Here is a 54965-nt window from a genome sequence, read left to right on the forward strand (position 1 = left end):
GGGACAACCGGCTCACCTCCTACTTCACGGTCGAGCACTCCTCGATCGGGAACCAGATCATGAGGGAGCTCGGCCAGCAGGAGCCGGTCTACTCCGTCGACTACTTCCGGCCGGGCATGCATGCCACGGTGGCGATGCTGAACCGGGAGCCGACCTACGAGGAGGCCCGGCAGCGCGTGCTGGCCTTCCTGGCCGATCCGAAGCCGCTCAGCGCCTCCACCATCGGCCGGCCGGGATTGGCCTCGGTCCATTGCGAAGTCGCGCGGAGGGCTTCGAGGGGCTGACCGGCGGCGCCGGAGGGCCGGGCGGGCAGCCCCGGCCGATCAGCCGCGCCCGGAGCCGAATTCCGGCCCCTCGCCCACCGCGATGCCCGGCTTATCCGAGACGCGACGGTTCACCATCCCCGTGCCGTTGCAGGACAGGCAGGGCTTGCCCATCAGCTCGCCGGCGCCCTGGCATTCCTCGCACACCATCTCCTCGGTGCCCGGCGCGCCCAGGGGCGCGGCGTCGCCCGGCCGCGGCTCGCCGCCCGGATCGTCCGTTGGTCCCGGCATTCCCGCCTCCGTTCCCTGATGCCATGCGCCGAACGCGAGGGGGCCGCCCCGGTTCCCGTCTGGCGCCGGGCCGGGCACAGGGCCATAACGGACCCATGGACGAGGATTTCCGCAAAGCCGCGCTCGACTATCACCGCTTCCCGCGGCCGGGAAAGCTGGCGATCGAGCCCACCAAGCGCATGGCGACCCAGCGCGACCTGGGCCTGGCCTACTCGCCGGGCGTGGCGGCCGCCTGCATGGAGATCGCGGCGGATCCCGCCACGGCCTACGACTACACCACCCGCGGCAACATGGTGGCCGTGATCACCAACGGCACGGCGGTGCTGGGGCTGGGGGCGATCGGCGCGCTGGCCTCCAAGCCGGTGATGGAGGGCAAGGCGGTCCTCTTCAAGAAGTTCGCCAACATCGACTCCATCGACATCGAGGTGGAGGAGCGCGACCCCGAGAAGTTCGTGGAGGCGGTGGCCGTCCTCGAGCCCTCCTTCGGCGCGATCAACCTCGAGGACATCAAGGCGCCGGAGTGCTTCGAGATCGAGCGCTCCCTCCGGGCGCGGATGCAGATCCCGGTCTTTCACGACGACCAGCACGGCACGGCGATCATCGTGGCGGCGGCCGTGCGGAACGGGCTGCTGCTGCAGAACAAGCCGATCGAGGCGGCGAAGATCGTCACCTCCGGTGCCGGCGCCGCGGCCCTGGCCTGCCTGGACCTGCTGGTGGCCATGGGCGCCAAGCGGGAGAACATCACGGTCTGCGACATCGAGGGCGTGGTTTATGAGGGCCGGGAGGTCCTGATGGACCCCTACAAGGCCCGCTACGCCCGCGCGACGAATGCGCGCACCCTGGCCGATGCCCTGCCGGACGCGGACGTGTTCCTCGGGCTCTCCGCGCCCCGCGTGCTGAAGGCGGAGTGGCTGCCCTCCATGGCGGCGAGCCCGCTGATCCTGGCCCTGGCCAATCCGGAGCCGGAGATCCTGCCGGAGGCGGTGCGGGCGGCGCGGCCGGACGCGATCGTGGCCACGGGGCGCTCGGACTACCCGAACCAGGTCAACAACGTCCTCTGCTTCCCCTTCATCTTCCGCGGCGCGCTCGATGCCGGGGCCACCACGATCAACGAGGCGATGAAGGTCGCCTGCGTGGAGGCCATCGCACGGCTGGCGCGGGCGGAGGCGAGCGAGGTGGTGGTGGCCGCCTATGGCGGCCAGGCGCCGATCTTCGGGCCGGACTACATCATCCCCAAGCCCTTCGACCCCCGGCTGATCCTGGAGATCGCGCCGGCCGTAGCCCGGGCGGCGATGGAATCCGGCGTGGCCACCCGCCCCATCGCGGATTTCGACGCCTATCGCGAAGGGCTGGAGCGCTTCGTGTTCCGCTCCGGCGACCTGATGCGCCCGGTCTTCGCCGCGGCCCGGGGCGCCGGCCGGCGGATCGTCTATGGCGAGGGCGAGGACGAGCGGACGCTGCGCGCCGTGCAGACGGTGCTGGACGAGGGCATCGCGGACCCCGTGCTGATCGGCCGGCGCGAGGTGATCGCGGAAAAGGTCCGGTCCATGGGCCTGCGCATGGACCTGGACGACAGCGTGACCGTGATCGACCCCGGCGCCGACGAGGAGACGCTGGCGCCCCTGCTGCCGGTGTACCAGGGTAAGGTCGGCCGGCGCGGCATCCCGCCCGATGCCGCCGCCCGCGCTCTGCGGACCCGCCCCACCGTCGCGGCCACCATGCTGCTGGAAACCGGGCAGGTGGATGCCGCCATCGTGGGCGGGCTGGGCGACTGGATGGCGCACTGGCACCAGGCCTTCGACATCGTGGGCAAGCGCCCGGATGCCGGCCGCGTCTATGCCATGACCGGTGTGATCCTGCCCGCCGGCACGCTGTTCTTCGTGGACACGCACCTGCTGGTGGAGCCGGACGCGGAGCAGATCGCGGAGATGACCCTGCTCGCCTCCGAGCAGGTGCGGGCCTTCGGCGTCACGCCGCGCGTGGCGCTGCTCTCCCACTCCTCCTTCGGCGCATCGGACGCTCCCTCGGCCCGCAAGATGCGGCGGGCGCTGCGGCTGATCCAGGAACGCGACCCGTCCCTCGAAGTGGATGGCGAGATGCACGCGGACGCGGCGCTGGAGCCGGCCATCCGGTCCCGCGCCGTGGCGGATGGCCGCCTGACGGGTTCGGCCAACCTGCTGGTGTTCCCGAACCTCGATTCGGCCAACATCGCCTACAACCTGCTGAAGGCGGCCGCGGACGGGCTTCAGGTGGGGCCCATCCTGCTGGGGATGAACAAGCCGGTTCACGTGATGGTGCCCAGCACCACCGCGCGTGGCATCGTCAACCTCTCGGCGATCGCGGCGGCCCAGACGGCCTGACGGCCGCCCGGGCGCCGGCCGTCAGGGCCTGGGCGCCGGCGGAGTGGCGGTAATGCTCAGGCCGAGGTCCCGCACCAGCCGGTCCGGCGGCAGGGCGGCCGCGCCCATCAGCTCCAGCATCGGCACGGGCTTGGCCGGGCGCAGGGCGATCTCGATGCTGCCGGGATTGCGCGCGAAGCCTGCCAGGGCCTCCCGCATCCGGCGGATCTCCAGCGGCTCCTTCGGGCCGGTGCCCGGCAAGGGCGCGCGCAGGGCCATGGTGGCGTAGCGCTCCCGCAGCTGCTGCTCCGGCACCCTTTCCTGCTGAGCCTGCTGGGCCAGCACGGCGCGGAGCAGCCCGTCCTCCGTGTAGCGGATGGAGAAGCCGGCCAGGGACCAGTTCGCCACGAGGGCGAAGGGATCGTCCTTGTCCGGGCTCGGCGCGCCGGCCTTGGGCACCTCCACGCCGCGGACATCCATGGTGATGCCGAGGCGGCCCATGTTCGCGAGGTCGAAGGACAGGGGGTCGGCGGTCATCCGGCCCTCCGGCGTCAGCTTCGCCGCCATCGTCAGGCGGGCGAGGATGTCCTTGAAGCCGAGCCCGCTCAGCCACGCGCCACCGAACTCGTCGGGCAGGTTGAAGGAGATGCCTTCCGCCGCCAGGGCGCTGGCCTGGGTGGCGGGCGCGGCGGGATCCCAGCCGCTGGTGGCGCGCAGCGTGCCGATCCGCACCAGGGGCGCGCCCCCGGCGGTGACGGCCAGCCCCTCCAGATCGGCCGACTGCTCCTCGCCCTGCCGGGGCTGGGGCGGGTTCACGTCGGTGGCGTAGGCGCGGGCCATGTCGCGCAACGGCACGCCGGCCACGCGCAGCCGCCCGAGATCGGCGGCGAAGGGGCCGGTTTCCGCGCTGCTGCCCTCCACCCGCAGCCCCTCAGCGGCCAGGTTCGTGTTGCGACCCTCGCCCCAGGCCTCGGCCGTCACCCGGCCCATGCGGATGGCGACCTCCTCCTTCTCCACCTTCAGCTCCACCCCTTCCAGCAGGGCGGCGTCGGCGGCCAGGGCCCAGGGATCCACCTCCCCGCCGATGCGCGGCACGACGGCGCCGGCCAGCCGGGCGCGGCCGAGCGCCAGGCGCGTCTCGCCCTTGCTGCGATCGGTGAAGGTCAGCCCTTCCAGCACCGCTTCCCCGAGGCGGCCGGGCGCGTAGCCCGTGACGGAGGCGCGGCCGAGCGAGGCCTCGCCGCGGCCGGGGGCCTCCACGCGCAGCCCTTCCGCTTGGCCGGATTCGAGGGTGGCGGCGGACCAGTTGACCGGCCCGCCCGGCGTGGCCGGTGGCAGGACGAAGCCGGCGAGGGTGACGCGGCCGAGGGTGGCCACCATCGGGCCCGGGGCGTCGCCGCGCTTCGCCTCCTCCAGCCGCACGCCGTTGGCGACGGCCTGGGCCACCCGGTCCTCGGCCAGACCGGAAAGCGTGATCTCCTCCGCCGTCAGCCGGTTGGGGCCCTGGCGAACCGTGACGCCGGCGAGGCGGGCGGCGCCGGTGACGGGATCGACGCGCCGCTCCCGCCATTCCACGACCGCATCCGGCCCGAGGGCGGTGCGCAGCCGCGCGATGGCGGCATCCAGCTGCCGGTCCGCCTCCGCCTGGGCCAGGGCGCCCAGGCCGATCGGCAGGGCGAAGCAGCCCGCGAGGAGCAGTCGGCGATTCATGCGGCGTCTCCTTTGTTCCCGGACAGGCTAGGGGCGGCGGAGGGGGCGCGCCAATCAACCCCGCGCCAGCCCTGCGCCAGCCGTTCCGCCGGGCGGTGCGGCACACCATGTCCTCGGAAATGGCTCAGCTGCCGGTTCCCGCCCGCCCCTCCTCCGCCGTGGCCGCCTTCCTGGAGAAGGCCGCCTCGGTGCCCGCGCTGCGCGCCGCCGCCTCCCCCGCGCGGCTTCTCTTCGCCGTGGACGCGACCGCGAGCCGCCAGCCGAGCTGGGACCGGGCCTGCCACCTTCAGGCGGAGATGTTCGCGGCGGCCGGGCGGCTCTGCGTCAGCCTCGCCTACTACCGGGGGCACGGGGAGTTCCGCGCCACGGCCTTCCTGCCGGACGCGCGGGCGCTGGCGGCGGCGATGACGGGAGTGCAGTGCCGGGCGGGCCACACGCAGATCCTGCGCCTGCTGCGGCACGCGGAAGCGGAGGCGGCGCGGGAGAGGCTGCACGCCCTGGTCTTCGTCGGCGACGCGGTGGAGGAGGAGCCCGGCGCGATCCTGTCCGCCGCCGCCCGGCTGGGGGCGCGGGGCGTGCCCTGCTTCGTCTTCCAGGAGGGGGACGATCCCACGGCCACCCCGGTCCTGCGCGGGATCGCCCGCGCGAGTGGTGGGGCCTGGGCGCCCTTCGACCATCGCAGCCGCGACGCGCTGGCGGCCCTGCTGCGGGGTGCCGCCGCCTTCGCGGCGGGCGGGCGAGAGGCCCTGGCGCGGCTGCCGGGCACGGCCGCGCTGCTGGCCCAGCTTCCCGCACCGGGGGCCGGGCGATGATCGCGCTGGCGGCCGGGGCGGCCCTGCTGGCGCTGGTGGTGGGCGGGCTTGCCGCCTTCGCCCAGGCCAGCGTGAAGCAGGTGAAATGGGGGGCCGCGCTGCTGGCCGCGGGCTTCGGCCTGGTCCTGGCGGCGGTGCTGCTGGTCTCGGGCCGGTTGGGGCAGGTGTTCTGGGTGGCAACGCTCTTCGTCCCCTTGCTCTGGCGCTGGTGGCGGGCGCGGCGGCCGCCCTCGGCGCTCGGTACCGCCCCGGCCGACGAGGTGGAGACGGCGATGCTGGCCATGCGGCTGGACCCGGCATCCGGCACCCTCTCCGGCCGGGTGCGGCGGGGCCAGCAGGCCGGGCGGGACCTTTCCGGCCTTTCCCGGGAGGAGTTGCGCGATCTGTTGGCCGAGGCGGCGGCGGAGGACCCGGAGAGCGTGCCGCTGATCGAGGCCTGGGCGGACCGCGCCGATCCCGGCTGGCGCGAGCCAGGCCCCGCCACCCCCGCGCCGGACCGGGCCGAGGCGCTGGCGGTGCTGGGCCTGGCGGAGGGCGCGACGGAGGCCGAGATCCGCGCCGCCCATGCCCGGCTGATGCGGGCCGCCCACCCGGATGCGGGGGGATCGGCCTGGCTGGCCGCACGGCTGAACGCGGCGCGGGACGTTCTCCTGCCCTGAGACGAAACCCACAACCGACGGGCGCATTCCCAAGTCTCCCCGGCCGTGGCAAACCGGCCGTCCAACACCAGTCGGGAATCGACAACGTGCCGAAGCCCCTCAAGAAGGCCGTCCTGCCCGTCGCGGGCCTGGGCACCCGCTTCCTGCCCGCCACCAAGGCGCTGGCGAAGGAAATGCTGCCGGTCGTGGACAAGCCCCTCATCCAGTACGCGGTGGAGGAGGCGCGGGACGCGGGGATCGAGCAGTTCTGCTTCATCACCGGCCGCGGCAAGACCGCGATCGTCGAGCACTTCGACGTGGCCTACGAGCTGGAGCGCACCCTGAAGGAGCGCGCCAAGGACCAGATCCTGGCCGAGCTGCGGGCGAGCGCGGTGGAGCCGGGCTCCATCACCACCGTGCGCCAGCAGGTGCCGATGGGCCTGGGCCACGCGATCTGGTGCGCCCGCACCTTCATCGGCGACGACCCCTTCGCCATCCTGCTGCCGGACGACCTGATGCAGTGCGAGGTCTCCTGCACCAAGCAGCTGGCCGACGCCTATCAGGAGACGGGCGGCAACGTGGTGGCCATCGAGGAAGTCCCGATGGATCGCGTGAACAAGTACGGCGTCCTCGACGTGCAGGAGGACAAGGGCAAGCTGGTCTCCGTGAAGGGGCTGGTGGAGAAGCCGAAGGTGGAGGAGGCGCCCTCCAACCTCACCATCATCGGCCGCTACGTCCTGATGCCGGAGGTGGTTCACTACCTCTCCGCCATGGAGAAGGGCGCCGGCGGCGAGGTGCAGCTGACGGACGGGATGGCGAAGCTGATCGGGCAGCAGCCCTTCCACGGCCTGCGCTACGAGGGCCGGCGCTTCGATTGCGGCGACAAGGCCGGCTACCTGGAGGCGCAGATCGCCTTCGCGCTGAAGCGCCCGGACCTCGCATCTGCGGTGCGCGAGTTCCTGCCGAAGTACCTGGGCTAGAAGTCGGGGCCGGGGCGGCTATTGGCCGCGCCCTGCCCTCGGGGTTCTCGGGGCGCGGCCGCATGGGCGGGCGCGCCCTTCCCGTTGATGACCGGGAATGAAATTTGTGCTTTCCCGCCCCGGGCGCCTCATGGCCGCCATGAAGGGCGGGATTATTCCCGACCCGCGTAACGCCTGGGACCCCGGCGCGCCCTGCGGGCGCGGGTTCCCGTACCAGTCCACCGGACGCTTCTGAGACACGAGACGCCATGCCGAGCTTCAGCCACCGCTTCGACCCGACGAGCCTGCGCGAGTACGACATTCGCGGCGTGGTCGGGAAAACCCTGTCCGGGGAGGACGCCTTCGCCATCGGCCGGGTCTTCGGCTCCATCGTCTCCCGCAAGGGCGGGGCGAAGGTGGCGGTGGGTTACGACGGCCGCCTCTCCTCCCCGATGCTGGAGGAGAAGCTCGTGGCGGGGCTGGTGGCCTCCGGCATGGAGGTGATCCGCATCGGCTGCGCGCCGACGCCGATGCTCTACTTCGCGGCCTACCACTTCGGCACCGATGGCGCAGTGATGGTGACGGGCAGCCACAACCCGCCGGACTACAACGGCTTCAAGTCCATGATCGGCAAGAAGCCCTTCTTCGGCGCCGACATCCAGAACCTCGGCAAGATGGCGGCCGAGGGCGACGTGGTGGAGGAGGCGCAGGGCTCCTCCCGCCAGGAGGACATCGCCGAGCAGTACGTGGCGCGGCTGATGCAGGACTATGACGGCGGCGAGCGCAAGCTGAAGGTGGTGTGGGACCCCGGCAACGGATCGGGCGCCGAGATCACCAAGATGCTGGCCGCCCGCCTGCCGGGCGAGCACTTCGTCATCAACGGTGAGATCGACGGGCGCTTCCCGGCGCACCACCCCGACCCGACGGTGGCGAAGAACCTGGAGCAGATCATCGCCGAGGTGGCGAAGCAGGGCGCCGACCTCGGCATCGCCTTCGACGGCGACGCGGACCGCATCGGCGTGGTGGACGACAAGGGCAACATCTTCTTCGGCGACCAGCTGATGGTGGTGCTGGCGCGGGACGTGCTGAAGTCCAAGCCCGGCGGCACGATCATCGCGGACGTGAAGGCCAGCCAGGTGCTGTTCGACGAGATCGCCAAGGCGGGCGGCACGCCGATGATGTGGAAGACCGGCCACTCCCTCATCAAGTCCAAGATGGCGGAGACCGGGGCACCGCTGGCGGGCGAGATGTCCGGCCACATCTTCTTCGCCGACAAGTGGTACGGCTTCGACGACGCGCCCTATTCCGCCGTGCGGCTGCTGGGGATCGTGGCGCGGATGAGCGAGAAGCTCTCGGCCGTGCGGGACGCCATGCCGAAGGTGATCAACACGCCGGAGCTGCGCTTCGACTGCGCCGAGGACCGCAAGTTCAAGGTGGTGGCCGAGGTGAAGGACCGCCTGGCCGCCGAGGGCGCGAAGGTGCAGGACGTGGACGGCGTGCGCGTGCTGACGGATGACGGCTGGTGGCTGCTCCGCGCCTCCAATACCCAAGCCGTGCTGGTGGCCCGCGCCGAGGCAAAGACCGAGGAAGGGCTGGAGCGGCTGAAGGCCGGGATCGCGCGCCAGCTTGAGGCGAGCGGGCTGGCGGCGCCGGACTTCTCCGGCGAGAACGCGGGGCATTGATCGGCGGGGCGGGTTCACGCCTCCGGGCCCTTCGGCCCTGCGGCGATCCGCCCTGACACCCGTCTTCCTCTACGGTACCCTGCTGGACCGGCGCATCCTGGCGCGCCGGTCCGGCGATCCCGGCCTGCCGCGCGCGATGCGGCCGGCGGTTCTGAACGGCTTCCGGCGCGTGGTTTTCAGGGGCACGCCCTACCCGACGCTGGTCCCCTCGCCCCATGGGCAGGTTGAAGGCGCACTGATCCGGCCCGCCGCCTCGGCCGTAGCGGCGCTGCGGCGATACGAGGGTGCCTGCTACCGTCTCATTCCCATCCGCGTTCACGGCCCGCGTGGCCCGGTTTTGGCGCGCGCCTGGGTGGTGCCTCGCCGCATGGCCGGGGAACGCGACTGGCCCTGACGGAGGCCCCGCCGCGCGATAGAAGGGACGCGACCACGGAGCGACCCGGATGCTGCAACCACCCCCCGCCGAACCCGGTATGCGCGAGGAGGAAGTGGACACCCCTGCCCTCCTGCTCGACCTCGACGCCTTCGAGGCGAACCTGGACGCCATGGCGGCGCGGCTGGCCGGCACGGGAGCGAAGCTGCGGGCCCATGCCAAGACCCACAAGTCCCCGGTGGTGGCGCTACAGCAGATCCGGCACGGCGCGGTCGGGCAGTGCGTGCAGAAGGTGGCGGAGGCGGAGGCCCTGGCCTGGGGCGGGGTGCCGGACATCCTCGTTTCCAACCAGGTGGTGGACCCGCGCAAGCTCCGGCGGCTGGCGGCGCTCTCCGGCATCGCGAAGGTGGCGGTCTGCGCGGACGATGCGGGGGCAATCGATACCATTGCCGACGTGGCGCGGGATGCCGGGCGCCGGATGGAGGTGCTGGTGGAGATCGACGTGGGCGCCGGGCGCTGCGGCGTCTCGCCTGGGCCGGAGGCGGTGGCGCTGGCCGAGCGGATCGCCGCTTCCCCGCACCTGATCTTCGGCGGGCTGCAGGCCTATCACGGCAACGCGCAGCACAAGCGGACCATCGAGGAGCGGCGGGCCGCGATCGCGGGCGCGGCGGAGGGGGTGCGGCGCACGGTGGAGCAGCTGACCCAGCGCGGCCTGCCCTGCCCCATCATCGGCGGCGCCGGCACCGGCACCTACGAGCTGGAGCTGGAGGCGGGGCTGTGGACGGAGATCCAGGCCGGGTCCTACGCCTTCATGGACGCGGACTACGCCGCCAACGGCAACCCGCCCGCCTTCCGGCAGAGCCTGTTCGTGCTGGCGCAAGTCATGTCCGCCCCGCGGGACGGGGTGGCGGTGCTGGATGCCGGGCACAAGGCGGTGTCAGTGGATTCCGGCCTGCCGCTGGTCTGGGAGCGGCCGGGGGTGCGCTATGTCGGCGCCTCGGACGAGCACGGGGCCCTGGCGGTGGAGGGCGGCGAGCGGCCGAGGATCGGGGAGCGGCTGCGGCTGGTGCCCGGCCACTGCGACCCGACGGTGGACCGCTACGACTGGTATGTGGGCGTGCGGCGCGGGCGGGTGGAATGCCTGTGGCCGGTTTCCGCGCGCGGCGGGATGGCCTGAACGAAGAAGGGGGCCGGCACGCGGCCGGCCCCCTTCCAGAACGGTTCGCGGGGTGCCTCAGCGGCGGGCGTGGCGGGCTTCTTTCGCCGGGCGCGCCGGGGCGGCCACGGGGCGGGCCGGCGCGGCGGCCGGGCGGCGAAGGGTGGTGGAGACGCGGAGGACGCGGCCGCCATCGCCCTGCTCCACCACGCGGCGGGTGCTGACGGCGGTGGTGCGCGTGCCGCGCTGCACGGTGGCGGCGGCAACGCGGCGGCCGCGGGCGGCGGCCGGCTCCGCCACCGGGCGAGCGACGCGGAGCGACACCTGGCGGATGTTGGAGCGCGCGACGGACGCGGCGGCCACCGTGGCGGCCTGGGCGCGGCCGAGCACGGAGGGGGCGCGGGCCATCACCATCTCTGGCACCCGGGCCGAGGGCTGCACGCCGAGCCGGGCGAAGCCGTCGTCCAGCAGCATCGCCGCGTGGCGGTCGCGCTCGATCCAGGAGTTGCCGCCGAAGACGGCGACGAAGACGCGCTGGCCGCTGCGCTGGGCGGAGACGACGTTGTTGAAGCCGGAGGCGTTGATGAAGCCGGTCTTCACGCCGTCCACGCCCTCGTACTCGCCGATCATGCGGTTGTGGCTGCGGAAGGCGTAGTTGCCGACGCGGATGCTGGGGCTGCCGAAGTAGTGCCAGCGCTCCGGGAAATCGATGAAGAGGCGGCGGCCGAGGGTGGCCATGTCGCGCGCCGTCGTCGTCTGGTCCCAGTCCGGCAGGCCGGAGGCGTTGCGGAAGGTGGTGTTCGTCATGCCGAGCTGACGTGCCTTCTGCGTCATCATCTGGGCGAAGGTGGTCTCGTTGCCGCCCAGCGCCTCGCCGATGGCGACCGCCACGTCGTTCGCGGATTTCATGGTGAGGGCGTAGATCGCGACCTCCACCGGGATGGTCATGCCCGGGGGCACGCCGAGCTTGGAGGGCTGGCGGCTGTTCGCCTCCTCGCTGATGTAGATGCGGCTGTTCATGGTGATGCGGCCCTCCCGCATCGCCTCGAACAGCATGTAGAGGGTCATCATCTTCGTGAGGGAGGCGGGGTAGCGCGCCTCGTCCATGCTGGCGCCGCCGAGGGCCTGGCCGGTGCGGCCGTCCATGATGAAGGAGGAGTAGCGTTCGCTGCCGATCTGGGCGGCGGCGGGGGTGAGGGCGGCACCGGCCGCCAGCAGGGCGGGAATCAGGGCGGCCAGCCAGCGTGCCCGCTTCGGACGCGCCCCGGGCAGGCCCTTGCCATCCCGCAGGCCGTGTCCGGCCGCCAAACCCTGTGCCATGCAGGCTCCCCCTGTATCTCGGCGCGGCCCCCGCCTGCGCCGTTCCGGCCCAACCCCCCAGCCGGACCTGGCCGGACGATAAGGGCGCGGGCCCGTGACTGTCCATCGGAAGTTGCAGGATAATCGTTTAGAATTCGGTAATTGCAAGATTTTCAACTCGCGCGAAAGTTGCAGAGGCGGGCTGGGAATTCGATTGTGCGGTGCAAAAAACTTGTGGACGAGCGGTCGTTGCGCTCGCTAAAAGGCTCGTGTTGCAGCGCAGCAAAGCCATGGCGACAATCATGGCCTGCCTCTTCGAGTTCCAAGGAGACAGTTACATGGCCAATGAAGCCCCGAAGGTCGCCCGTCTGGCGGCCGAGACCGTGAGCACCGCCCAGGCCCTGCCCGAGGCCGCTGCCACCACCGCTGCCCCGCGCGCCGCGGCCTTCGCCAACGCGGCCAGCACCCAGACCGTCGCCGGCATGCAGACCGCCATGGAGCAGGCCAGCAAGGCCGCCCAGGAGTTCGCCGAGTTCTCCCGCGGGAACGCCGAGACCCTGGCCCAGGTGGCGCAGACCTGGATGACGGGCACGCAGGACATCAGCCGCCAGGCTTTCTCCTTCGCGCAGGCCCTGACGGAGCACGCGCTCGAGGGCGCCCGCGCCCTCTCCGGCGTGAAGAGCCTGAAGGAGGCCGCCGACATCCAGACCACCTACGCCCGCGGCGCGGTGGACAAGGTGATGTCCGAGACGGCGAAGCTGCAGGAGGCTTCCTTCCGCCTCGCCGAGCAGGTTTCCGGCCCGGTGTCCCAGCGCGTCTCCCTCGCCATGGAGCGCATGGGCAAGCCGCTCGCGGCCTGATCCGAGCCCGGCCGGCGGGGCCCGCCCCGCCGCCGGCACCCAAGGGCCCCGGCCGCCCGCCCCCAAGGGGCAGGTGGCCGGGGCCTTTTTGCATTCCTGGGGTGTCCGGCCCGGCCCTGGCGCCAGGGCCGGGGCAATCCCATATCGCGAATGCGTCGTGAGGCTTCACCTCGCGCAGCGCGATCCATATCCTCAATCCAGATTCAGGTGCGGGAGAGACGGTGGCCTCTTGGCAAGCCGGCGATCCGTGAGAGCATGGCGGGGCGATGAAAGAGCAGGATACGCGCCCGAGCTGCGGCCCGGGCAACAACCCCGAGGACCCCGGGAAGGGCGGCAACGGCCCTGCCCGGCCCAATACTCCCCCGGGCGAGGGCGGGACCGGCGATGGCGGCCCGGCGACGGGGGTTGTGGTCAAGGCGCGTCCCCGGACGCGCAAGCCGACCATGTACAAGGTCCTCATGCTGAATGACGACTACACGCCCATGGAGTTCGTCGTGCACGTGCTGGAGCGCTTCTTCCAGAAGAGCCGGGAGCAGGCGACCCAGATCATGCTGCACGTCCACCGGCGGGGCGTGGGGGTCTGTGGGGTCTTCACCTACGAGGTGGCGGAGACCAAGGTGACACAGGTGATGGACCTGGCCCGGCAAAACCAGCACCCTCTCCAGTGCACCATCGAGAAAGACTGAGTCGGGTTCAGAAATGGGAAACGCCGGAGCAGTGAAACACGGCGTAACCGACCCCTCCCCTCGGCGTTCGGGGAATGGGTCACAATATGACTGGAAGACTGAGAGTTGCGGCCGCCCCAAGCTTCGCGTCCAGGGGGACGCCCTGCGGGAGATCCCGGCGGCCATGACACAGGGGAGCGTCGATTATGCTGTCCCGTAACCTTGAACAGACGCTCCATCGCGCCCTCGGCCTGGCGAGCGAACGCCGCCACGAGTACGCGACCCTCGAGCACCTGCTGCTGAGCCTCGCCGAGGACACGGACGCGACGACCGTGCTCCGCGCCTGCGGCGTGGACGTGGATAAGCTGAAGCGCGATCTGGCCGAGTTCCTGGACAAGGACCTGGCCGGGCTGGTGACCGACCGCGGGGGTGACCCGAAGCCGACCGCCGGCTTCCAGCGCGTGGTCCAGCGCGCGGCTATCCATGTCCAGTCCTCCGGCCGGGACGAGGTGACGGGCGCCAACGTGCTCGTGGCCCTCTTCTCCGAGCGCGAGAGCCATGCCGTCTATTTCCTGCAGCTGCAGGACATGACGCGGCTGGACGCGGTGAACTTCATCTCCCACGGCATCGCCAAGGCCCCCGGCCGCAGCCAGTCCCGCCCCGTGCAGGGCAATGCGGGCAAGGATGGCGAGGGTGAGGGCGAGGGCCGCGGCAACGAGGAGCGGCGCGAGGGCGGCCAGAAGCGCGGCGGCGACGCGCTGTCCAACTACTGCGTCAACCTCAACAAGAAGGCTGGCCAGGGCAAGATCGACCCGCTGATCGGGCGCGCCGAGGAGATCGAGCGCACGATCCAGATCCTCTGCCGCCGGACGAAGAACAACCCGCTCTACGTGGGCGACCCGGGCGTGGGCAAGACGGCCATCGCCGAGGGCCTGGCGAAGCGGATCATCGAGGAGGACGTGCCGGAGGTCCTGCTCAAGTCCACCATCTATGCGCTGGACATGGGCAGCCTGCTGGCCGGCACGCGCTACCGCGGTGACTTCGAGGAGCGGCTGAAGGCCGTGGTGAACGAGCTGGAGCAGCAGCCCGGCGCCATCCTGTTCATCGACGAGATCCACACGGTCATCGGTGCCGGTGCGACCTCGGGCGGTGCGATGGATGCGTCCAACCTGCTGAAGCCGGCCCTCGCCCAGGGCACCCTGCGCTGCATCGGCTCCACCACCTACAAGGAGTACCGGCAGCACTTCGAGAAGGACCGCGCGCTGGTCCGCCGCTTCCAGAAGATTGACGTGAACGAGCCGTCGGTCGAGGACGCGGTGAAGATCCTGCAGGGGCTGAAGGTCAACTACGAGAAGCACCACAAGGTGAAGTACACGCCGGAGGCTATCCGCGCGGCGGTGGAGCTCTCCGCGAAGTACATCCATGACCGGAAGCTGCCGGACAAGGCGATCGACGTGATCGACGAGGTCGGTGCCTCCCGCATGCTGGTGCCGGAGAACAAGCGCAAGAAGACCGTCACGCTGCAGGACGTGGAGAACATCGTCGCGAAGATCGCGCGGATCCCACCCAAGAGCGTGTCCACCGACGACAAGGAGACGCTCAAGAGCCTGGAGCGCGACCTGAAGTCGATGGTCTTCGGCCAGGACCAGGCGATCGAGGCGCTGTCCGCCGCGATCAAGCTGGCCCGGGCCGGGCTGCGCGATCCGGAGAAGCCGATCGGCAACTACCTCTTCTCCGGCCCCACGGGCGTCGGCAAGACGGAGGTGGCCAAGCAGCTCGCAAAGACGCTCGGCATCGAGCTGATCCGCTTCGACATGTCCGAGTACATGGAGCGGCACAGCATCAGCCGGCTGATCGGCGCGCCCCCGGGCTATGTGGGCTTCGACCAGGGCGGGTTGCTGACCGACAGCATCGACCAGCACCCGCACGCCGTGCTCCTGCTCGATGAGATCGAGAAGGCGCACCAGGATCTCTACAACATCCTGTTGCAGGTGATGGACCACGGGAAGCTGACGGACCACAACGGCAAGACGGTCGATTTCCGCAACGTCATCCTCATCATGACCACCAATGCCGGCGCTGCCGACATGGCGAAGCCCGCCATCGGCTTCGGCCAGGTGGCCCGGGTGGGCGAGGACACTGAGGCGATCAACCGGATGTTCACGCCGGAGTTCCGCAACCGCCTGGACGCCATCGTTCCCTTCTCCGGCCTCTCGCAGGAGATCGTGGGCAGCGTGGTCGAGAAGTTCGTGATGCAGCTGGAGGCCCAGCTCGCGGACCGGAACGTGACGATCGAGCTGTCCTCCGCCGCCAAGGAGTGGCTGGCGGAGAAGGGCTACGACCGGCTCTACGGCGCGCGGCCGCTGGCCCGCGTGATCCAGGAGTACATCAAGAAGCCGCTGGCCGAGGAGCTGCTCTTCGGCAAGCTGGTGAAGGGTGGCGCGGTGAAGGTGGGGCTAAAGGACGGAGCGCTGAGCTTCGATATCGCCGAGGCGCCCCCGCCGGCCCTGCCGAAGCCCGAAGAGGGCCATCAGCAGGACGGCGGCGGGAACGATGGCGACGGCGAGGCGGAGCGGGAGCCCGAGGCGGCGGGTTGACCGCCGCCCGGGATCACTGAGGAGCAGGTATGGGCGGCGGTCGTCTAGATTTCATTCTCTCGGCCGGTGGGCCCATCCTGATCGGCCTCCTGCTCCTCGGCGGTCTGGCCCAGTACGTCATGAGGCGCAACGGAGCTCAGAAGGGCGCGGCCCTCGATGAGTTCGGTGGCGGGAATCAGGGAGATGCGGAGGCGGGCGCGAGCAGCCTGCGCCGCATCCACCCCAACTTCCTGGCGCTGCTGGAAGCGGTGGTGATGCCCCGCATCGCCGCCCATCCCGAATGGGAGAGGCTGGACGGCGCCTATGGCGTGCCCGGCCAGCAGATTTCCCAGTTCGCCCATGGTGACGCCGTCTATGCCATCAACGGGGAGAGCCGGATGGCGGCACTGGCCGCCGTCTATCATTGGCTGATCGAGCACCCGGGTGAGGATGCCCTGATGACCGGGCCTATGCGGAAGGGCGTCGGCCGGCTCGTGATCCGCCCGGAGGTGGGCTGGCCGAAAGCGGATGACATCCGGCTGGAATCGGTTTGAGCGGCGTTCAGGCCCGATCGGGGGAGAGCCGTGCCAGCCACCCCCGAGTGTCCTCCAGCACCGGCGCGCCTTCCAGGCCCAGGGTTCTCACCGGGCTCGCCAGGGCCGCGATGATCCCGATATGGCCGACGCCGGGGTAGAGGCAGGTTTCCACGGAAATCCTCTGTTCTCGGGCAAGCGATGACAGCCGGGTGGCCTGGGCCGGGCGCACGGTCTCGTCGGCCTCCCCCTGCAGGAGCAGGAGCGGCGGGGCGCCGCCGGAAAGCCGGGTGTCTGCCGGAGCGGCTCGGGCACGGCCGCCCGGTGCGTTGGCGAAGATGCCCCTGGGGTCGTCCTCCGGCCCGAACTCGTAGGGCCCGGCCAGTCCGATGGCACCGGCCAGCCTCTCCCGCGCGGGGCCGAGCCAGCGGGGATCAAGTGCCAGCGCCAGGGCGATGAAGGCGCCGGCGGAATGCCCCATGAGGATCACGGGCCGCCCGCGGCCGGGGCCGGCAAGGATTACCTGCACGGCCGCCGCACCGTCCTCCACGAAGAGGGGCCATCGGGCCTCGGGGAAGAGGCGGTAATCCGGCACGGCCACCAGCGCCCCGAGCGACGCGAGTGGGCGCGCGACGAAGCCGTAATCGGCGCGGGAGCCGGAGGTCCAGCCTCCGCCGTAGAAGAACACGATCAGCGGGGCGGAGGGGCCCGCGCCCTCGGGCGTGTAGAGGTCGTAGCGGCCCCGCTCTCCCGGAGCATAGGGAATCCCCTGCTGGAGGGCTGCGGCCCCGGCCGGGGTCAGGCCGTTGGCAAGGTCAAGGGCGGAACAGCCGGCCGCCGGGAGGGCGGCGGCCGCGAGGAGGAGCTGGCGGCGAGGGATCATCGGGAGGGCAACGCGGCCAAGCCGGGCCGTGTTGCCTCTCCCCGGCCGGATCAGGGCCGGTTTTCGAGCAGCCGCCGCATGTTGGCGGCATCACCCGCCGAGACGGCAGGGGCCGCGTTGCCCCAGGCGTTGCGGATGTAGGTCGTCACCGCCGCCACCTGGTCGTCGTTGAGGCGCCAGGCGAAGGCGGGCATGGCGGGCGAGGTAGGGGCGTGCGGCGTGTAGGCCGCGCGCACGCCCTGCATCACCACGCGCAGCACGCCCTCGCTGCCCTCCTGCTGCACGATCTGGCTGCCGGCGAGGCGCGGGAACATGTGCGGCACCCCCTGCCCGGTGCCCGTGTGGCAGGCCATGCAGCGGTCCGTGTAAATCGCCTCACCGATCTTCATCCGGTCGTCATCGCCGGAGACCGGGGTGCGGGCGGCCGCTGGCGTGGCCTCTTGCGAAGGTTCCTTCAGGTACACGGCGATGGCGCGCAGGTCGGCATCCGTCATCAGGCCGGTAGAGTACTCCACCACTTCCGCCATAGGTCCGGAGGCGGCGCTGCGGGCGTTGCGGCCCGTCTTCAGGTACTCGACGATCTCGTCGACGCTCCAGCTGCCCAGACCGAGGCGCTGATCGTTGGTGATGCTGGCGGCGAGCCAGCCTTGCAACGGGCCACCAGCGAAGTGCTGGCTGTTGCGGTCGCCGCCGAGCATGTTCTTCGGCGTGTGGCAGGCGCCGCAATGGGCAGGGCCTTCCACAATGTAGGCGCCGCGGTTCCACTCGGGCGAGCGGTTCGGATCCGGGCGGAACTCGCCGGGCTCGAAGAACAGCCCGTTCCAGGCGAGCATGGAGGCGCGGATGTTGAAGGGGAAGGGCAGCGTGTTGCGGTCCACCGGGTTGTGGATCGGCTCCAGCGTGTTGAGGTAGGCGTAGACCGCGTCCACGTCACGGCGCGTCATCTTCGTGAAGTAGGTGTAGGGGAAGGCCGGGTAGAGCCGCGCGCCGCCGGGGCGGATGCCCTCGTGCATGGCGCGGTAGAACTCGTCCTCGCTCCAGGTGCCAATGCCCGTCCCGCGGTCCGGCGTGATGTTCGGCGTGGTGATCATGCCGAACGGCGTCTCGATCGGGCGGCCGCCGACGAAGCCCTGGGCGCCCTCGTGATTTCCGTTCGGGTTCATGTGGCAGGCCACGCAGTCGCCGAGCGTGACGAGGTAGCGACCGCGCTCGACGGCGTCGTAGTTGTCCGGCGCCGCCTGGGGGGCGGGGCCGAGGGTAAGGGCGGCAAGGCCGGTCGCTGCGGCGAGCAGCGCGGCCTTGGGAGAGGGCGCGCGCATCAGGCCTGCACCAGCGGCTGGCCGGGGTTCTTCAGGTACTGCTTCGTGATGGCGTCCGCCGCGTGATAGGTCAGCGCGCCCACCGTGCCCGTGGGGTTGTAGCCGGCGTTCTGCGGGAAGGCGGAGGCGCCCATGACGAAGACGTTCGGCATGTCCCAGACCTGCAGGTACTTGTTGACGGCCGATGTCCTGGGATTGTCGCCCATGATCGCGCCGCCGGTGTTGTGGGTGGTCTGGTAGGGCACGACGCTCCACGGCCCCTTCTTCGGATTGGAGACGATCTGCTTCGCGCCCATGGCCCGCATGATCGGTTCCATCTTCGAGGTGACGTAGGCGGACATGCGCTCCTCGTTCGGCTTGAAGTCGAAGGTCATGCGGAGGAGCGGGCGGCCGAGGCGGTCCTTGTAGGTGGGATCCAGGTCCAGGTAGCAGTCGCGGTAGGACATGTTGCTGCCCTGGCTGCCGATGTTCTGGGTGGTCAGGTAGTTGTCGCGGGTCGCCTTCTTCCAGGCGCTGCCCCAGCGCGGCGTGCCCGGCGGTATGGGGCGCGCGGAGATAGGGCGGGCGTGGAAGGTGGTGCAGTTGATGTTCGCGCCGCCGACGAAGTTCAGCCCGGTGTGGTCGAAATTGTCGCCATTGTACTCGTCGGCCGTGATGCCGAGGGAGCCGGCGCCGGCCCAGGAATTGAAGAGCTGGTTGTCGAAGAAGCCGTTCACCGCCGAATTGGCCTGGTAGGCGTAGTTCTTGCCGACCACCCCTTCCCCGCTGTTCGGGTCGTAGGGCCTGCCGATGCCGGAGTAGAGCATCAGCCGCACGTTCCAGAGCTGGTAGGCGGCGAGGATGACGAGGTCGGCGGGCTGCTCCCACTCCTCGCCCGTCTCGTCCACGTACACCACGCCGGTGGCGGTCTTGCCGTCCCCGCTCTTGAGCACGCGCACCACCTCGCACTGCACGCGCGCCTCGAAGCCGGGGTGGCGCATCAGCACGGGCAGGATCGTCGTCTGCGCGGAGGACTTGGAGTAGTTCGCGCAGCCGAAGCGCTCGCAGAAGCCGCAGTAGGTGCAAGGGCCCTGGGTGACGCCGAGCGGATTGGTGTAGGCCTGCGACAGGTTGGCCGAGGGCAGCGGGAAGGGCTTGAAGCCCAGCTCCGTCGCCGCCTTGGTGAACATGTTCTGCGCGTGCTGCATGCGCAGCGGCGGCGTGGGATAGCCGCGCTGGCGCCAGCCCTCGAAGGGGTTGCCGCCCGGCTGGATCTGGCCGTTCACGTTGCCGGCCGTGCCGGAGATGCCGCAGAGGTACTCGAACTTGTCGTAATAGGGCTCAAGCTCGTCGTAGCTGATGCCCCAGTCCTGGATCATGTGGTTCTCGGGGAAGATCCCCTCGCCGTAGCGCTCCAGGTAGTGGCTGCGGATGTTGAAGTCGCTCGGCAGGAAGCGCCAGGTGTGGCCGTTCCAGTGGATGCCGGCGCCGCCCACGCCGTTGCCGGGCAGGAAGCTGCCCCAGCGGCGGATCGGCAGGGCCACCTGGTCCATGGTGTTGCGCGCGGTGACGCAATCCTGGCTCGGGCGCACGAAGAGGTCGTTGCGGATGCCGTAGCGCAGCTCGTCCGGCGCGGTGCCGATGTTGAAGTCGCTGGCGGTGTCGCGCCAGGGGCCGCGTTCCAGCGCCACCACCTGCAACCCGGCCTGGCAGAGCTCGTGGCCCATGATGGCGCCGGTCCAGCCGAGGCCGACGATCACGGCATCTTTGCGGGGAAGACGGCGCATCAGGTGCGACCTCCGGCCTTGTTCCACTCGGGTCGGCCAAGAAGGCTCACGGGCGGGCGGTTGTAGCGGGTGTTCAGCTTGTCGAAGACTTCGCGATAGTCGTAGCGCGTGCCTGGGAAACCGATGAGTTTCCAGCCCATCATGTCCTTGTTCCCGCCGTAGATCGGATCGGCGAAGAAGCCTTCCATCGTGTTGTTGTGGATCAGGTCGAACAGCGCGCTGCCGTTGAACTCGGGCGAGTTGGCCTCCCGCTTCTCCATAGAGGTGAGGAGGCGGTCCATCTCTTCGGCGGAGAGCTGGTGCGGCTTGCGGTTGCCGAAGTTGCGCGCGACATGCGCCGTGAGGCCGGCGAGGCCGCGGCGGTACTGCTCCGCGAAGGTGAGCTGGTTCTGGTAGCCCTGCGTGGGCAGCGGGTTCGCAGGGAACGGGCCCTGCATGTACATGCCCTCGTTGCGCCCATAGGGACCGGCGAGTTGGCGGTCGATGAAGATGGCGCAGCCCGCCTCCTTGCCGCCCGGGCCGAGATCGTCGGTGGGGATCAGGCGGTCAACGATCGCCTCGATCGCCGCGCCTTCATCCGCGGTGAAGAACAGCCAGGGTCCTGGCCTCGCCTCGGGCGGCGGGTACACCTCGTTGCCGAGATAGGGCAGGCCGGTAACGGTGCGGGCGTCCGCGGTGCCGACGAGGCCGAACAGGGCGGTTGTGGCGGCGAGGAGGGTTCGTCGGGAGAGGCGCTCGTCGGACATGGCAGAACCCTTCGGCGCGGGGAGTGGCCCGCTTTCACCGCTCCGGGGAACGGAGCGGCCCGAAGGTGCGACGCCCGGCGGGGTACCTGCATTTCAATCTGTTAACCCCTGTAGAGGGGTTCCCGCCGGATTCCGAAGTTCCGCCTATCCAAAGGGGTTTCAGTGGATTCACGATTGCGTGGTCATCTTGCGAGTGCGTCGCGTGCGCGCAGAAGTGCCGTGCGGCCGGCCGAATCGAGTTCCGGGAACTGCAGGTCCAGCGCCTCCATCGCCGATGCCACCGCTTCCGCGATCAGGAGACGCGCGAGCCACTTCCGGTCCGCAGGGATGACGAACCAGGGGGCGTGCGGGGCGGCGGTGGCGCGGATCGCCTCCTCGTAGGCGGCCATGTAGTCGAGGTAGCGGGCGCGGTCGGCCAGGTCGCCGGCCTGGAACTTCCAATTCTTCGCGGGCTCGTCGATGCGGGCCAGCAGGCGCTGCCGCTGCTCCTCCTGCCCGAGGTGGAGGAAGAACTTCAGGATGAGGGTGCCCTGGCGCGACAGGTAGCGCTCATGCGCCGCGATGTCCTCCAGCCGCTCCTCCCAGATCTGCGGGCCGACGAGCCGCGCGGGAAGCGATGCGGCCTGGAGGATGGAGGGCTGCACGCGCGGGACCAGCACCTCCTCGTACCAGGAGCGGTTGTGCACGCCGATGCGGCCGCGGCGGGGCAGCGCCACGTCGTGCCGCCAGAGGAACCCGTGCGAGCGCTCCAGCGTGCTGGGGGCGGAGAAGGATTCGACGTGCATGCCTTGCGGGTTCACGCCGGAGAAGACGTGCTTGATGGCGCCGTCCTTCCCGCCCGTGTCGGTGGACTGAAGGATGCAGAGCACGGACCAGCGCGCATCGGCGTAGAGGCGCTCCTGCTGCTCGGCGATCCGGGCAACGGTGGCTTCCAGCATCGCCTCCCCCTCCTTCTTGCCGAAGCCCAGGCCGCCATCGTCGTCCGTGGCGTAGCGGGAAAGGGTGAAGCCCTCGCCCGCCGTCACGCGGCGGGCCTCGGCGAAGGCGTGGACGGGGGATTTGCTCATGAGGGACTCCCGCGATGCTCGGTCCATGCCCGAACGCGCGAGGGGCTCAGGGGATGTCGAGGCGGATGCTGACGGGGCAGTGGTCGGAGAGGCGGCCGCGCCATTCCGGACCGCGCTCCGCATAAACCATCACGCGCAGGCTGCCCTGGGCCATCCAGCCCCGAGCGGGGCCGCCGAGCAGGATGTGGTCGATGAAGGGGCGCCCACCCCAGCAGGGGTTGGAGCGGCCGGCGGTGGCGCGGGTCAGCGGGGCCGCATGCTCCAGGGCGGGAAGGATCGTGGCATCGCGGTCGAAGCGGCGGTTGAAGTCGCCGGCGACGGCGAAGGCCTGCCCGGCCGCCTGGCGTTCGGCGATCCAGGCGGCCAGCACCGCCGCCTGCCGGGCGATATTCTCGCATTCCCGCCCGCGGTCGTCCGGCTCCCGGCAGCCGGATTGCAGGTGCAGGGAGAGGACGCGGAGGGAGGAGGCCCCCTCCCCCACCGTGACGTCCGTGCCGCGGCGGAGGGAGAAGCGGGCATCGGGGTTGAGGTCCAGCCCGGCAAGGTCCGGGTTCTGGCGGGCGGGGAGGCCGCGGCGCACGGCGATGCCGGCGCGCTGCACGTCCCGCTCATCGGGGAAGAAGAACTGCCAGCGAGCGGGGTCCAGCACGAGGGCGGCGGCCTCGGCTCCGTCCACTTCCTGGATCGCCAGCACGTCGGCCTCCAGCCGGGCGGCGTAGGCGCGCAGGCGGGCGAGGTCGGCTGGGTCGCGCCGCACCAGGTCGCGCGGCAGGGCGGGGTCGCCGGCCGGGCGCGCGGTGAGCCATTCCAGGTTCCAGGTGGCGAGCTTCAGCTCCGCCGCGCCGGCGGGAGCGGCGAGGAGCATCAGCAGGAGAAGGGCGCGTGCGATCACCGGATGGGCGGCGCGAACTGAAGGCCGCCCTCGTTCCAGAGACGGTTCAGGCCGCGCTCCAGGCCCATGGGCTGGATGTCGCGCTCCCACGCCTCGCCGTAATTACCGACGGCGCGAATGGCGCGGGCGGCCCATTCCCGGTCCAGCCCCATGGAGGGGCCGACCTCGCCCTCCACCCCCAGCAGGCGGCGCAGGTCGGGCGAGGGGGAGCGCTTCTGCTCCTCGATGTTGCGGCTCGTTACGCCCATCTGCTCCGCTGCGACGAGGGCGTAGCCGGTCCAGCGCACCACGTCGAACCAGGCGTTGTCGCCCTTGCGGACGAAGGCACCGAGCGGCTCCATCGAGATGAACTCCGGCAGCAGGAAGAACTCGGAGGGGTTGGTCTGGCGCGCACGGAACCCGGCGAGGCCCGTGAGGTCGCGCGTGTAGGCGTCGCAGCGGCCGGAGAGGAAGGCGGCCTGGATCTGGTTGGGATCGTCGATGATGACGGGCTGGAAGGTGCCGCCGTGCTGCCGGAACCAATCCTGCAGCACCAGCTCCGTGGTGGAGCCCGGCGGCACGCAGATGGAGGCGCCGTTCAGGTCCTTCACGTGCTGCACCCCGAGCGAGGTGCGGACGAGGAATCCCTGGCCGCTGTAGTAGTTCGCGCTGGCGAAGGAGAGGCCGAGGGCCGTCTCCCGCGTCGTGACCCAGGTGGTGCTGCCGAAGAGGACGTCCACCTCGCCGCTCTGCACGGAGGGGAAGCGGGTGAGGCCGGTGACGGGGCGGATGGTGACCTTGTCCGGATCGCCCAGCACGGCGGCGGCGAGCGCGCGGCAGGAGGTGACGTCCATACCGCGCCACACGCCCTGCCCGTCCGGTACGGAGAAGGGAGGGTTGTCGCCCTGCATGCCGCAGATCAGGCGGCCGCGCGCGCGGATGGCCTGGACGGTGGGGGACGGGTCGGCGGCCTCCGCCAGCCCGGGCGCGAAGAGCGCGGCGGCGAGGGCCAGGCCCGAGAGGAGGCGCCGCAGGCCGGGGCGGCTGGTGGTGGGCATGGCGATTCTCCGCTCGGGCAGGGCCGGTATCGGGTGACGAGGTGGCGGAGCTGTCAACGCAAGCGGCGCGCCAGACGGGACCGCGCTATGGTATTGCCCCGCATCAGACGGGTGATTCGCGTGACGCACCTCCCTCCCCTTTTCCGCTCGGCGCCTCTGGGCCGCGCTGATGCTGCTCGGCGCGGCCGGCTGCGCGGAGGCGCCGGACCGCGACGCAGTGCGCGGGCTGGCGCCCGGCGCGAGCCTGGACGCGCGCAGCATGGGGCGCGGCGGGGCGGCGGACCGGCCGGCGAGCGTGCAGGCGCAGCGCGTGGCGGATCGCGGCGCGACGATCTTCACCGTCTCTCCCCGGCTGCAGACGGGATCACAGGGCAGCCTGCCCATCGTCGTCACCAGCCTTGGGGCGGAGCGGCAGGACGCGACGGGAGAGGCGCGGACGAGCCTTCTCGTCACCGTCAGCAATGCGCGGGGCTATGGCGGGTTCTCGCGCGCGGAGAGCCGGGGCGGCGGCGAGATCGCGGTGCGGGTGGTCGGGCGGAACACGGACTGCGCGGGGATATCCGGCTGCCTCTACGTGGAAACGCTGCTGCTGACGGTGCCCGAGGAGGTGATGCGCCGGGCGGTTGCCGGAAACGGGCTGCGGGTGCGGATCGACGGGAACGCCTCCTTCGTGGAGACGGCCGTTCCGGCCGGCCATGTGCGCGCGCTGGCGGATGCGCTGGGGGCAGCGCGCGGCGGCTGATATCAGAGAAGGGTGGCTCGCTCTGGCACCGGGGCGGCCGGTTCTGTCGCCAGCGGGCGGGCGCCGCAGGCCAGGAGGTGCTCGGCCACGGCGTCCAGTTCCGCCGCATCGCGGGTGGGGTCGTGCCAGGGGCCGTCGCTGGCGGGGCTTCCGCGCGGAACCCAGATCACCGTCTCGTAGCGGGCGCGGGTCAGCAGCACGCGGTAGGTGTTCAGGATGAAGGCGCGCTCCGTGGGGTTGCGGACGGTCTGCCAGCGCGCGCCGGAGAGGTTCCGCATGTGCCAGCCCTCCGGGCCGCGCAGCATGTCGCCGCCCCAGGCCAGGCCGACCTGGTCCAGCTCCAGGCCCTGGCAGTCGTACTCGGTGGCATAGGTTTCCAGGGCGTCGGAGGCGCGGATGTCCGGCCAGCGGTCCAGGAACCAGTGCGGGATGTCGGCGGCCTGGACGCCCAGGCCTTCCGCGCGCAGGCGCTTGGCGCCGGAGGATGCGACGAGGCCGGCGCGGCGCAGGCCGCGGGAGAGATGGCGCAGGGCGGCGCGCATGGCCTGGAGGTCGCGCGTGACGAAATAGGGCACGCCGCCGGCCTCCCGCGCGATGCGGGCGGCCCCTTCCCCATCGCCGGAGAGGACGGCATCGACCCAGGGCGCGCCCTGCGGATCGCGCACGGAGCGCATGGGCACGGTGAGGTCGAGGTCGTCGTCCAGGGTGAGCCAGGGCTGCGGACCATCGGCGAGGCGCTGCGCGGCGAGCGGCGCGGAGAGCGCGCGGGAGGGGGCGACAGCGCGCCAGCCCTCCGCGGCGGCGATGACACGGCCCCATTCTGCCAGCCCTGCCTCGCCGGTGTTGATCTCCTGGCCGTTGCCGATGAGGGCGACGATCACGGACCAGTCGGCGTGGCGGCCCATGATCTCAAGCGTGTGGGCTGGCTCGCTGTCCGTCAGCTTGCTGGCGCCGCGGCGCTGCGAGGGCCTGGTGGCCTGGGCGCGGTCCCAGGCGCGCTGGGCCTCGTCGAAGACGATGACGCGCTCGGCCGGGCGCTCATCGGGGCGCTCGACGTAGTGCTCGAGGAAGCGGTGGACATTCTGGAGGGCGGTGACGGCTTGACCACGGGATTGGTTGCGGCGCCGGCCATCGGATGTGGCCTGGCGGACGAGGCTCTCGCGCAGCACCTCCACCAGCGGTGCATTGCCGGTGAGGAAGGCTGCACCATCGCCGCGCAGCGCGCCGAAGACGATGTTGAGGCCGCACAAGGTTTTCCCCGCGCCAGGGATGCCGGTGACGAAGACGGCGAGGTGCTGGCCTCCCTCCCGCGCGGTCTCGATGGCGCGGCGCACGGCTTCCGTGGTGCGGGTGAGGTTGGCGGCGTCGGCGCGGGCGGAGACCATCTCGGCGCTGCGATGCCGGTCGAAGAGCATGGTGGCCGCTTCAAGCACGTTCGGCACGGGGCGATAGGGGGCGGCGAACCAGGCGGCGTGGTCCAACGGGTTCGCGGGCGCGCCGATGGCGGCATGGGCTGCCAGTAGCGTCTCGCCGAGCGTGCGGTTGTTCGCGCGGAAGGGCTGGGGCACGCCGTGCCAGATCAGGGGCGGGTTGAAGGGCGCCGGCGGGGCATGGGTGGCGACCAGCACGGGCACCACGGGAAGACCGCGGCAGCCCGCATGGAAGTCGCGCAGGTCCAGCGCGTAATCCTCGGCCTGGCGGAGATCGGCGGGGCTGTAGGCCGCGGCGCCGTCCTTGATCTCCAGCACCAGCACGGCGCGGTCGGTCAGGATCACGAGGTCCGCGCGCTTCTCCAGCCGCAGCAGGTCGTATTCCAGCATCACCGTCCAACTCGCCGCCTCCGGCACGGCGAGGGCGGATTGCAGCAGGCGCGCGGTGGAAACCCAGGCGGCGCGCTGGGTGAGTTCCAGCGTGGCGTGGCGCGCGGCCTGGGCATAGGCGAGGCGCGCGGCCACGTCCTCCGGCGCGAGGGCGAGAAGTTCGGCGGCCGGCAAGGTCAGCCAGGGTCTCAGGCGCGTCTCCGCGAGGGCCAGGTCGCCAGGAGCATGCTCGCCAGAAGCAAAGCGAAGCCTAACGCGTGCGCGGTGGTCAGTGCCTCGCCGAGGAAGAGGATCGCGCAGGCGGCGGCGGTGGCAGGCAGGAAGGCGGTGAAGACGCCCGCGATGCCCGCGGGCGCGCGGCGCAGGCCGCCATACCAAAGGAGCAGCGCGAGCACGCTCGCCGTCAGCGCGTGGAAGAGGAGGAGCGCGAGCAGCACGGGATCGGCCAGCCGCGCGATGGTGCCAGCCTCCGGAAGCCAGGCCGGCAGCACCAGCGCGGCGGAGAAGACCTGCATCCACAGGGTGGCCGTCAGCAGCGGCAGCGTGCCAGCGGCGCGCTTGGCGAGGAGGACATAGGCGGCTTCCCCGCAGACCGCGAGGAAAACGAGGGCATTGCCGAGAAGGCTACCGCCCTCCCCCGCCCCGCTGCGGGCGAGAACGATCGCGGCCATTCCTCCGGCCGCCAGCGCCACGGCGGCCCAGCCGCGCTGGGGGATGTGTTCCCGCAGCCAGGCCGCGCTGCCCAGCGCCACCACGGCGGGCAGGGTGGCGAGGATGATGCCGCCCTCCAGCGCGGTGGTCAGGCGCAGGCCGGCGAGGAGGGCGACGTTGTAGAGAACCGTGCCGAACACGGCCTGCAGCAGCAGGTTCGCCAGCGCGCGGCGGCCGGGCAGGACCGCGCCGTCCCGCCACAGCACGAGAGGCAGGAGGACGGCGCAGGCGAGGAGGCAGCGCAGGCCGATGATGAGGGAGACGGGCAGAGCGTCGGCCAGCGCCTTCGCCACGGCGACGTTCGCGCCGACCAGGATCATCGACGCGGCGAGCTGCGCGTGGGCGGCGTTCAATCGGCCTCGCCGTCGCGGCGGTAGGGCGAGAAGGCGTCGAGTTCCGCCATCTCGGCTTCGATGGCGGCGCGCTCGTGGCGTAGGGAGTCCGCGACCGCGCGGCGCAGGCCGGCGTGCTGGATGAGGTGCGCGGAATAGGTGGGCACGGGGCGGTAGCCGCGCTGGATCTTGTGCTCGCCCTGCGCGCCGGCCTCCACGCGCTTCAGGCCGTGGGCGATGGCGAAGTCCAGCGCTTGGTAGTAGCAGAGCTCGAAATGCAGGAAGGGCGCCTCCACCAGGCTGCCCCAGTTGCGGCCGTAGAGCGCGTCCCGGCCCATCAGGTTCAGCGCGCCGGCCACCGGCACGCCGTTCTTCTCCGCCACCATCAGCACCACGGCATCGCCCATGCGCTCTCCCATCAGGGGCCAGAAGCGCGCGGTGAGATAGGCGCTGCCCCACTTCCGGTCCGTGGTGCTGCGATAGAACTTGTGGAAGACGCGCCAGATCTCCGGCGTGATCTCGCGGCCGCGCAGGGCGCGGATGGTAAGTCCCGCGGACTGCGCATCGCGCCTCTCGCGCCGAATCGCCTTGCGCTTGCGGGAGGACAGGGCGGCGAGGAAGTCGTCGAAGCTGGCGTAACCCTCATTCGTCCAGTGGAACTGCATGCCCATGCGCTGCAGCCACCCGCAGTCGCCGAGCGCCTCCCACTCCTCGCGCGTGCAGAAGGTGACGTGGCAGGAGGAGAGCTTCAGCGCCTCCGTCGCCTGCGCCAGGGCCTGCCCCAGCGCGGCGTGCGGGACGCCGGTCCCTGGGCGCACCATGAGGCGCGAGCCCGGCACGGGGGAGAAGGGAACGGCGACCTGGAACTTCGGGTAGTAATCGCCACCCGCCTGCTCGAAGGCGCGGGCCCAGCCATGATCGAAGACGTATTCCCCGTAGGAGTGGCCCTTCGCATAGGCGGGCGCGACAGCGACGAGCGCGCCGGTCTCGTCTCTCAGCGCCAGGTGCTGCGGCAGCCAGCCCGTGCGCGGGCCGGTGCAGCCGGATTCCTCCAGGGAGAGGAGGAAGGCGTGAGAGGTGAAGGGATTTCCGCTCTCGTCGCAGGCATCCCACTCGGCGGCCGGGATGTCGGCGATGCGGGGATGCAGGGAAAGGGTGAGTTCACCGGGCATGGGGCGCATGTGCGGTGCAGCAGGCCCGATGCAAGGCGGCTTCAGCCCTGCGCCACATGGGTGAAGGCGCCGAAGTCGGCGACTGCCTCCACACCGGTGATGCGGCCGTCCGACACGCTCCAGACATGCAGGAAGGGAACGCGGCCGGTGCGGCCGGAGGCGTCGCGCGCGTCGTAGGCGCCGCTAGCCAGCAGCCTGCCATCGGCGAGCGGCGCGAAGGACTCCACCGCGATGCTCCAGTGCGGGAAATGGCGGCGAAGCGTGGGGAAGAAGGTGCCCTCCACCTCGGCGCGGCCGTGCCAGTCCGTGCGCGGCACGGGGTAGCCGGGGGAGACGCGCCAGGACACGTCCTCGGCGAGAAGCGCGTGGTCGCCGCTCTCCATCCAGCGGCGGATCAGGGCCTCTTCCGGTGTCACGCGATCTCGAACACGGCCTCCACCTCCACCGCCGCGTCGCCGGGCAGGGAGGGGACGCCGATGGTGGTGCGGGCGTGGCGGCCGAGGTCGTCAAAGACGGCCACCGCCATGTCTGAGGCGCCGTTCATCACCTGGGCGTGCTGGGTGAACTCCGGCACGGCGGCAATGAAACCGCCGAGCCGCACCACGCGCGAGATGCGGTCCAGGCTGCCGAGCGCGGCATGGGCCTGGGCCAGGACGTTGATGAAGCAGAGCTGCGCGGCCTGCTGGCCGATCTCCACCTGCACGGTGGCGCCGAGCTTGCCGGTATAGGCGATCTTGCCGTCCCGCATCGGCACCTGGCCGGAGACGAAGAGGAGGTCTCCGGTGATGACGGCCGGGACGTAGTTGGCGATGGGCTTGGCGGCCTCCGGCAGGGAGACGCCGAGTTCCGCCAGGCGGGCGAGGATGCGGTCCGCGGAGGCCATCGGTTCAGCCCACCAGCTTCAGGGCGCGGCGGCGCGCGGCGGGCGCCGGGGCGGAGGGAAGGTCCGGCAGCAAGGGGAGCTGCTGGGCGGCGGTGCCCACGCCATCCGCGCCGCACTCCTCCTCGGTGGGGTCAGGCAGGACCCGGCCGCCGAGATGGTCCAGCGCCAGGCGGCGGAAGGCCCAGTCCAGCACGGAGGAGGCGCGGTGGATGGCCGGATCGCCCTCCACCACCCCGGCCGGGCCGAAGCGGGTATAGGCGAAGGCCGTCACGTACTCGTCCAGGCTCACGCCGGCGGCGAGGCCGACCGTCACGGAGTGGCAGAGCGCATCCACCATGGCGCGGAAGGCGGCGCCGTCCTTGGCGAGGGAGAGGGAGATCTCCTCCAGCCCCGCCGCATTCTCCATGGTGCGGAGAGTGACGCGATGGCCACCGATCGTGACCTTCCAGACGGCGCCGCGGCCGTGGTGGCCGGGGGCCGGCAGGGCGCGGGGCTTCGGCGCGGGGCGTGGGGCGGCGGGCTGGGCGGCCACGGCCGGGGCAGCGGCGTGCAGCCAGGGGCGCAGGGCGGCCTCCATCGCGGCGCGGGCATCCGGGCCGCGCGGGGCGAGGAGGCGAGCGGCTTCCGGCCCGGCGCGCAGGGCGGCGGCGGTGGGAACCTCCGCCACGCCGCCATCGGGGGTGGAGACGAGGCGGGTGGAAGCGGCGGCGGGAGCGAACCCGCCGGTCTCCGCGCCGAGCATCGCCTCCACCGCATCGGGCGGGGTGAGGGCGAAGACGGCGGCATGGCGCAGGCCGGGGGCGCCGGCGGCGGCGTCCAGCGCGGCGCGCGCGGCCTCGGCGAGGCCGGGGACCGGGGTGGACTCGGGAGGCGCGGGCCAGATCAGGGCCACGGGCTCGCGCGCGCCGAGGTTCTCGGCCAGGTCGCCGGACGCGGCCTCGGCCACGCCGCGGGTCAGGGCAGCGATGGCGGCGGCGACCGAGCGCGCCTCCGCGGATTCGTAGTCCAGGTGCAGGCCGGCGAGCAGGCCGGCGAGGTCGGCGAAGCCGAGTCGCAGGCGTGTGGCCTTCGCGCCGCCCAGGATTTCGAGGGCCGTCACACCCAGGCGCACGGCGGCGGCGTAGCCCGCGGAATCGAAGCCCTCATCGTCCAGGAAGGCCGGCAGGTTCAGCACGAAGCGGGGCTCGGCCTTGGCGTCGGCGGTCCAGGTGCCGGCGCCGGGCGCGGCACGGCGGGCGAGGAGGAGGGCGCGCATGCCCGCGGCGAAGCGGGCCGCCGCGCCCTCGTCCACCAGAACGCCGAGCTTGCGGCCGCGGGCGGCGGCGCGGCGGATCCAGCCCTCGGCCAGGCGCGGCAGGGCAACGGGGCCGTCCCCCGGGGCGAGGGCCGCGATCGCTTCGGCGGCGGTGTCGTCCCAGCCGGCGGGCAGGGCCACAGCACGCGGCTCGGCATCGGGATCGGCGGCGGCGCGCGTGCGGCGCAGCGCGACCTCTTCCCACACCGTGTCGCGGATCGTGCCGTCGGCCTTCGTCATGCTGCGGACAATAGGCGCCCCCGGGGCGGGGGTGAAGGTGCATGTCGTGGGTCGTTCGCCTTCCCGCCACAAGATCAGGTGTTCCGCCCCCCGGCTTTCACGCAGCGCAAGGCCGTGCCATATGAACCGCACAGTTCAACCCGCCCGCAATGGCAGGAGTCCTTTCCATGTCCGCCTTGCAGCGCTGGCTCTCCGGCCTCTCCGGCCGCAGGATCGGCACCGATTCCGCCGGCAACGTCTATTTCGAGAGCCGGGGCGATTACCTCGGCTACGGCCGCAAGCGCCGCTGGGTGGTCTATTCCGGGCCGGCCGAGGCGACGCTGGTGCCGCCGGAGTGGCACGGCTGGCTGCACCACACGATTCCCGCCCCGATCGAGAACCCGCGCCCCCTGGCCTGGCAGAAGCCGCACCAGCCGAACCTGACGGGCACCTCACAGGCCTGGAGCCCCACGCCGCGGGGCCAGAAGAGCAATCACCGGCCGGTGACGGCGGGGGACTACGAGGCCTGGACGCCGGGCTCCTGATGGCGCGCCCTGGCCAGGGAGAGTGCGCGTGAAGGGCCGGAGCCTTGCGGAGGTCGCCGCCGGCGCAGTGGTGCTGCTCGTCGCCATCGTCTTCCTTGTTTATGCGGTGACGAATTCGGGTCGTGCCAGCGCCGGCAGCGGGCTTGTGCTGACGGCCCGCTTCGACCGGATCGACGGGCTGGCGCCCGGCGCCGACGTGCGGATCGCCGGCGTGAAGGTGGGCAGCGTGACCGGCCAGCGGATCGATCCGCAGACCTTCCTCGCGGTGCTGACGCTGGACGTGGACTCCTCGCTGAAGGTGCCGGACGACAGCTCGGCGGAGATCACCTCCGAGGGGCTGCTGGGCGGCAAGTACGTCGCGCTCGTCCCGGGCGGCAGCGACCGGGACCTGGCGAGCGGGGGGGAGATCAAGATCACCCAGTCCTCCGTCAGCCTGGAGAGCCTGCTGGGCAAGTTCATCTTCTCCATGACCCAGGGGGGGAACCAGGGCGGCGGGAACGCCGAGGGACGCGCGGGCGGTCAGGGTGCGGAGGCGGCGCGGTGACAGCCGCGGGCACATCCCCCCTCGATGCGCCGGAGATCTGGCCCGGGGCGGATGGCCAGCCCCTCTCCTGCCGGGAGAAGCTCCGCGTGCTCGGGGAGAACCATGAGGAGGTCGTGCAGGTGCTGCGCGACGCCTTTGAGGACGCGGTGCTGATGGGCGTGGACGAGACGGCGATGCGGCGGATGCTGACGGAGATGGTGGCGGCCCTGCCGAGCCCGAAGCGCCCGGCCGGGGGCGCCGCGTGACGCGGCCCTCGCTGGCGCTCCCAGCTCTGCTCCTCGCACTGGCGGGGCCGGCGCTGGGGCAGGGCGTGCCGGGCACGAACTCGCAGGGCTCCGACCAGGGGCCGCCCGCCGAGGCGGGCTGGCTGCCCAAGCGGGTGGCGCAACTGCAGGCGCTGGACAAGGTGACGGCGCGGATCACCGTGCTGGACGCGAACGTGAACCAGGCCGTGACCTTCGGCACCCTCTCCATCACCGTGCGCGCCTGCAACGCCCGCCCGCCGGACGAGGTGCCGGACGCCGCGGCCTTCATCGAGGTGCGGGACAGCACGGCGCAGCCCAGCGCCCCACCGGCCTTCCGGGGCTGGATGCTCGCCAACGCCCCCGCGGCGCACATGCTGGAGCACCCGGTCTACGACCTCCGAATCCTGGATTGCCGGTGAGCGGGATGGCGGTGAACCCGGCCCCGAATCCTGCCGCCGCCACCGCCGGTCCGGCCATGCCCGGGCCGGACACCGCCTTCTTCCTGGACCTGGACGGCACGCTGCTGGAGATCGCGGCGCGGCCCGATGCGGTGGTGGTGCCGCCGGAACTGCCGGACCTGCTCACCCGCCTGCAGGAAGCGCTGGGCGGGGCGGTGGCGGTGGTGACGGGGCGCGGCCTTGCGATCGCGCGCGGCTATGCGGGCGTGCCGAGCCTGCCGATCGGGGCGGAGCACGGGGCGGTGCTGGACCCGGCCCTGCCGGGGGCCACGCCCCTGCCCGTGCCTTCCCCGGAGTGGCGCCGGGCAGCGGATGAATGGGCGGCCGCGCGGCCGGGCACCCTGGCCGAGCACAAGACGCACGGGCTGGTGCTGCATTTCCGGCAGCGGCCGGAGGCGGAGCCGGAAGCGCTGGCGCTGCTCTCCTCCCTGCTTAAGGATGATCCGCAGGGCTTCCGCATCGTGCCCGCGCACGCGGCGGCGGAGTTGCGGCCGGCAGGGGCGGACAAGGGCGGGGCGGTGCGGCGGCTGATGGCGATCCCGCCTTTCCAGGGCCGCCGGCCGATTTTCATCGGCGATGATGTAACCGATGAGGATGGCATGGCCGCCTGCGCGGAGTATGGGGGGTACGGCCTGCGGGTTCCGGACGACTTCGCGGGGCGGCCCGCGCTGGTGCGGGCCTGGCTGGGGCGCGTGGCCACGGCGCTGTCCGGCGAGGCGAAGGGGGGCTGAAAGCCCTTCGCGGCGCAACCGCCGGGGTGGCTCGGCGGTTCAATTGTGGCAGAAAGGTGGGGCGGGACGTTATCCCCGCCCTCCAAGGAGTGCAGATCCCCTCTCGCTCCCCCATCTAGTGCCTGCGGTTGCCGGGGGGTTGCCGCAGGGGAAGTCAGGAGGAGGGCCAGTGGGACGCCTCGTCATCGTCTCGAATCGCGTGGCCGTGCCGAAGCGCGGGGAGCCCCCGGCAGCGGGCGGTCTCGCCGTTGCCTTGAAGGACGCGTTCAGCAGCCGCGGCGGGCTCTGGTTCGGGTGGAGCGGGACGGCATCCGCGGAGCCGGCGGACGTGGTGCGCCATGCGCGCCGCGCCGGCGTGGACTACGCCGTGATCGACCTCTCCCAGGCCGCCTACGACGGCTTCTACGCGGGCTACGCGAATTCGGCGCTGTGGCCGATGTTCCATTTTCGCCTGGGGCTGCTGAGCTATGACCGCAGGCAGGCCGACTGCTACTGGCAGGTGAACCAGCACTACGCCGAGAAGCTTCTGCCGCTTCTGCGGCCGGACGATACGGTCTGGGTGCACGACTACCAGATGATCCCGCTGGGGGCCGCGCTGCGTGCCATGGGATCGAAGCACCGCATCGGCTACTTCCACCACATCCCCTTCCCGCCCTGGGCCGTGTTCTCGGCAATGCCCGGCGCGGAGGACCTGATCCGGGACCTGCTCTCCTACGACCTGGTGGGGGTGCAGACGAACCGCGACCTGACGGGGCTGATCGACTGCATGGCGCAGGGCACGGGCATGAAGGTGCGCCCAGGGCCGGAGGTGCGGCTGCGCGGGCGGCGGGTCCAGCTGCGCGCCTTCCCCATCTCCATCGCGACGGACGAGTTCTCGGAGCTGGCGGCGCGCAGCGTGAAGTCGGCCGAGGCGAAGCGGCTCGGGGCCAGCCTGACGGGGCGCGCCATGGTGATCGGCGCGGAGCGGCTGGACTACACCAAGGGCCTGCCGGAGCGCTTCAAGGGCTTCGCCGCCCTTCTGGAGAACTTCCCGGAGCACCGGGGCAAGGTGACCTACCTGCAGGTGGCCGCCCCCTCGCGCGAGGACGTGGAGAGCTACAAGGGCCTGAAGCGCAAGATCGAGACGCTGGCCGGGCGCATCAACGGCGAGTACTCCGACGCGGACTGGACCCCCGTGCGCTATGTCGGCCGCGCCATGCCGCGCGACACGCTGGCGGGGTACTACCGCATGGCAAGGGTCGGGCTGGTGACGCCGCTGCGGGACGGGATGAACCTGGTCGCCAAGGAGTACGTGGCGGCGCAGGATCCGGAGGATCCGGGCGTGCTCGTGCTCTCCAAGTTCGCAGGCGCGGCGGAGGGGATGCCGGAGGCGCTGTCGGTGAACCCGCTGGACGCGGTGGGCATGGCCGAGACCCTGCACGCGGCCCTGACCATGGGGCAGGAGGAGCGGCGGGAGCGCCACGGGGCGATGCTGCGGCGCCTGCGGGAGAACTCCGTGGGTGGCTGGGCGGCGGGCTTCCTGGACGTGCTGGAGGGACGGGTGCCGGCCGAGGCGCCGCCGACGCGCGCGGCCGCGCTGGCGGTGTTTCAGCCCCGGCTGCTCTCGCGCAGCGCCTCCACCTCGTCGGACAAGGCTTCGGGCGACAGTTCCGGCAGCCAGGTGGCCGCGCTCTCCAGCGCGATGGCCAAGCGGGCCCGGTAGTCGGCCTGGGGGACCTCCTGCGCCCCGAAGCGGGCGAGGTGAGCGTTCAGGAACTGCGTGTCCAGCAGGGTGAAGCCACCACGGCGCAGGCGCGCGACGAGGTGAACGAGGGCGACCTTCGAGGCGTCGTCGGCGCGGGAGAACATGCTCTCCCCGAAGAAGGCGCCGCCGATGCGGATGCCGTAGAGGCCGCCAACCAGCGCCCCATCCTTCCGGGACTCGATGGAGTGGGCGTGGCCCATCCGGTGCAGGGCGTTGAAAAGGTCCTCGATCTCCGGATTGATCCAACTGTCCTCACGCCCGGGCGCTGGGGCGGCGCAGGCGGAGAGCACGGCGGAGAAGTCACGGTCTGCCGTCACCTCGAACCGGTCGGAGAGGACGGTGCGGCGCAGGCGGCGCGGCAGGTGGAAGCCGTCCAGCGGCAGAATTCCCCGCATCTTCGGGTCCAGCCAGTAGAGGCGGCCGGAGGCGCGGCCCTCTGCCATGGGAAAGAGGCCGGCGCGGTAGGCGCGGAGGACAAGTTCGGGGGTAATGGGCAGGGCGCGGCGGCTCATCGGGCCGGTCCGGAGGCTGGGTGCCGCATGGAAACAGGATAGGCATGTCCCCGGTGCGGCGCCAGCGGGCTCCGCGCCGGGGCAAGGGTTAAGCCCTGGAGGCTCGACCCCTGGGGGCCGACCCTTGGGGGCTCAACCCTCGGGCATGTGGCGCGAGACGAACCGCTCCAGCCAATGGATGGTGTATTCGCCCTCCTGGAACTCCGGATCGTCCATAATGATCTGGTGCAGGGGGATGGTGGTGCGGATGCCGTCCACCACCAGCTCCGTCAGGGCGCGGCGGCATCGGGCGATGGCCTCGGCGCGGGTGGCGCCGTGGACAATGAGCTTCGCGACGAGGCTGTCGTAGTGCGGCGGCACGGAATAGCCGGCGTAGAGGGCGCTATCCATCCGCACGCCCAGGCCGCCCGGGGCGTGGTAGGCGGTCACGCGGCCGGGGCTGGGGGCGAAGGTGGCGGGGTCCTCGGCCGTGATGCGGCACTCGATCGCGTGGCCGTTGAAGCGCACGTCCTCCTGCCCGTAGCCGAGCGGCTCACCGGCGGCGACGCGGATCTGCTCCCGCACCAGGTCCACGCCGCAGACCATCTCCGTCACGGGATGCTCCACCTGAAGGCGGGTGTTCATCTCGATGAAGGCGAACTGCTCGTCCTGGTAGAGGAACTCCAGCGTGCCGGCGCCGCGGTAGCCGAGCTGCTTCAGGGCGTCCGTCACGGTCTTGCCCAGGGCGTCGCGCACGGCGGCGGTGATGACGGGGCTGCCCGCCTCCTCCACCAGCTTCTGGTGGCGGCGCTGGAGGGAGCAGTCGCGCTCCCCGAAATGCACGACGTTGCCGTGGGTGTCGGCCAGGACCTGCAGCTCGATGTGGCGCGGCCGGTCCAGGTACTTCTCCATGTACACCGCGTCGTCGCCGAAGGCGGCCTTGGCCTCGGTGCGGGCGATGCGCCAGGCATCCTCCAGCTCGTCCGCCGTGTGCGCCACCTTCATGCCGCGCCCGCCGCCGCCGGCGGCAGCCTTGATCAGCACGGGGTACTTGATCTGGTCCGCGATCTCCCGCGCCTCCTCGATGGAAGCGAGCGCGCCGGGCGAGCCTGGGACGAGGGGCACGCCGAGGCGGCGCATCGCGTCCTTGGCGGCGATCTTGTCGCCCATGATGCGGATGTGCTCGGCCGTCGGGCCGATGAAGGCGAGGCCGTGCGCCTCCACCATCTCGGCGAAGCGGGCGTTCTCGGAGAGGAAGCCGTAGCCGGGATGGATGGCCTCCGCGCCCGTGATGGCGGCCGCCGAGAGGATGGCGGCGGCGTTCAGGTAGGATTCGCGGGCCGAAGGCGGGCCGATGCAGACGCTCTCATCCGCCAGGCGCACATGCATGGCCGTGGCATCGGCGGTGGAGTGAACGGCCACCGTGCGGATGCCCATCTCCTGGCAGGCGCGATGGATGCGGAGCGCGATCTCTCCGCGATTGGCGATCAGGATCTTGTTGAAAGCGGGCACGCGATCACTCGATGACCATCAGGGGCTCGCCGAACTCGACGGGCATGCCGGACTCGATCAGCAGGCGGGTGACGGTGCCGGCCTTGGGTGCCTTGATCTGGTTGAAGGTCTTCATCGCCTCGATCAGCAGCACGGTCTGGCCCTGCGCGACCTTGCTGCCGACCTGGACGAAGGGCGCGGCGCCCGGCTCCGGCGAGAGGTAGGCGACGCCGACCATGGGGGAGGTGACGGCGCCCGGGGTGGCGGCGGTGACCTCGTCGCTCGCCGCGGAGGCGGCGGGGGACTCGGCCAGGGCGGCGGGCGCGGCGGCGGCCACCGGCGCCGGGGCGGCGACGGCCTGTACCACCTGCTGGGCCGGGGCGGTGCGGGCCACGCGGATGCGGCTCTCGTTCTCGACCAGCTCGATCTCGGTCAGGTCGGTTTCGCGAAGGATCTTGGCCAGGGCGCGGATCGCGTCCGGGTCGAAGGAAAGGCCGCTCATTCTGTGTCGTCCTGGCCGATGATCCCGGCGATCGCGCGGAGTGCCAGGGCGTAGCCCCCGACCCCCAGGCCGCAGATCACGCCCACCGCTGCGCGGGAGACGTAGGAGAGATGCCGAAAGGCCTCCCGCCGGTGGATGTTGGTGATATGGACCTCGACCACAGGCAGGTCCACCGCCAGCAGCGCGTCCATCAGCGCGATGGAGGTGTGCGAGTAGCCGGCGGGGTTGATGATGATGCCGGCGGCGCTGCCGCGGCACTCCTGCACCCAGGAGATCAGCTCGCCTTCCAGGTTGGTCTGGCGGAAGTCGATCGCAAGCCCAAGCTCCTCCGCCGCCTCGGCGCAGAGCTGCTCCACGTCGTCGAGCGTCGCGGTGCCGTACTTCTCCGGCTCGCGCGTGCCCAGGAGGTTGAGGTTGGGTCCGTTCAGGACGACGATCAGCGGGGGTTCCACGGGTCTGGTTCCGGTCCGCCCGGGGTTTGGGCCGGGTTTCTGGCCGGGCGGGCTAGCATGGAGGCGCGTGGGCACGCAAACCGGCCCTCCCGGAATCCGGTGCCGGGCGCGGGCCGCTCCGGTACCCCGAGAGGCAGGAGGACGCGCTTGTCCCACTACGTCTACCTCGGCGCGTCCCTTCGTCCCGGGATGCCGGACGGGACGGCCGGGGAATGGCGGCCCTTCCTGGCGGAGAGGCGCCCGGAACTGGAAGCGAAGAACTGGCCGCCCCTGCTCTGGTGGTGCCTCTTCGGAGAGGAGGATCTGCGGCGGGCGCGGCTGATCGACGACATCGATGCGGACGGGCCTGGAGGGGAGCGGGAGGCGTTCCGGGAGGAGATGGGGGGAACTGCGGAGGCACCGTATCCCTATTTCGTGACGGCGCAGGGCCAGGCGCTGCAACGGCTGGAGCGGCGGCGAGCGGCCGTACTGGCGGGGGCCGGGCAGCGCTACGCCGCCCTGTACGACGCCTTCGCCGGGTTGGTCGCGCGGGAGTTTGGCCCTTTCATCCTCCTCCGGACCTCCGGCCTGCCGGATGTGACGGAAGCTGAGCCGATGATGCGCGGCATGGCGGCGGAGATGGACGCGCTGGACAGGGACCCGTCCGGCAGGCCTGGCCCGGGACTCGAGGGGCTGTTCGCGGACGTGCGGCGCTGGGGCGCCGGCGACGCGGTCTGGCTGCTGAGCGGCGCTGGGGCGCCCGGGGTGTGGCCGACGCCGGAGCTTGCAGCAGCTTATCCATCCCGCCGGACGGCAGGGCCGGTGCCCGCGGAAGCCGGATCGCCCCCGGTCACCCGGACGGGGGGGTATGGCGGCGCGGTCGCGGAATGGGTGGCTGCCGTGGCCGCGGCGGGTGCGGGCCTGGGGGCCTATGGCGGGACGGGCTCCATCCCGGCCGGTATCGCCGCCTTCCTTTTATGTGCGGCCCTTGCGGGCTGGGTGATCTCGCGCCGGGGCTGAACGAGCCCGGCTTCAGGTGCCGGGGGCTTCGCGGCCCCCCTTCAGCCCGCCTGAGCATCGGCCGAGCACACGGCCCGCATGAAAGCCCGGAGCTTCTCCGGATCCAGCCTGCCATCCGTGCGGATGCCGGAGCACAGGTCCAGCCCGTAGGGACGGACACGACGGATGGCTTCGGCGGCGTTGTCGGGGGTCAGGCCGCCGGCCAGGAAGACCGGGAGGGGGCTGGCCCGTATGAACTCCGCGCTGATCGCCCAGTCATGCACCCGTCCCGTGCCGCCGAGTTCCCGGACGGTCGCGTTGGGGCGGCCGGAATCCAGCAGGAAGGCATGGATGTGGGGCGCATAGGCCGGGATGAGGTCCAGCGCGTCGTTCCCCCCGACATGGATGACCTGGACGCGGCGGACCCTCGGCTCCAGCACGGCGAGCCGGGCGGCCTCGGCAGGGTCAATGTGGGAGACGATCTGGACGGCGGTGGGGCCGGAGGCGCGGATATGGGCGGATATGGCCTCGGCCCTCGTCTCGGAGGTGAGGAGGAATGTCGCGACGGGGGGCGGCACCGTGGTGGCGATTGCAGCGATGCGCTCGTCCGGGATCGGGCCGGGGCCGGAGGGCATGGCGCCAACCAGGCCCAGGGCGTCGGCACCGGCGGCCACGGCCATCGCCGCCTCCTCGGCCGAGGCGATGCAGCAGACCTTCACGCGCGTTCTCATGGTGGCATCCATGCCGGCGGCGAATGGGGCGGGCAAGGGCCCACCCCTTCAACCCGCCCGCGCGCCGTGCCACATCCGCCCGGCCATGTCCGCATCCATCCAGATCACCGTGAACGGGGAGGCGCGGAGCCTGCCGGCTCCCCTCCCCCTCTCCGACTTCCTGGCCGGGGCCGGGCTCGACACGCGCAAGGTGGCGGTGGAGCGGAACGAGGAGATCGTGCCGCGCTCGGCCTACGGCACCACCCTGCTGGTGGCGGGCGATGCGCTGGAGATCGTGCACTTCATCGGGGGAGGCTGAGGCGATGGATACGGTGGTGACGGCCCCAACGGACAGCGACATCGACTTCTGGGAGGTGGCGGGGCGCCGCTTCCGGTCCCGCCTCGTGGTCGGGACGGGGCGGTACAAGAGCCTGGAGGAGACGGCGGCGGCCATCGAGGCCTCCGGCGCCGAGATGGTGACGGTGGCGGTGCGGCGGGTGAACCTGTCGGACCCGAAGGCGCCGATGCTGCAGGATTTCGTGCCGCCGGACCGCTACACCTACCTGCCCAACACGGCCGGCTGCCACACGGCGAACGAGGCGGTGCGGACGCTGCGCCTGGCGCGCGAGGCCGGGGGATGGAACTTGGTGAAGCTGGAGGTGCTGGGGCCGCCCCCCTTCCTCTACCCGGACATGCCCGCGACCTTCGAGGCCGCCGAGGCCCTGATCAAGGACGGGTTCGAGGTGATGGTCTACTGCGCGGACGATCCGCTGGCCGCCAAGCGGCTGGAAGAGATGGGCTGCGTGGCGGTGATGCCGCTGGGGGCGCCGATCGGGTCCGGTCTCGGGCTCTCCAACCCCTTCATGCTGCGCTCCATCATCGAGAACGCGAAGGTTCCGGTGCTGGTGGATGCCGGGATCGGCACGGCGAGCGAGGCGGCCCAGGCGATGGAGCTGGGCTGCGACGCGGTCCTGCTGAACTCCGCCATTGCGCACGCCAGGGACCCCGTGCGGATGGCACGGGCCATGAAGGCGGGGGTGGAGGCGGGGCGCCACGCCTATATCGCCGGGCGGATGCCGCGGAACTACGCGGCGGTTGCTTCCAGCCCGATGACCGGGCTGATCCGCTAGGGCCGATTCCGTTCCGGTGGAATCACCGGAACGGGTGAATCGGCTCTAGGAACAATGGGCTGGAGCGGTTGCGGTGAGCGGAGGCGACCGGAAGCCGCTCCAGGGCGGGTGATCCCCGGCGGCGCCACGGTGCCGCTGGGCAGGAGCTGGCGCCGGTTGCGGCCTCAGCTCCAGTAGCGGGGCAGGCCGCGCGGGGCCTCGCCGTCCTCCTCGGAGAGGCGGGTGGCGCAGAGGATGTCCAGCAGGGTGACGCCGAGCACGGCGGCGACGGCGATCTTCACGTTCCGGCGCTCCGCCGCGCCATAGCTGGGAGTGCCGACGAGGGTCGCGACGTCCAGCACGTCGCCGCCCACGCGCGCCCAGAGGAGCGGGGCGGAGGCGGGGTTGGCGAGGATGGCGACGCCGTTGGCCACTTCCCGCACGCCGTAGGCGCGAAGGACGCCGGTGCGGCCGGTCATGCCCAGGCGGCGGGCCAGGGTGCGTCCGCCGAGGATTTCCATCGCCCCCAGGCCGATGCTGAACCATCCGAGGAAGCGGGCGAGGTTCGTCGTGTTCACGGGCAGATCTCCGCAGGGCTGGCGCCTGCTGGAACGCGCGAGGGCGGAAAAGGATCAGTCGCCGAGAGCGTGCAATGCGTCCTGCATGAGGGCGCGCGCGGCGGGATCGGGCGCGGTGCAGCGGCGTGCCAGGGCGCGCAGGGCGGGATCGGCGGAGAGCGGCGGGCAGCGATCCAGGATCTCGCCAAGGAGGATCCCCCAGGCACGGACCTCCACGCGCTGCCAGGGGATGCCGGCCGCGCCGGGAGGGAGGCGGGAGGCGGCGCCGAAATCGCTGAGGACGGCCTCGCCCTTCTCGCCGTCCCAGAGAGTGTTGTGGGCGTAGAGGTCGCCGTGCAGCAGGCCGCGCGCGTGCAGGTGGGCGGCGGCCGCGGCCGTGGCACGGGCGAGGCGGAGCGCGGCATCGGGCAAGAGGCGCAGGGCGGGGTCGTAGGCGTCCCGGGAGCAGGAGTCCGGGCTGGGCGGGCCGGCCAGGGGGCGCCAGGTTTCCGGCAGGAGGGGCATGACGAGGCCGTGCAGGCCTTCCGGGTGGTCCTTCAGCCGGCCGAGGGCGCCCGGGAGGTTTGGGTGGGCGCCGGCGCGGAGACAGGCCTCCATTTCCCTCTCGGGCAGGCCGTCGCTTGTCATGGCGCCCTTGAAGAGCTTCAGGGCGACGGGGCGGGGCCCCTCCCCTGCCCTCCAGGTCGCGCGGCGGACAAGGCCGGAGGCGCCTTGCCCCAGGATCTCGGCAGGTTCCAGCGCGGACCAGGGGATATCGGCCGCGTCCAGGCCGGGCGCCAGCGGGTCCAGCGGGTTCCCGGCCCAGGCGATCCAGGCGAGGCGCGGGAGGGCAGCGAGCCAGGGCGGGAGGGCCTCAAGGCGGTTGGCGGACAGGCGGATGAGTTCGAGGTTCGCGGCTCCGGCCAGGGCTTCCGGCAGGGCGGAAAGGTGGTTGCCGGCCAGCATCAACTTCTGGAGGGCCGGCCGCTTCCCCAACTCCTCCGGCATCGTAGCGATCGCGTTGCCGGTGAGGGTGAGCCAGCGCAGCGCGGGCGGGAGGGCTTCCCCCGGCACCTCCTCCGTGCCGCAGCCGCGCGCGCCGAGCTGGGACAGGGCGGGGAGGCCGCCGAGGGCGGGCGGCAGGCGTCGCATCGGGTTGCCGGAGAGGAAGAGGATCTTGAGGCGGCGCAGGCAGGCGATGCCGGCGGGAAGGTCCGTCAGCGCGTTTCCGCCGAGGTCCAGCACCTCCAGCGTGTCCGCCAGGCCGAGGATTTCCGGCGGGAACTCGCGCAGGCCGAGGCCGGTGAGGCGCAGTTCGCGGGCGCCGGCGAGATCGCCGCGTCGAAGGGCATCCAGGTTGGCGTCGGACATGGCACCCCTTCTGCCAGGGGCAGGCACGCGTCAATGCGCCGCGCCGCCCCCTGCCCCAGGCTTGGGCAGCTTGACGAAGATCACCAGCGGGGTGGCGAGGGCGAAGAGGAGCGCGATCGTCACCAGCACGTCGTTGTAGGAGAGGATCAGCGCCTCCCGCGTGACCATGGCGGAGACGCGGGCGAGCGCGGCCTTGTCCGAGAGGTCGCCCAGCCGGCCGGAGAGGGCGGCGGAGATGGCGTCCACGGAGGAGGAGACGCCGGTGCGGGCCCAGTTCATCCCCTCCTGCATGTGCAGGCGGTGGGCGGCGGAGCGGTCGATGACGAGGGTGTTGATCATGGCCAGCCCCACCGCGCCGCCGAGGTTGCGCATGAGGTTGAAGAGGCCGGAGGCGTTCTTGATCTTCGCGGGCGGCAGGGTGCCGAGCGCCACCTGGTTCACCGGCACCATGGCGAACATCGTGCCGAAGCCGCGGAGGGCGAGGGGCAGCCAGAGCTCGGCGAAGCTGGACTGCGCGGTGAGGGTGGAGGTCCACCACATGGCCAGGGCCGTGGTGCCGAGGCCGAAGCCCATGAGGATGCGGAGGTCCATCGCGCGGGAGAGCTTCCCGACGATCGGCGCGGCCAGGAACATGGCGACGCCGGTGACGAACATCGTCTCCCCGATCTGCATGGAGTTGTAGCCGCGGATGCGCCCGAGGAAGAGCGGGACGAGGTACACCGCGCCGTAGAGGCCGATGCCGACGAGGAAGGCGAAGACGCTGCCGATGGCGAAGTTGGCATTTCCGAACGCGCGCAACTCCACGATCGGGTCCTCACGGAAGAAGGCCCGCCAGAAGAAGATCACGCCGGAGATCAGGCAGGCGGCGGCGAAGGTGGCGATGGTCGGGTCGTCCAGCCAGTCCCAGCGGGGCCCCTCCTCCATCACGTACTCCATGCTGCCGAGGAAGACGGCCATGGCGGCGAGGCCGAGCCAGTCGAAGCGGCCGAAGAGGCGCCGGTCGCCCCGGTCGATATCCATCGTGTTCCAGACGACGACGGCGATCAGGGCGCCGATGGGCACGTTGATGAGGAAGAGCCAGTGCCAGGACAGGGTCTCGGTCAGGTAGCCGCCGAGGGTCGGGCCGATGGTGGGGGCGAGCGTGGCGGTGAGGCCGATGAGGACGGAGACGCTGCCGCGCGCCGGACCGCGGAAGAGGATGAAGGCGGTGGCGAAGACGGTGGGGATCATCGCGCCGCCGAGGAAGCCCTGGCAGGCGCGCGCCAGGATCATCACCGGCAGGGAGGAGGCGGTGGCGCAGAGCAGGGAGAAGATCGTGAAGCCCGCGGCGGAGATCGTGAAGAGCACGCGGGTGGAGAGCAGGCGCGAGAGGAAGCCCGAGAGCGGGATCATGACGATCTCCGCGATCAGGTAGGAGGTCTGGACCCAGCTCGCCTCGTCCGGCGAGGCGGCGAGGCCGGCCTGGATGTCACTGATGCTGGCGGAGACGATCTGGATGTCCAGGATCGCCATGAACATGCCCAGCACCATCGTCATGAAGCCGAGGAAGTGCCTGGTGGGGACGCCCGCCACGCTGCCTGAGGGGGGGACGGCCGGGATGACTTGGGGGTTGGCCGTGGCAGACATGGCGGGCGTGTCTCGGGTGCGCGTTACCGGCCGCTGATCATCGCGGCGGCGGCGCCGAAGAGGCTGCGGGGGGCATGGGGGTCGTCGCGCGTGTCCACCTCCGCCTCCACCGAGAGGCCGGGGCGGAGGGCGCGCACGTCCTGGCCGGGATCGACGGCGATGCGGACGGGGACGCGCTGGACGATTTTGGTGAAGTTGCCGGTCGCGTTCTCGGGCGGCAGCAGGGAGAACTGGGCGCCGGTGGCGGGGGCGAGGCTCTGCACCGTGCCGTGCAGGGTGGCGCCGGCATCGACGGAGAGCTCCACAGGCTGGCCTTCCCGGATGCGGCGGAGCTGCGTCTCCTTGAAGTTGGCGGTGACGTAGAGGCGGTCGGCCGAGGGGGCGACGGCGATGAGGTTCTGGCCGGCGCGGACGTGCTGGCCGAGCTGGGCGGCGCGGTTGCCGGCGACGCCGGCGAAGGGCGCGCGGATGATCGTGTATTCCAGGTTGCTCTCGGCCAGGGCCAGCGAAGCCTCGGCGGCATCACGGCGGGCGTTGGCGGAGCGGGACTGGGCCTCGATCACTGGAATGCCGGCGCGGGCGGATTCCAGCCCGGCGCGCGCGGCGGCGAGGCCCGCGCGGGCGGCGGCGACGCCGGCCTCGGCCTTGCGCTGGGCGGCGACGGTGGTGTCCACCGCGGCGCGGGTGCCGAAGCCGCCGGTGGCGAGGGTGCCGGCACGGCCGGCCTCGGCCACAGCGCGGACGCGCTCGGCTTCCGCGGTCGCGGCCTCGGCCTCGGCGGTCGCGACCTGGGCCTCGGCGCTGGCCACCTGGGCCAGGGCCTGGGTGCGCTGGGCGGCCAGCGTTCCGATGTTCGCCTCGGCCTCAGCCAAGGCAGCGGCGGCCCCGTCGCGCCGGGCAGTCCAGTCGCGGCTCTCCAGCTCGATCAGGGGCTGGCCGGCCTCCACCGCCTGGTTATCGGCCACGAGGATGCGGGCCACGTCGCCCTCGATTCGCGGGGAGAGCACGGCGATATCGCCGCCGACATAGGCGTTGTCGGTGGCTTCCGTGAAGCGGCCGATCTGCCAATACCAGGTGCCGCCCGCCGCGCTGCCGGCCACGGCCAGCAGGGCGATCAAGGGCAGGGCGCGGCGGAAGCGAGAGCGGCGCGGGGCGGACGCGGCAGCGGTGCTGGCGCGCGATTCGGTGTCGGGGATGGCGCTGGTCCGGGCGTTCATGGCACAACTGAACCGTTCAGTTCAGTGCGTAAATGGCGCCGTCCCGGCGGTTTGTCCATGGAAAACTGAACAGTTCAGTATCAAATATGGGCGCACCGCCTTACCCGGGAATTCGTCTTTGTCCTGCTCCCTCGCCCAGCCGTCCGATACCTCGCCGAAGCGCTCCGCGATCCTGAAGGCGGGCGCGCAGCTCTTCATGGCGAGCGGCTATGCAAACGTGTCCATGGACGCGGTGGCGAAGGAGGCCGGGGTCTCGAAGGCGACGCTCTACGCGTATTTCAGCGGGAAGGAGGCGCTTTTCAGCGCCATCGTGGGCGAGCGCTGCACGGCCATCGCGGCGGAATCGGAGGAGATGGCGTCCCACGCCGAATCCACCGGTGCGGCGCTGCGGGAGCTGGGCCGGGTGTGGATCCGCTTCCTGATGAGCCCCCAGAGCCTGGCGATCCACCGGACCGTGATCGCGGAATGCGCCCGCTTCCCCGACCTGGCGCGGGGCTTCTACGAGGCCGGGCCGGGGCGCGGGCGCGCCTGGCTGGGGCGGCGGCTGGCCGAGGCGCAGCAGCAGGGAGAGTTGCGGGCCGATGCCGACCCGCTGGTCGCCGCCGATCACCTGGTGGGGCTGATCCGTGGGGACCTCTACATGCAGGCGATGCTGGGCGGGCCGGTGCCGGACGACGCGGCGATGGATGCGGTGGTGGACGCGGCGGTGGCGGTGTTCCTGCGGGCCTACGGAGTGCCTTCACCCAGGTAAGCGCGGCGCCGGAAAGGGGCCTGCGGTTTCATCAATTGGCCTGGAAATCGGCGGCTGGGCCGTGAAGGTTCCGGGAGGTTTACGGCCGCCCCTACCGCTCACGAAAAAAAACCCGGCCAGCTCGGAGAAATGGGCCTTGCACCCCTGGGGCGCGGGGATTATTTGCCGCCCCAGACGCAGTACGCACGTGCCTCTGGCCTGATGGTTACGCAACGACGTCAAGCGTTCTGGCAACCCCCGCCGGCAAGCCGACGGGCCTTCTCTTTGGTCGCTGGTTCGTTCGACCGTTCGTCAACCTTGTGCAGGCCCGGTTCGCGGAATGCGACCGCCTGCCGCCTTCGTTTGGGAGGGTGGTGCGATGACTCCGAAGATCGCGCAGTTCCTGGCCGATGTTCAGCCGGCGACGCCGTGCCTCGTCCTCGACGTGGACCGGGTGGAGCAGAACTATCGCCGCCTGCAGGCCGCGCTGCCGCTCGCCCGCATCTACTATGCCGTGAAGGCCAACCCGGCGCCCCAGATCCTGGAACGGCTGGCCGGGCTTGGTTCCTGCTTCGACGCGGCCTCCTGGGAGGAGGTCTCGGCGGTGCTGGAGGCCGGCGCCTCGGCGGATGCCGTTTCCTTCGGCAACACGGTGAAGAAAGAGAGCGCGATCCGCGCGGCCTATGCCCGCGGCGTGCGGATGTTCGCCTTCGACTCCGAGGGCGAGCTGGAGAAGCTGGCGCGCTCCGCCCCGGGTTCCCGCGTGTACTGCCGCATCCTCGTCGGCAATGACGGCGCCGAGTGGCCGCTCTCCCGCAAGTTCGGCTGCGAGGTCGAGATGGCGCGGGACCTGATGATCAAGGCGGGCGAGATGGGGCTGGACCCCTTCGGCCTCTCCTTCCACGTCGGCAGCCAGCAGACCAACACCGCGGCCTATGAGGCGGCGATCGCCAAGGTCGCCATGCTCTTCACCGACCTCAAGGAGGCCGGGGTGAAGGTGCGGATGGTGAACTTGGGCGGTGGCTACCCCGTGCGCTACCGCGCCGAGGTGCCGGAGATCGACGCCTTCGGCGACGCCATCATGGGCGCCATGGCCGAGCACTTCGGCAATGCCATCCCCGACATCGTGGTGGAGCCCGGGCGCTTCATCGCGGGCGACGCGGCGGTGGTCTCGGCCGAGGTGGTGCTGGTCTCCCGCAAGGCGAAGGACGACCCGGTGCGCTGGGTGTACCTGGACATCGGGCGCTTCGGCGGGCTGGCGGAGACGGAGGGCGAGGCGATCAAGTACGCCTTCCGCACGCCGCATGACGGCACGGCCGAGGGGCCGGTGACGATCGCGGGCCCGACCTGCGACAGCACGGACACCCTCTACGAGAAGTCCAACTACCGGCTGCCGGAGAAGCTCCAGCCCGGCGACCGGATCGAAATCCTGGCGACGGGTGCCTATGTGACCACCTACGCCAGCCAGGCTTTCAACGGCTTCGCGCCTCTGGCCGAACACTACATTTAAGAAATGACGAAAAGGGCGCCTTCGGGCGCCCTTTTTTTTCGTCGACGAGCGCCGTTCCGAAAGAACCTGTCTCCCTTCGTGCGACCCGGCCCGGATTCTGCTTCCCTGGTGATGACGCGTCGGTAATAATGCCGCAAAAGACCGGGGGCTGGCGTGGCAGAGTTCTGGGCTGATTGGGGCGCGGCTGCCTATCTGCTGGCGGCGCTCTGGGCATTCTTCGAGGGCGAGACCTTTGTCCTGGCGGCCTCCGCTATCGGGGCGATGACGGGCGCCGTCGATCCGTGGCTGCTGATGGGCTCTGTCTGGATCGGTTCCTTTCTGGGGGACCAGACCTGGTTCACCCTCGGGCGCCGCTACGGGCCACGCATCATGAAGAAGTACCCGAAGGCCGAGGCGAAGATGGCCAGCGCCACGGCCATGCTGCTGCAGTACGGCACGATCTTCATCCTGACCTTCCGCTTTCTCTATGGCATCCGGAACGTGGCGGCCGCGGCCTGCGGGCTGGCGGGAATCGGGCGGCTGCGCTTCGCGCTGCTGAACTTCTGCGCGGCGGGCATCTGGGCGGGCAGCTTCGTGGCGGCGGGCTGGTATCTGGGCGCGCTGATCGGGCCGGAGCGGCTGTTCCACGCCATCGCGGGCGGGGCGCTGCTGGTGCTGGCGGTGTTCCTGTTCCGGCGCTTCTACCGCCGCCGCCGGCTGGCCCGGACGGTGCCGGCCCTCTAGCCTGTCCGGGCCTTCGGGGCCGGAAGGCCCCTGACGGGGTGCCGTGCGGCACCCCCTTCCCCTTCTTCTTCCCTGCAACTCGTCCCCCGATGATTTCCAGGGACCGGCCGAGGCTCTAGGCTGCATCTCATGGACGAGATCGACCGGAACATCCTCATCGCCGTGCAACAGGACGGCGCGGCGGGACTTTCCGACCTCTCCAAGGTGGCCGGGCTCTCCGTTTCCGCTACCGCGGAGCGGGTGAAGCGGCTGGAGGAGCGCGGCACGATCCGGGGCTGGCACGCGGCGCTGGATCCGGCGGCGGTGGGCTGCCCGCTGCTGGCCTTCGTGATGGTGGGGCTGCGGCCCGGGCGTGACGACGGCGCCTTCCGCAAGGCCATGCGCCGCGCGGACGCGGTGCTGGAGTGCCACGCGGTCAGCGGACCATGGGACTACATGCTGAAGGTCCGCGTGCCGGATCTGGGCGCGCTGGAGCGCTTCGTGGTCGAGGAGGTGCGCGGCCAGACAGGGGTGGAGCGCACGGAGATCGTGGTGGCCCTCGCCTCGGCCAAGGAAACGATGATCCTGCCGGTGGCGGAGGCGGACGAGGAGTAGGGCGCTGTCCGGGACCAGGGGAGGCTGGAACCCCTCCACCAAGAGGCTGAGCCTCCTGGACCTGCATCGGGCTGCCGCGGGACTGGCTTGAGACGGGGTCTCCGGTGAGGGTCTCTATCCTGCCCTTGCAGTCGCCTCGGCTCATCGAGCCGAGGCGCACCGTCAGCGATGTTCGGACCGGCTGATACAAAAAATGATGGTGAGGGGTCCGGGGAGAGGAAGAATTCCTTCTTCCTTTCCCCGGGACAGACCATCAGCCAAAGATCAGGCCGGCTTCGCTTCGGTGGCGACGCTGCGCTCGTCGGCCCGGGCGTTGTAGTCCAGGCCGCGCTTCACGGCCCAGACGTTGACCAGCTGCATCAGCGGGATGAAGGCCAGGTCGTCCATGGCGATCTTCACGCCTTCCTGCAGCAGCTTCTCGCGCGCCGCGTCGTCGAGGGTGGAGGTCGCGCGGGCGGTCACCTCGTCCAGGCGCGGGTTGGAGTAGCGGCCGTTGTTGTTGGAGCCGAGGCGGCTCGCCTGGTTGTAGGTGCTGAGGATGTTGACCAGGGTGTAGGCGGCCTCGCCGGTGGTGCTGGCCCAGCCGAGCAGGCGGATGTCGAACTCCTGCCGGGCGTTGCGGGCGGAGAAGCTCGCCCAGGGGGCGGCTTCCACCGCGGTCTGGATGCCGACACGCTGCCACATCTGGGCGACCGCCTGGATGATGCGGGCGTCGTTGGGGTAGCGGTCGTTCGGGCCGTGCAGGGTGATCTTCAGCCCCTGCGGGAAGCCGGCTTCGGCCAGAAGTGCCTTGGCGCGGTCGGGGCTGTAGGTGTCCGGCTTCACATCGGGGTTGTGGCTGTAGGTGCCAGGGGCCAGCCACTGGCCGGTGGGCTGGGCGGTGCCCTCCATGACCTGGCGGCAGAGGGCATCGCGGTTGATGGCGGCGGAGAGGGCCTGGCGGAACTTGAGGTTCCGGAAGGGGTTCGTCGCCAGCTTCTGGCCGTTCAGGTCGGTGGCGAAGTTCGGCGGGCCTTCGCGGGAGAAGTCGGGGAAGAGATAGATGACGCGCAGGCCCTGGGTCTCCACCACCTTCACGCGGCTCTCGCGGCGCAGCTTGGCGATATCGCTGGTGGGCACCTGGTCGATCATGTCCACGTCACCGGCGAGGAGGGCGGCGACGCGGCCGCTGTCATTGCCGATGAAGCGGTAGGAGACCTTGGCCCAGGGCTGCTTCGGCCCGAACCAGGCGTCGTTGCGGACCAGCTCCGTCCGGTCGCCTGGGGTGTAGGAGGCGAGCTTGTAGGGGCCGGTGCCGATGGCGGCCTTGCCGGAGTTGTAGTCCTCCGTCGCGGTGCCGTTCACGTGCTTGGCGATGACTGCGACGGCGGCGAGGTCGGTGGGGACCAGCGGGGCCGGGCCTTCGGTGTGGAAGCGGACGGTCAGCGGGTCCACGATCTCCACGCGCTTGATGGAGCGGACGAAGCCGCCGAAGCCGCCGGGGGAGTTGGGGACGTTTGGCGTGCGCTCCACCGTGAACGCCACGTCCTCGGCGGTGAAATCCTTGCCGTCGTGCCACTTCACACCGGGGCGGAGCTTGAACTCCCACACCGTGTCGGAGACCGGCGTCCAGCTCAGGGCGAGGCCGGGCTGCAGGCGGGCCTGGGCGTCGCGCTCCACCAGCCGGTCGAAGATGTGCATGGCCAGGCCGTTGTTGGGCGAGGCGTTGTAGAAGTGCGGATCAACGGAGGTGACGGCGCCGCCGATGCCGATGGTCAGGGTGCCGTTCGCCGGCACGGCGGCCGTCTGCGCCTCCGCCGTCAGGGGCGGGAGGCCGCCGGAGATGGCGGCCATGGCGGCGGGCGCGGTGATGAAGAGACGGCGGCTGACCGGTGAAGACACTGCAAGCTCTCCTGGGTTTAATCTTTGGCGGCGCAAACTAGCGGGAGGTTGTGCGGACTGCTAGAACGCCCTTTGGGAAGGCGCCATCGGGAAACCCGGGGGACTTTACATGAAGAAGTATGCAGCGGCGGCCGTGAAGGCTGCCCTTTCGGCATTCGTGGTCGCCGGGGCCCTTCCGGCTGCCGCCCAGACCCTGAACCTGGCGGTCGGCGCGCCCGTCACCTCGCTGGACCCGCACTACCACGCGCTCTCTCCCAATTACGCCGTGGCGGACATGCTGTTCGACAGCCTGACGGCCTTCGATGCCCAGGCCCGCGTTCAGCCGCGGCTGGCGGAAAGCTGGAAGCCGGTGGCGGAGGATGTGTGGGAGTTCAAGCTCCGCCCCAACGTCACCTTCCACAACGGCAATGCCTTCACCGCCGAGGACGTTGCCTTCACCATCGCCCGCGTGCCGACGGTGCCGAACAGCCCGTCCTCCTACGGGATTTACACGCGCGCCATCACGCGGGTGGAGGTGGTGGACCCGCTGACGGTGCGCTTCCATACGAACGGCGCCTATCCGCTGCTGCCCGTGGACCTCGGGCAGATCGAGATGCTGGACAGCGAGACGCACGCCAACCCGGCGACGGAGGACTTCAACTCCGGCAAGCTGGCGATCGGCACCGGGCCGTTCCGGATGGTGAGCTATCGCAGCGGCGACCGGATCGAGTACGTGCGCAACGACGGCTATTTCGGGCCGCGGCCGCACTGGGCGCGCGTGAACTACCGGATGATCACGAACGACGCGGCGCGGACGGCGGCGCTGCTGTCCGGCGACGTGGACTTCATCGACCAGGTGCCCACCAGCGACATCGCGAAGCTGCGGGGCGACAGCCGGGTGCAGTTGAGCGAAGCGGACGGGCTGCGGCTGATCTTCCTGGCGCTGGGGCACAGCCACGAGACGAACGCGCCCTACGTCACGGACAATGACGGCAAGCCGCTGGGGCGGAACCCGCTGCGGGACGTGCGGGTGCGCCGGGCGCTCTCCATGGCGGTGGACCGGCAGGCGATCACGGACCGGGTGATGGAGGGGGCTTCGCTGCCCACCACGCAGCTGCTGCCGCCGACTGCCTATGGTGCCCTGCCCGACCGGCAGGTGGGCCGGGCCGATGCGGATGCGGCGAAGCGGCTTCTGGCGGAGGCGGGCTATCCCAACGGCTTCCGCATCCAGCTGAACGGGCCGAACGACCGCTATATGAACGACGCCCGGATCATCCAGGCGATCGGGCAGATGTGGACGCGCATCGGCATCCGCACGGCGGTGGAGGGGCAGCCCTGGGCGACCTTCGTGGCGCGGGCCGGGCGGCAGGAGTTCTCCGCCATGCTGGTGGGCTGGGGCACCTCCTCCGGCGAGCCGACGAGCCCGCTCCGCTCCCTGCTGGCGACCGTGAACCCGCAGCGCGGCTGGGGCGGTTCCAACCGCGGGCGCTACTCCAACCCCGCGATGGACGAGAAGCTGGCCGAGGCGCTGCGGACGCTGGACGACAACAAGCGCGAGGCGCTGCTGCGCGAGGCGACGACGATCGCCATGGACGACGTGGGCATCATCCCCATCCACATCCAGAAGAACATCTGGGCGATGCGGCGGGGGCTGCGGCACGAGGCGCGGGCGGATGAGCTGACGCGCGCGCAGGATGTGAGTCCGGCCCAGTAAGGGTTGGGTAAGGGAGCCGGGCGATGAGCGTCTATCTTCTGCGGCGGCTGATCCAGGCGGCCCTGGTCATGCTGGCCATGTCGGTCATCGTCTTCATTGGCGTCTATGCCATCGGCGACCCGGTGGAGATCCTGATCTCCCCGGACGCGGACCAAGCGGAGCGGGCGCGGGCCATCGCGGCGCTCGGCCTCGATAAGCCGCTGTGGCAGCAGTATTTCTCCTTCCTGGGCGCGGCGCTGCAGGGCGACCTCGGGCGGTCCTTCGTGTTCAACGAGCCGGCGCTGAAGCTGATCGGGCAGCGGGCGCCGGCGACGCTGGAGCTGGCCTTCGGGGCGACGATCATGGCCGTGATCATCGGCCTGCCGCTGGGGCTCTATGCCGGGTTGCGGCCGAAGAGCTTCGGGGCGCAGGCGATCATGACCGGCTCCATCCTCGGCTTCTCCCTGCCGACCTTCTGGGTGGGGCTGATGCTCATCATGGTCTTCGCCGTGCAGCTGGGCTGGCTGCCCAGCACCGGGCGCGGGGAGACGGTGGAGATCCTGGGGATGCGCTGGTCCTTCCTGACCTGGGACGGGCTGGCGCACATGGCGATGCCGGCGCTGAACCTGGCGCTGTTCAAGATCAGCCTTGTCATCCGCCTGACCCGCGCGGGCGTGCGGGAGACGATGCTGATGGACTACGTGAAGTTCGCGCGCGCCAAGGGGCTTTCCCCGAGCCGGGTGATCGGCGTCCATGTCTTCAAGAACATCCTGATCCCCGTGGTGACGGTGGTGGGGCTGGAGCTCGGCTCCACGATCGCCTTCTCCGTGGTGACGGAGAGCGTGTTTGCCTGGCCGGGCATGGGCAAGCTGATCATCGACAGCATCAACGTGCTCGACCGCCCGGTGATCGTCGCCTACCTGATGAGCATCGTGCTGATGTTCATCATCATCAACCTGGTGGTGGACCTGCTCTACTCGGTGCTTGATCCCCGCGTGCGGCTGGAGAGCAAGTGATGAGCGCGACGACGGCCGGCAGCACCGCCCCTGCCCCCACCTCTGGAAAGGTGCCCCGGGCGGAGACGCCGCTGCGGCGCTTCATCCTGGACTTCGCGGAGAGCAAGCTGGCGCTGGGGGCGCTGGTGGTGTTCCTGGCGATCGTGCTGGTGGCGGTCTTCGCGCCCTGGATCGCGCCGCAGAACCCCTACGACCTCGCGCAGCTGGACATCATGGACGGTCGGCTGGAGCCGGGTTCGGTGAGCGAGGGCACCGGCATGACCTACTGGCTCGGCACAGATGACCAGGGGCGCGACATGCTCTCCGGCATCATGTACGGGCTGCGGATCTCCCTGCTGGTGGGCGCGGGCTCGGCCATCGTCGCGGCCTTCGTGGGGGCTTCCCTCGGGATGCTCGCGGCCTATGCCGGCGGGCGGACCGATACGGTGATCATGCGGCTGGTGGATCTCCAGCTCTCCTTCCCGACCATCCTTTCGGCGCTGATGATCCTGGCCTTCCTGGGCAAGGGGATCATGAACGTCGTCATCGCGCTGATCATCGTGGAATGGGCCTATTACGCCCGCACGGTGCGCGGCACGGCGCTGGTGGAGCGGCGGCGGGAGTATATCGAGGCGGCGCAGTGCCTGGCGCTGCCGACGCGGCGGATCATCTTCCGCCACCTGCTGCCGAACTGCATGCCGCCGCTGATCGTGGTGGCGACGATCCAGATCGCCCGCGCCATCGCGCTGGAGGCGACGCTCTCCTTCCTCGGCCTCGGCGTGCCGATCACGGAGCCGTCCCTCGGGCTGCTGATCGCCAATGGCTACGAGTACATGCTCTCCGGCAAGTACTGGATTTCCTTCTACCCGGGCATCGCGCTGCTGATCACCATCGTCTCGATCAACCTGGTGGGTGACCACCTGCGCGACGTCCTCAACCCGCGGCTGAAGAAGTAACCCGTGGAACCCAGCATTCCCGCCTCCGCCCCGCGCCCCACCTTGCAGGTGCGGAATCTCCAGACCCGGTTCTTCACCCGTGCGGGCGTGGTGC

The 54965-nt window shown here is 71.2% G+C and carries 56 protein-coding genes (2 of these 56 only partly in view); 30 read left to right on the top strand and 26 right to left on the bottom strand.

Features of this window, described 5'->3' with window-relative positions:
* On the top strand, positions 1–284 hold the final stretch of the coding sequence (locus tag NRP21_RS06565) for a hypothetical protein (protein WP_257715368.1). 439 nt of this gene lie to the left of the window's left edge; the window shows 284 of its 723 coding nt (coding positions 440–723); its start codon lies off the left edge, out of view; the stop codon is at positions 282–284.
* 39 nt (positions 285–323) lie between these two features.
* On the opposite strand, the gene NRP21_RS06570 is transcribed toward NRP21_RS06565, so the two are convergent.
* A complete protein-coding gene (locus NRP21_RS06570) occupies positions 324–554 on the bottom strand; it encodes a hypothetical protein (protein WP_257715369.1) in 231 nt (76 codons plus the stop codon).
* A gap of 95 nt (positions 555–649) precedes the next feature.
* On the opposite strand from NRP21_RS06570, the gene NRP21_RS06575 reads away from it, so the two are divergent.
* The gene (locus NRP21_RS06575; protein ID WP_257715370.1) at positions 650–2914 is read left to right on the top strand and encodes an NADP-dependent malic enzyme; all 2265 of its coding nucleotides are present in this window, start codon (positions 650–652) and stop codon (positions 2912–2914) included.
* 21 nt (positions 2915–2935) lie between these two features.
* Here the strand turns inward: NRP21_RS06575 and NRP21_RS06580 are convergent, their stop codons facing one another.
* Complete coding sequence (locus tag NRP21_RS06580; RefSeq protein WP_257715371.1) at positions 2936–4603, bottom strand: hypothetical protein; 1668 nt, start codon at positions 4601–4603, stop codon at positions 2936–2938.
* 119 nt (positions 4604–4722) lie between these two features.
* Between NRP21_RS06580 and NRP21_RS06585 the strand changes: the two genes are divergently transcribed.
* The 6 genes from NRP21_RS06585 to NRP21_RS06605 all read left to right on the top strand — a co-directional run bounded on the left by NRP21_RS06585 (position 4723) and on the right by NRP21_RS06605 (position 10244).
* Positions 4723–5415, top strand: a complete 693-nt coding sequence (locus tag NRP21_RS06585) for a VWA domain-containing protein (protein WP_257715372.1) — start codon at positions 4723–4725, stop codon at positions 5413–5415.
* Entirely contained in the window at positions 5412–6074 is a 663-nt protein-coding gene (locus tag NRP21_RS06590) for a J domain-containing protein (RefSeq protein ID WP_257715373.1), read from the top strand. The genes NRP21_RS06585 and NRP21_RS06590 overlap by 4 nt, the downstream gene beginning before the upstream one ends.
* A gap of 86 nt (positions 6075–6160) precedes the next feature.
* On the top strand, positions 6161–7033 hold the full coding sequence (gene galU, locus NRP21_RS06595; protein WP_257715374.1) for a UTP--glucose-1-phosphate uridylyltransferase GalU: 873 nt from the start codon (positions 6161–6163) through the stop codon (positions 7031–7033).
* Positions 7034–7281: 248 nt separating this feature from the next.
* A complete protein-coding gene (gene pgmG / locus NRP21_RS06600) occupies positions 7282–8694 on the top strand; it encodes a phosphoglucomutase/phosphomannomutase PgmG (RefSeq protein ID WP_257715375.1) in 1413 nt (470 codons plus the stop codon).
* Positions 8639–9088, top strand: a complete 450-nt coding sequence (locus NRP21_RS28005; protein WP_408639605.1) for a gamma-glutamylcyclotransferase family protein — start codon at positions 8639–8641, stop codon at positions 9086–9088. Before pgmG ends, NRP21_RS28005 begins: the two co-directional genes overlap by 56 nt.
* A 49-nt stretch (positions 9089–9137) precedes the next feature.
* Positions 9138–10244: a DSD1 family PLP-dependent enzyme gene (locus NRP21_RS06605; RefSeq protein ID WP_257715376.1), complete on the top strand. Its 1107-nt coding sequence runs from the start codon at positions 9138–9140 to the stop codon at positions 10242–10244.
* A 57-nt stretch (positions 10245–10301) separates the two neighbouring features.
* Here the strand turns inward: NRP21_RS06605 and NRP21_RS06610 are convergent, their stop codons facing one another.
* Positions 10302–11543: a D-alanyl-D-alanine carboxypeptidase family protein gene (locus NRP21_RS06610; protein ID WP_257715377.1), complete on the bottom strand. Its 1242-nt coding sequence runs from the start codon at positions 11541–11543 to the stop codon at positions 10302–10304.
* A 317-nt stretch (positions 11544–11860) separates the two neighbouring features.
* Here NRP21_RS06610 and NRP21_RS06615 point away from each other — a divergent pair, with 317 nt between their 5' ends.
* The 4 genes from NRP21_RS06615 (at position 11861) to NRP21_RS06630 (ending at position 16177) form a co-directional block, all read left to right on the top strand.
* Positions 11861–12382, top strand: coding sequence for a phasin family protein (locus NRP21_RS06615; RefSeq protein ID WP_257715378.1), 522 nt, complete (start codon positions 11861–11863; stop codon positions 12380–12382).
* 266 nt (positions 12383–12648) lie between these two features.
* Complete coding sequence (gene clpS, locus NRP21_RS06620) at positions 12649–13068, top strand: ATP-dependent Clp protease adapter ClpS (protein ID WP_257715379.1); 420 nt, start codon at positions 12649–12651, stop codon at positions 13066–13068.
* 185 nt (positions 13069–13253) lie between these two features.
* Positions 13254–15644, top strand: coding sequence for an ATP-dependent Clp protease ATP-binding subunit ClpA (clpA, locus tag NRP21_RS06625; protein WP_257715380.1), 2391 nt, complete (start codon positions 13254–13256; stop codon positions 15642–15644).
* A gap of 29 nt (positions 15645–15673) precedes the next feature.
* Positions 15674–16177, top strand: coding sequence for a hypothetical protein (locus tag NRP21_RS06630; protein ID WP_257715381.1), 504 nt, complete (start codon positions 15674–15676; stop codon positions 16175–16177).
* A gap of 7 nt (positions 16178–16184) precedes the next feature.
* Here the strand turns inward: NRP21_RS06630 and NRP21_RS06635 are convergent, their stop codons facing one another.
* The 7 genes from NRP21_RS06635 to NRP21_RS06665 all read right to left on the bottom strand — a co-directional run bounded on the left by NRP21_RS06635 (position 16185) and on the right by NRP21_RS06665 (position 23866).
* Entirely contained in the window at positions 16185–17039 is an 855-nt protein-coding gene (locus tag NRP21_RS06635) for an alpha/beta hydrolase (protein WP_257715382.1), read from the bottom strand.
* A gap of 50 nt (positions 17040–17089) precedes the next feature.
* A complete protein-coding gene (locus tag NRP21_RS06640; protein WP_257715383.1) occupies positions 17090–18358 on the bottom strand; it encodes a c-type cytochrome in 1269 nt (422 codons plus the stop codon).
* Positions 18358–20124, bottom strand: a complete 1767-nt coding sequence (locus NRP21_RS06645) for a GMC family oxidoreductase (RefSeq protein WP_257715384.1) — start codon at positions 20122–20124, stop codon at positions 18358–18360. Before NRP21_RS06645 ends, NRP21_RS06640 begins: the two co-directional genes overlap by 1 nt.
* Positions 20124–20870, bottom strand: a complete 747-nt coding sequence (locus tag NRP21_RS06650; protein WP_257715385.1) for a gluconate 2-dehydrogenase subunit 3 family protein — start codon at positions 20868–20870, stop codon at positions 20124–20126. Before NRP21_RS06650 ends, NRP21_RS06645 begins: the two co-directional genes overlap by 1 nt.
* A gap of 182 nt (positions 20871–21052) precedes the next feature.
* Positions 21053–21937, bottom strand: coding sequence for a PPK2 family polyphosphate kinase (locus tag NRP21_RS06655; protein WP_257715386.1), 885 nt, complete (start codon positions 21935–21937; stop codon positions 21053–21055).
* Between the two features lie 46 nt (positions 21938–21983).
* On the bottom strand, positions 21984–22829 hold the full coding sequence (locus tag NRP21_RS06660) for an endonuclease/exonuclease/phosphatase family protein (RefSeq protein ID WP_257715387.1): 846 nt from the start codon (positions 22827–22829) through the stop codon (positions 21984–21986).
* On the bottom strand, positions 22826–23866 hold the full coding sequence (locus NRP21_RS06665; protein ID WP_257715388.1) for an amino acid ABC transporter substrate-binding protein: 1041 nt from the start codon (positions 23864–23866) through the stop codon (positions 22826–22828). The genes NRP21_RS06660 and NRP21_RS06665 overlap by 4 nt, the downstream gene beginning before the upstream one ends.
* A gap of 169 nt (positions 23867–24035) precedes the next feature.
* Between NRP21_RS06665 and NRP21_RS06670 the strand changes: the two genes are divergently transcribed.
* A complete protein-coding gene (locus tag NRP21_RS06670) occupies positions 24036–24608 on the top strand; it encodes a hypothetical protein (protein WP_257715389.1) in 573 nt (190 codons plus the stop codon).
* A 2-nt stretch (positions 24609–24610) separates the two neighbouring features.
* Here the strand turns inward: NRP21_RS06670 and NRP21_RS06675 are convergent, their stop codons facing one another.
* Genes NRP21_RS06675 through NRP21_RS06700 form a run of 6 tightly spaced genes read right to left on the bottom strand, consistent with a single transcriptional unit; the run spans position 24611 to position 31060 of the window.
* Complete coding sequence (locus NRP21_RS06675; RefSeq protein ID WP_257715390.1) at positions 24611–26602, bottom strand: DUF2075 domain-containing protein; 1992 nt, start codon at positions 26600–26602, stop codon at positions 24611–24613.
* 14 nt (positions 26603–26616) lie between these two features.
* Positions 26617–27492, bottom strand: a complete 876-nt coding sequence (locus tag NRP21_RS06680) for a DMT family transporter (RefSeq protein ID WP_257715391.1) — start codon at positions 27490–27492, stop codon at positions 26617–26619.
* Entirely contained in the window at positions 27489–28643 is a 1155-nt protein-coding gene (locus NRP21_RS06685) for a GNAT family N-acetyltransferase (protein WP_257715392.1), read from the bottom strand. Before NRP21_RS06685 ends, NRP21_RS06680 begins: the two co-directional genes overlap by 4 nt.
* 41 nt (positions 28644–28684) lie before the next feature.
* On the bottom strand, positions 28685–29059 hold the full coding sequence (locus NRP21_RS06690) for a nuclear transport factor 2 family protein (RefSeq protein ID WP_257715393.1): 375 nt from the start codon (positions 29057–29059) through the stop codon (positions 28685–28687).
* Entirely contained in the window at positions 29056–29526 is a 471-nt protein-coding gene (locus NRP21_RS06695; RefSeq protein ID WP_257715394.1) for a RidA family protein, read from the bottom strand. The genes NRP21_RS06690 and NRP21_RS06695 overlap by 4 nt, the downstream gene beginning before the upstream one ends.
* 4 nt (positions 29527–29530) lie before the next feature.
* The gene (locus NRP21_RS06700; protein WP_257715395.1) at positions 29531–31060 is read right to left on the bottom strand and encodes a TSCPD domain-containing protein; all 1530 of its coding nucleotides are present in this window, start codon (positions 31058–31060) and stop codon (positions 29531–29533) included.
* 167 nt (positions 31061–31227) lie between these two features.
* Between NRP21_RS06700 and NRP21_RS06705 the strand changes: the two genes are divergently transcribed.
* The 6 genes from NRP21_RS06705 (at position 31228) to NRP21_RS06730 (ending at position 35264) form a co-directional block, all read left to right on the top strand.
* The gene (locus NRP21_RS06705) at positions 31228–31584 is read left to right on the top strand and encodes an NADH-ubiquinone oxidoreductase subunit NDUFA12 family protein (RefSeq protein WP_257715396.1); all 357 of its coding nucleotides are present in this window, start codon (positions 31228–31230) and stop codon (positions 31582–31584) included.
* Between the two features lie 28 nt (positions 31585–31612).
* A complete protein-coding gene (mlaD, locus tag NRP21_RS06710; RefSeq protein WP_257715397.1) occupies positions 31613–32128 on the top strand; it encodes an outer membrane lipid asymmetry maintenance protein MlaD in 516 nt (171 codons plus the stop codon).
* The gene (locus tag NRP21_RS06715; RefSeq protein ID WP_257715398.1) at positions 32125–32373 is read left to right on the top strand and encodes a hypothetical protein; all 249 of its coding nucleotides are present in this window, start codon (positions 32125–32127) and stop codon (positions 32371–32373) included. The genes mlaD and NRP21_RS06715 overlap by 4 nt, the downstream gene beginning before the upstream one ends.
* Positions 32370–32792, top strand: coding sequence for a DUF2155 domain-containing protein (locus NRP21_RS06720; protein WP_257715399.1), 423 nt, complete (start codon positions 32370–32372; stop codon positions 32790–32792). The genes NRP21_RS06715 and NRP21_RS06720 overlap by 4 nt, the downstream gene beginning before the upstream one ends.
* A gap of 5 nt (positions 32793–32797) precedes the next feature.
* Positions 32798–33562, top strand: a complete 765-nt coding sequence (gene otsB / locus NRP21_RS06725) for a trehalose-phosphatase (RefSeq protein ID WP_257715549.1) — start codon at positions 32798–32800, stop codon at positions 33560–33562.
* A 169-nt stretch (positions 33563–33731) separates the two neighbouring features.
* Positions 33732–35264 (top strand): alpha,alpha-trehalose-phosphate synthase (UDP-forming), encoded by a 1533-nt coding sequence (locus NRP21_RS06730; protein WP_257715400.1) that lies wholly within the window; start codon positions 33732–33734, stop codon positions 35262–35264.
* Here NRP21_RS06730 and aat read toward each other — a convergent pair.
* The 4 genes from aat to aroQ all read right to left on the bottom strand — a co-directional run bounded on the left by aat (position 35150) and on the right by aroQ (position 38242).
* Entirely contained in the window at positions 35150–35818 is a 669-nt protein-coding gene (gene aat / locus NRP21_RS06735) for a leucyl/phenylalanyl-tRNA--protein transferase (protein WP_257715401.1), read from the bottom strand. The two genes, NRP21_RS06730 and aat, sit on opposite strands and share 115 nt — an antisense overlap.
* A 132-nt stretch (positions 35819–35950) precedes the next feature.
* Complete coding sequence (accC, locus tag NRP21_RS06740; protein ID WP_257715402.1) at positions 35951–37309, bottom strand: acetyl-CoA carboxylase biotin carboxylase subunit; 1359 nt, start codon at positions 37307–37309, stop codon at positions 35951–35953.
* Between the two features lie 4 nt (positions 37310–37313).
* A complete protein-coding gene (accB, locus tag NRP21_RS06745) occupies positions 37314–37790 on the bottom strand; it encodes an acetyl-CoA carboxylase biotin carboxyl carrier protein (RefSeq protein ID WP_257715403.1) in 477 nt (158 codons plus the stop codon).
* Positions 37787–38242 carry a type II 3-dehydroquinate dehydratase gene (aroQ, locus tag NRP21_RS06750; RefSeq protein ID WP_257715404.1) on the bottom strand — a complete coding sequence of 152 codons (456 nt, stop codon included), beginning with the start codon at positions 38240–38242 and terminating at the stop codon, positions 37787–37789. Before aroQ ends, accB begins: the two co-directional genes overlap by 4 nt.
* A 147-nt stretch (positions 38243–38389) precedes the next feature.
* Between aroQ and NRP21_RS06755 the strand changes: the two genes are divergently transcribed.
* On the top strand, positions 38390–39241 hold the full coding sequence (locus tag NRP21_RS06755) for a hypothetical protein (RefSeq protein ID WP_257715405.1): 852 nt from the start codon (positions 38390–38392) through the stop codon (positions 39239–39241).
* Positions 39242–39282: 41 nt separating this feature from the next.
* Here the strand turns inward: NRP21_RS06755 and NRP21_RS06760 are convergent, their stop codons facing one another.
* On the bottom strand, positions 39283–39951 hold the full coding sequence (locus NRP21_RS06760) for a phosphoribosylanthranilate isomerase (RefSeq protein ID WP_257715406.1): 669 nt from the start codon (positions 39949–39951) through the stop codon (positions 39283–39285).
* 85 nt (positions 39952–40036) lie between these two features.
* Here NRP21_RS06760 and thiS point away from each other — a divergent pair, with 85 nt between their 5' ends.
* Together thiS and NRP21_RS06770 are read left to right on the top strand one after the other, a co-directional pair.
* Entirely contained in the window at positions 40037–40249 is a 213-nt protein-coding gene (gene thiS / locus NRP21_RS06765; RefSeq protein WP_257715407.1) for a sulfur carrier protein ThiS, read from the top strand.
* 16 nt (positions 40250–40265) lie between these two features.
* Complete coding sequence (locus NRP21_RS06770; protein WP_257715408.1) at positions 40266–41060, top strand: thiazole synthase; 795 nt, start codon at positions 40266–40268, stop codon at positions 41058–41060.
* A gap of 164 nt (positions 41061–41224) precedes the next feature.
* Here NRP21_RS06770 and NRP21_RS06775 read toward each other — a convergent pair whose 3' ends face one another.
* Genes NRP21_RS06775 through NRP21_RS06790 form a run of 4 tightly spaced genes read right to left on the bottom strand, consistent with a single transcriptional unit; the run spans position 41225 to position 45810 of the window.
* Positions 41225–41617, bottom strand: coding sequence for a hypothetical protein (locus NRP21_RS06775; RefSeq protein WP_257715409.1), 393 nt, complete (start codon positions 41615–41617; stop codon positions 41225–41227).
* A 54-nt stretch (positions 41618–41671) separates the two neighbouring features.
* Positions 41672–42967: a leucine-rich repeat-containing protein kinase family protein gene (locus NRP21_RS06780; protein ID WP_257715410.1), complete on the bottom strand. Its 1296-nt coding sequence runs from the start codon at positions 42965–42967 to the stop codon at positions 41672–41674.
* A 30-nt stretch (positions 42968–42997) separates the two neighbouring features.
* Complete coding sequence (locus NRP21_RS06785; RefSeq protein ID WP_257715411.1) at positions 42998–44593, bottom strand: DHA2 family efflux MFS transporter permease subunit; 1596 nt, start codon at positions 44591–44593, stop codon at positions 42998–43000.
* 23 nt (positions 44594–44616) lie between these two features.
* The gene (locus NRP21_RS06790) at positions 44617–45810 is read right to left on the bottom strand and encodes an HlyD family secretion protein (protein ID WP_257715412.1); all 1194 of its coding nucleotides are present in this window, start codon (positions 45808–45810) and stop codon (positions 44617–44619) included.
* 118 nt (positions 45811–45928) lie between these two features.
* Here NRP21_RS06790 and NRP21_RS06795 point away from each other — a divergent pair, with 118 nt between their 5' ends.
* From NRP21_RS06795 to NRP21_RS06810, 4 genes are all read left to right on the top strand, one after another.
* Complete coding sequence (locus tag NRP21_RS06795) at positions 45929–46561, top strand: TetR/AcrR family transcriptional regulator (RefSeq protein WP_257715413.1); 633 nt, start codon at positions 45929–45931, stop codon at positions 46559–46561.
* A 358-nt stretch (positions 46562–46919) separates the two neighbouring features.
* Entirely contained in the window at positions 46920–48050 is a 1131-nt protein-coding gene (locus tag NRP21_RS06800; RefSeq protein ID WP_257715414.1) for a type III PLP-dependent enzyme, read from the top strand.
* A gap of 153 nt (positions 48051–48203) precedes the next feature.
* Positions 48204–48773, top strand: a complete 570-nt coding sequence (locus NRP21_RS06805) for a DedA family protein (RefSeq protein WP_257715415.1) — start codon at positions 48204–48206, stop codon at positions 48771–48773.
* A gap of 129 nt (positions 48774–48902) precedes the next feature.
* Positions 48903–49367 carry an Lrp/AsnC family transcriptional regulator gene (locus NRP21_RS06810; protein ID WP_257715416.1) on the top strand — a complete coding sequence of 155 codons (465 nt, stop codon included), beginning with the start codon at positions 48903–48905 and terminating at the stop codon, positions 49365–49367.
* Between the two features lie 264 nt (positions 49368–49631).
* Here NRP21_RS06810 and NRP21_RS06815 read toward each other — a convergent pair whose 3' ends face one another.
* Positions 49632–51248: an ABC transporter substrate-binding protein gene (locus tag NRP21_RS06815; protein ID WP_257715417.1), complete on the bottom strand. Its 1617-nt coding sequence runs from the start codon at positions 51246–51248 to the stop codon at positions 49632–49634.
* Positions 51249–51357: 109 nt separating this feature from the next.
* Here NRP21_RS06815 and NRP21_RS06820 point away from each other — a divergent pair, with 109 nt between their 5' ends.
* The 4 genes in view from NRP21_RS06820 to NRP21_RS06835 are tightly spaced (at most 23 nt apart) and all read left to right on the top strand, a layout consistent with a single transcriptional unit that may run on beyond the window.
* Positions 51358–52941: an ABC transporter substrate-binding protein gene (locus tag NRP21_RS06820; RefSeq protein ID WP_257715418.1), complete on the top strand. Its 1584-nt coding sequence runs from the start codon at positions 51358–51360 to the stop codon at positions 52939–52941.
* A gap of 23 nt (positions 52942–52964) precedes the next feature.
* Positions 52965–53936, top strand: coding sequence for an ABC transporter permease (locus NRP21_RS06825; RefSeq protein ID WP_257715419.1), 972 nt, complete (start codon positions 52965–52967; stop codon positions 53934–53936).
* A complete protein-coding gene (locus NRP21_RS06830) occupies positions 53936–54871 on the top strand; it encodes an ABC transporter permease (protein ID WP_257715420.1) in 936 nt (311 codons plus the stop codon). Before NRP21_RS06825 ends, NRP21_RS06830 begins: the two co-directional genes overlap by 1 nt.
* A gap of 3 nt (positions 54872–54874) precedes the next feature.
* On the top strand, positions 54875–54965 hold the start of the coding sequence (locus NRP21_RS06835; protein WP_257715421.1) for an ABC transporter ATP-binding protein. The gene runs 917 nt beyond the window's last position; 91 of the gene's 1008 nt are visible here — the first part of the coding sequence; its start codon is at positions 54875–54877; the stop codon falls past the right edge of the window.

This window comes from Roseomonas populi (assembly GCF_024594815.1).
Taxonomy (GTDB): Bacteria; Pseudomonadota; Alphaproteobacteria; order Acetobacterales; family Acetobacteraceae; genus Roseomonas; species Roseomonas populi.

Excerpts from the sequence above, each read along its gene's own strand:
- aat (WP_257715401.1), bottom strand. The coding sequence starts at position 35,818 with ATGAGCCGCCGCGCCCTGCCCATTACCCCCGAACTTGTCCTCCGCGCC.
- NRP21_RS06700 (WP_257715395.1), bottom strand. The coding sequence starts at position 31,060 with ATGACGAAGGCCGACGGCACGATCCGCGACACGGTGTGGGAAGAGGTC.
- NRP21_RS06645 (WP_257715384.1), bottom strand. The coding sequence starts at position 20,124 with ATGCGCCGTCTTCCCCGCAAAGATGCCGTGATCGTCGGCCTCGGCTGG.
- accB (WP_257715403.1), bottom strand. The coding sequence starts at position 37,790 with ATGAGCGGCCTTTCCTTCGACCCGGACGCGATCCGCGCCCTGGCCAAG.
- NRP21_RS06785 (WP_257715411.1), bottom strand. The coding sequence starts at position 44,593 with ATGTCTGCCACGGCCAACCCCCAAGTCATCCCGGCCGTCCCCCCCTCA.
- NRP21_RS06810 (WP_257715416.1), top strand. The coding sequence starts at position 48,903 with ATGGACGAGATCGACCGGAACATCCTCATCGCCGTGCAACAGGACGGC.
- NRP21_RS06800 (WP_257715414.1), top strand. The coding sequence starts at position 46,920 with ATGACTCCGAAGATCGCGCAGTTCCTGGCCGATGTTCAGCCGGCGACG.
- NRP21_RS06685 (WP_257715392.1), bottom strand. The coding sequence starts at position 28,643 with ATGCCCGGTGAACTCACCCTTTCCCTGCATCCCCGCATCGCCGACATC.
- NRP21_RS06695 (WP_257715394.1), bottom strand. The coding sequence starts at position 29,526 with ATGGCCTCCGCGGACCGCATCCTCGCCCGCCTGGCGGAACTCGGCGTC.
- NRP21_RS06570 (WP_257715369.1), bottom strand. The coding sequence starts at position 554 with ATGCCGGGACCAACGGACGATCCGGGCGGCGAGCCGCGGCCGGGCGAC.
- NRP21_RS06605 (WP_257715376.1), top strand. The coding sequence starts at position 9,138 with ATGCTGCAACCACCCCCCGCCGAACCCGGTATGCGCGAGGAGGAAGTG.
- NRP21_RS06665 (WP_257715388.1), bottom strand. The coding sequence starts at position 23,866 with ATGCCCACCACCAGCCGCCCCGGCCTGCGGCGCCTCCTCTCGGGCCTG.
- NRP21_RS06585 (WP_257715372.1), top strand. The coding sequence starts at position 4,723 with ATGGCTCAGCTGCCGGTTCCCGCCCGCCCCTCCTCCGCCGTGGCCGCC.
- NRP21_RS06640 (WP_257715383.1), bottom strand. The coding sequence starts at position 18,358 with ATGCGCGCGCCCTCTCCCAAGGCCGCGCTGCTCGCCGCAGCGACCGGC.
- NRP21_RS06650 (WP_257715385.1), bottom strand. The coding sequence starts at position 20,870 with ATGTCCGACGAGCGCCTCTCCCGACGAACCCTCCTCGCCGCCACAACC.
- otsB (WP_257715549.1), top strand. The coding sequence starts at position 32,798 with ATGGCGGTGAACCCGGCCCCGAATCCTGCCGCCGCCACCGCCGGTCCG.
- clpS (WP_257715379.1), top strand. The coding sequence starts at position 12,649 with ATGAAAGAGCAGGATACGCGCCCGAGCTGCGGCCCGGGCAACAACCCC.
- NRP21_RS06615 (WP_257715378.1), top strand. The coding sequence starts at position 11,861 with ATGGCCAATGAAGCCCCGAAGGTCGCCCGTCTGGCGGCCGAGACCGTG.
- NRP21_RS06705 (WP_257715396.1), top strand. The coding sequence starts at position 31,228 with ATGTCCGCCTTGCAGCGCTGGCTCTCCGGCCTCTCCGGCCGCAGGATC.
- NRP21_RS06790 (WP_257715412.1), bottom strand. The coding sequence starts at position 45,810 with ATGAACGCCCGGACCAGCGCCATCCCCGACACCGAATCGCGCGCCAGC.
- NRP21_RS06630 (WP_257715381.1), top strand. The coding sequence starts at position 15,674 with ATGGGCGGCGGTCGTCTAGATTTCATTCTCTCGGCCGGTGGGCCCATC.
- NRP21_RS06580 (WP_257715371.1), bottom strand. The coding sequence starts at position 4,603 with ATGAATCGCCGACTGCTCCTCGCGGGCTGCTTCGCCCTGCCGATCGGC.
- NRP21_RS06610 (WP_257715377.1), bottom strand. The coding sequence starts at position 11,543 with ATGGCACAGGGTTTGGCGGCCGGACACGGCCTGCGGGATGGCAAGGGC.
- NRP21_RS06825 (WP_257715419.1), top strand. The coding sequence starts at position 52,965 with ATGAGCGTCTATCTTCTGCGGCGGCTGATCCAGGCGGCCCTGGTCATG.
- pgmG (WP_257715375.1), top strand. The coding sequence starts at position 7,282 with ATGCCGAGCTTCAGCCACCGCTTCGACCCGACGAGCCTGCGCGAGTAC.
- NRP21_RS06820 (WP_257715418.1), top strand. The coding sequence starts at position 51,358 with ATGAAGAAGTATGCAGCGGCGGCCGTGAAGGCTGCCCTTTCGGCATTC.
- NRP21_RS06590 (WP_257715373.1), top strand. The coding sequence starts at position 5,412 with ATGATCGCGCTGGCGGCCGGGGCGGCCCTGCTGGCGCTGGTGGTGGGC.
- NRP21_RS06670 (WP_257715389.1), top strand. The coding sequence starts at position 24,036 with ATGCTGCTCGGCGCGGCCGGCTGCGCGGAGGCGCCGGACCGCGACGCA.
- NRP21_RS06830 (WP_257715420.1), top strand. The coding sequence starts at position 53,936 with ATGAGCGCGACGACGGCCGGCAGCACCGCCCCTGCCCCCACCTCTGGA.
- NRP21_RS06655 (WP_257715386.1), bottom strand. The coding sequence starts at position 21,937 with ATGAGCAAATCCCCCGTCCACGCCTTCGCCGAGGCCCGCCGCGTGACG.
- NRP21_RS06780 (WP_257715410.1), bottom strand. The coding sequence starts at position 42,967 with ATGTCCGACGCCAACCTGGATGCCCTTCGACGCGGCGATCTCGCCGGC.
- NRP21_RS06635 (WP_257715382.1), bottom strand. The coding sequence starts at position 17,039 with ATGATCCCTCGCCGCCAGCTCCTCCTCGCGGCCGCCGCCCTCCCGGCG.
- NRP21_RS06575 (WP_257715370.1), top strand. The coding sequence starts at position 650 with ATGGACGAGGATTTCCGCAAAGCCGCGCTCGACTATCACCGCTTCCCG.
- clpA (WP_257715380.1), top strand. The coding sequence starts at position 13,254 with ATGCTGTCCCGTAACCTTGAACAGACGCTCCATCGCGCCCTCGGCCTG.
- NRP21_RS06760 (WP_257715406.1), bottom strand. The coding sequence starts at position 39,951 with ATGAGAACGCGCGTGAAGGTCTGCTGCATCGCCTCGGCCGAGGAGGCG.
- thiS (WP_257715407.1), top strand. The coding sequence starts at position 40,037 with ATGTCCGCATCCATCCAGATCACCGTGAACGGGGAGGCGCGGAGCCTG.